The 57,671-nt window shown below is 51.5% G+C and carries 50 protein-coding genes, 3 rRNA genes and 4 pseudogenes (2 of these 57 only partly in view); 32 read left to right on the top strand and 25 right to left on the bottom strand.

All coding sequences use genetic code 11. From position 1 onward, the window contains the following. Position 1: a 1-nt sliver of a nickel/cobalt transporter gene (locus RVY89_RS17455; protein WP_484826012.1), read on the bottom strand. Its footprint begins 953 nt before the window's first position; only 1 of the gene's 954 nt is visible here; the start codon is cut by the window's left edge — 1 of its three bases falls inside, at position 1; its stop codon lies beyond the left edge, outside the window. Between the two features lie 496 nt (positions 2-497). On the opposite strand from RVY89_RS17455, the gene RVY89_RS17450 reads away from it, so the two are divergent. The 3 genes from RVY89_RS17450 to rrf all read left to right on the top strand — a co-directional run bounded on the left by RVY89_RS17450 (position 498) and on the right by rrf (position 5,324). Beyond that, positions 498-2,037, top strand: a 16S ribosomal RNA gene (locus tag RVY89_RS17450). A gap of 198 nt (positions 2,038-2,235) precedes the next feature. Then, a 23S ribosomal RNA gene (locus tag RVY89_RS17445) occupies positions 2,236-5,139 on the top strand. Positions 5,140-5,208: 69 nt separating this feature from the next. After that, positions 5,209-5,324, top strand: a 5S ribosomal RNA gene (gene rrf, locus RVY89_RS17440). The 16S, 23S and 5S rRNA genes sit together here, the layout of an rRNA operon. A 414-nt stretch (positions 5,325-5,738) precedes the next feature. Here rrf and RVY89_RS17435 read toward each other — a convergent pair. Further along, positions 5,739-6,638, bottom strand: coding sequence for a WYL domain-containing transcriptional regulator (locus tag RVY89_RS17435; protein ID WP_484826011.1), 900 nt, complete (start codon positions 6,636-6,638; stop codon positions 5,739-5,741). A gap of 98 nt (positions 6,639-6,736) precedes the next feature. Between RVY89_RS17435 and RVY89_RS17430 the strand changes: the two genes are divergently transcribed. Next, positions 6,737-6,910 (top strand): hypothetical protein, encoded by a 174-nt coding sequence (locus RVY89_RS17430; RefSeq protein WP_191119886.1) that lies wholly within the window; start codon positions 6,737-6,739, stop codon positions 6,908-6,910. 156 nt (positions 6,911-7,066) lie between these two features. Then, on the top strand, positions 7,067-7,207 hold the full coding sequence (locus tag RVY89_RS17425; RefSeq protein WP_191119885.1) for a hypothetical protein: 141 nt from the start codon (positions 7,067-7,069) through the stop codon (positions 7,205-7,207). A gap of 206 nt (positions 7,208-7,413) precedes the next feature. Here RVY89_RS17425 and RVY89_RS17420 read toward each other — a convergent pair whose 3' ends face one another. The 15 genes and pseudogenes from RVY89_RS17420 to RVY89_RS17350 form a co-directional block, all read right to left on the bottom strand. Continuing rightward, positions 7,414-8,247, bottom strand: coding sequence for a DUF4942 domain-containing protein (locus RVY89_RS17420; protein ID WP_333023731.1), 834 nt, complete (start codon positions 8,245-8,247; stop codon positions 7,414-7,416). Between the two features lie 81 nt (positions 8,248-8,328). Then, positions 8,329-8,532 (bottom strand): DUF957 domain-containing protein, encoded by a 204-nt coding sequence (locus tag RVY89_RS17415; protein ID WP_063957280.1) that lies wholly within the window; start codon positions 8,530-8,532, stop codon positions 8,329-8,331. 29 nt (positions 8,533-8,561) lie between these two features. Then, positions 8,562-9,053 (bottom strand): DUF5983 family protein, encoded by a 492-nt coding sequence (locus tag RVY89_RS17410; RefSeq protein WP_333023622.1) that lies wholly within the window; start codon positions 9,051-9,053, stop codon positions 8,562-8,564. Next, a pseudogene (locus RVY89_RS17405) lies at positions 9,050-9,427 on the bottom strand (TA system toxin CbtA family protein). Before RVY89_RS17405 ends, RVY89_RS17410 begins: the two are co-directional and overlap by 4 nt. Before the next feature lie 56 nt (positions 9,428-9,483). Then, positions 9,484-9,849, bottom strand: coding sequence for a type IV toxin-antitoxin system YeeU family antitoxin (locus RVY89_RS17400; protein ID WP_484826010.1), 366 nt, complete (start codon positions 9,847-9,849; stop codon positions 9,484-9,486). Between the two features lie 22 nt (positions 9,850-9,871). Beyond that, on the bottom strand, positions 9,872-10,093 hold the full coding sequence (locus RVY89_RS17395; protein WP_484826009.1) for a DUF987 domain-containing protein: 222 nt from the start codon (positions 10,091-10,093) through the stop codon (positions 9,872-9,874). Between the two features lie 11 nt (positions 10,094-10,104). Beyond that, on the bottom strand, positions 10,105-10,584 hold the full coding sequence (radC, locus tag RVY89_RS17390) for a RadC family protein (protein WP_484826008.1): 480 nt from the start codon (positions 10,582-10,584) through the stop codon (positions 10,105-10,107). A 10-nt stretch (positions 10,585-10,594) separates the two neighbouring features. Beyond that, positions 10,595-11,077: an antirestriction protein gene (locus RVY89_RS17385; RefSeq protein WP_484826007.1), complete on the bottom strand. Its 483-nt coding sequence runs from the start codon at positions 11,075-11,077 to the stop codon at positions 10,595-10,597. A gap of 259 nt (positions 11,078-11,336) precedes the next feature. Beyond that, positions 11,337-12,155 (bottom strand): DUF932 domain-containing protein, encoded by an 819-nt coding sequence (locus RVY89_RS17380; protein WP_484826006.1) that lies wholly within the window; start codon positions 12,153-12,155, stop codon positions 11,337-11,339. Positions 12,156-12,244: 89 nt separating this feature from the next. After that, a complete protein-coding gene (locus RVY89_RS17375) occupies positions 12,245-12,778 on the bottom strand; it encodes a DUF4234 domain-containing protein (protein WP_484826005.1) in 534 nt (177 codons plus the stop codon). 60 nt (positions 12,779-12,838) lie between these two features. Further along, the gene (locus RVY89_RS17370; RefSeq protein WP_484826004.1) at positions 12,839-13,195 is read right to left on the bottom strand and encodes a hypothetical protein; all 357 of its coding nucleotides are present in this window, start codon (positions 13,193-13,195) and stop codon (positions 12,839-12,841) included. 81 nt (positions 13,196-13,276) lie between these two features. After that, positions 13,277-13,588, bottom strand: a complete 312-nt coding sequence (locus RVY89_RS17365) for a hypothetical protein (RefSeq protein ID WP_484826003.1) — start codon at positions 13,586-13,588, stop codon at positions 13,277-13,279. A 328-nt stretch (positions 13,589-13,916) separates the two neighbouring features. Further along, complete coding sequence (locus RVY89_RS17360; protein ID WP_484826002.1) at positions 13,917-14,420, bottom strand: hypothetical protein; 504 nt, start codon at positions 14,418-14,420, stop codon at positions 13,917-13,919. Further along, positions 14,417-15,145 (bottom strand): helix-turn-helix transcriptional regulator, encoded by a 729-nt coding sequence (locus RVY89_RS17355; RefSeq protein ID WP_473330169.1) that lies wholly within the window; start codon positions 15,143-15,145, stop codon positions 14,417-14,419. The genes RVY89_RS17360 and RVY89_RS17355 overlap by 4 nt, the downstream gene beginning before the upstream one ends. A 449-nt stretch (positions 15,146-15,594) precedes the next feature. Next, complete coding sequence (locus tag RVY89_RS17350; RefSeq protein WP_484826001.1) at positions 15,595-16,479, bottom strand: GTPase family protein; 885 nt, start codon at positions 16,477-16,479, stop codon at positions 15,595-15,597. Positions 16,480-17,052: 573 nt separating this feature from the next. Here RVY89_RS17350 and RVY89_RS17345 point away from each other — a divergent pair. Next, positions 17,053-17,682: an inovirus Gp2 family protein gene (locus RVY89_RS17345; protein WP_484826000.1), complete on the top strand. Its 630-nt coding sequence runs from the start codon at positions 17,053-17,055 to the stop codon at positions 17,680-17,682. 121 nt (positions 17,683-17,803) lie between these two features. After that, positions 17,804-18,016, top strand: a complete 213-nt coding sequence (locus RVY89_RS17340; RefSeq protein ID WP_484825999.1) for a helix-turn-helix transcriptional regulator — start codon at positions 17,804-17,806, stop codon at positions 18,014-18,016. Positions 18,017-18,381: 365 nt separating this feature from the next. Here the strand turns inward: RVY89_RS17340 and RVY89_RS17335 are convergent, their stop codons facing one another. Continuing rightward, complete coding sequence (locus RVY89_RS17335; RefSeq protein WP_484825998.1) at positions 18,382-19,947, bottom strand: YfjI family protein; 1,566 nt, start codon at positions 19,945-19,947, stop codon at positions 18,382-18,384. 258 nt (positions 19,948-20,205) lie between these two features. Here RVY89_RS17335 and RVY89_RS17330 point away from each other — a divergent pair, with 258 nt between their 5' ends. Together RVY89_RS17330 and RVY89_RS17325 are read left to right on the top strand one after the other, a co-directional pair. Then, a complete protein-coding gene (locus RVY89_RS17330; protein WP_484825997.1) occupies positions 20,206-20,817 on the top strand; it encodes a DUF3296 domain-containing protein in 612 nt (203 codons plus the stop codon). Between the two features lie 102 nt (positions 20,818-20,919). Next, positions 20,920-21,387, top strand: coding sequence for a DUF2913 family protein (locus RVY89_RS17325; RefSeq protein WP_484825996.1), 468 nt, complete (start codon positions 20,920-20,922; stop codon positions 21,385-21,387). A gap of 144 nt (positions 21,388-21,531) precedes the next feature. Here RVY89_RS17325 and tnpC read toward each other — a convergent pair whose 3' ends face one another. The 3 genes from tnpC to tnpA are packed head-to-tail and all read right to left on the bottom strand — an operon-like array spanning position 21,532 to position 24,138. Further along, a complete protein-coding gene (tnpC, locus tag RVY89_RS17320; RefSeq protein ID WP_484825539.1) occupies positions 21,532-23,166 on the bottom strand; it encodes an IS66 family transposase in 1,635 nt (544 codons plus the stop codon). Positions 23,167-23,185: 19 nt separating this feature from the next. Next, positions 23,186-23,533, bottom strand: a complete 348-nt coding sequence (gene tnpB / locus RVY89_RS17315) for an IS66 family insertion sequence element accessory protein TnpB (protein ID WP_484825540.1) — start codon at positions 23,531-23,533, stop codon at positions 23,186-23,188. After that, positions 23,530-24,138: an IS66-like element accessory protein TnpA gene (gene tnpA / locus RVY89_RS17310; protein WP_484825541.1), complete on the bottom strand. Its 609-nt coding sequence runs from the start codon at positions 24,136-24,138 to the stop codon at positions 23,530-23,532. Before tnpA ends, tnpB begins: the two co-directional genes overlap by 4 nt. Before the next feature lie 773 nt (positions 24,139-24,911). Between tnpA and tssB the strand changes: the two genes are divergently transcribed. The 23 genes and pseudogenes from tssB (at position 24,912) to RVY89_RS17195 (ending at position 53,271) form a co-directional block, all read left to right on the top strand. Then, a complete protein-coding gene (gene tssB / locus RVY89_RS17305) occupies positions 24,912-25,412 on the top strand; it encodes a type VI secretion system contractile sheath small subunit (protein ID WP_484825995.1) in 501 nt (166 codons plus the stop codon). 33 nt (positions 25,413-25,445) lie between these two features. Further along, positions 25,446-26,993, top strand: coding sequence for a type VI secretion system contractile sheath large subunit (gene tssC, locus RVY89_RS17300; protein ID WP_484825994.1), 1,548 nt, complete (start codon positions 25,446-25,448; stop codon positions 26,991-26,993). Between the two features lie 17 nt (positions 26,994-27,010). Continuing rightward, the gene (gene tssK / locus RVY89_RS17295; protein WP_484825993.1) at positions 27,011-28,351 is read left to right on the top strand and encodes a type VI secretion system baseplate subunit TssK; all 1,341 of its coding nucleotides are present in this window, start codon (positions 27,011-27,013) and stop codon (positions 28,349-28,351) included. Next, complete coding sequence (tssL, locus tag RVY89_RS17290; protein WP_484825992.1) at positions 28,348-29,037, top strand: type VI secretion system protein TssL, short form; 690 nt, start codon at positions 28,348-28,350, stop codon at positions 29,035-29,037. The genes tssK and tssL overlap by 4 nt, the downstream gene beginning before the upstream one ends. Further along, on the top strand, positions 29,034-30,740 hold the full coding sequence (locus RVY89_RS17285; protein WP_484825991.1) for an OmpA family protein: 1,707 nt from the start codon (positions 29,034-29,036) through the stop codon (positions 30,738-30,740). Before tssL ends, RVY89_RS17285 begins: the two co-directional genes overlap by 4 nt. Positions 30,741-30,745: 5 nt before the next feature. Beyond that, positions 30,746-31,237 carry a type VI secretion system effector Hcp gene (gene hcp, locus RVY89_RS17280; RefSeq protein WP_028019678.1) on the top strand — a complete coding sequence of 164 codons (492 nt, stop codon included), beginning with the start codon at positions 30,746-30,748 and terminating at the stop codon, positions 31,235-31,237. A 172-nt stretch (positions 31,238-31,409) separates the two neighbouring features. Beyond that, entirely contained in the window at positions 31,410-34,064 is a 2,655-nt protein-coding gene (gene tssH / locus RVY89_RS17275; RefSeq protein WP_484825990.1) for a type VI secretion system ATPase TssH, read from the top strand. Continuing rightward, positions 34,061-36,412, top strand: a complete 2,352-nt coding sequence (locus RVY89_RS17270; protein WP_484825989.1) for a type VI secretion system Vgr family protein — start codon at positions 34,061-34,063, stop codon at positions 36,410-36,412. The genes tssH and RVY89_RS17270 overlap by 4 nt, the downstream gene beginning before the upstream one ends. Positions 36,413-36,426: 14 nt before the next feature. Continuing rightward, complete coding sequence (locus tag RVY89_RS17265) at positions 36,427-38,607, top strand: hydroxyethylthiazole kinase (protein WP_484825988.1); 2,181 nt, start codon at positions 36,427-36,429, stop codon at positions 38,605-38,607. Positions 38,608-38,609: 2 nt separating this feature from the next. Next, the gene (locus tag RVY89_RS17260; RefSeq protein ID WP_484825987.1) at positions 38,610-39,077 is read left to right on the top strand and encodes a hypothetical protein; all 468 of its coding nucleotides are present in this window, start codon (positions 38,610-38,612) and stop codon (positions 39,075-39,077) included. A 115-nt stretch (positions 39,078-39,192) separates the two neighbouring features. After that, positions 39,193-40,401: a hypothetical protein gene (locus tag RVY89_RS17255; RefSeq protein ID WP_484825986.1), complete on the top strand. Its 1,209-nt coding sequence runs from the start codon at positions 39,193-39,195 to the stop codon at positions 40,399-40,401. Further along, the gene (locus RVY89_RS17250) at positions 40,398-43,880 is read left to right on the top strand and encodes an ImcF-related family protein (RefSeq protein ID WP_484825985.1); all 3,483 of its coding nucleotides are present in this window, start codon (positions 40,398-40,400) and stop codon (positions 43,878-43,880) included. Before RVY89_RS17255 ends, RVY89_RS17250 begins: the two co-directional genes overlap by 4 nt. Next, complete coding sequence (tssA, locus tag RVY89_RS17245; protein ID WP_484825984.1) at positions 43,880-45,481, top strand: type VI secretion system protein TssA; 1,602 nt, start codon at positions 43,880-43,882, stop codon at positions 45,479-45,481. The genes RVY89_RS17250 and tssA overlap by 1 nt, the downstream gene beginning before the upstream one ends. Before the next feature lie 30 nt (positions 45,482-45,511). After that, positions 45,512-45,790, top strand: a pseudogene (locus tag RVY89_RS17240) (PAAR domain-containing protein); the annotation flags it as partial. Next, positions 45,767-47,089 carry a putative adhesin gene (locus RVY89_RS17235; RefSeq protein ID WP_484827952.1) on the top strand — a complete coding sequence of 441 codons (1,323 nt, stop codon included), beginning with the start codon at positions 45,767-45,769 and terminating at the stop codon, positions 47,087-47,089. The pseudogene RVY89_RS17240 and the gene RVY89_RS17235, both read left to right, overlap by 24 nt. Positions 47,090-47,201: 112 nt before the next feature. Continuing rightward, positions 47,202-48,956: a type VI secretion system baseplate subunit TssF gene (gene tssF / locus RVY89_RS17230; RefSeq protein ID WP_484825983.1), complete on the top strand. Its 1,755-nt coding sequence runs from the start codon at positions 47,202-47,204 to the stop codon at positions 48,954-48,956. Then, positions 48,920-50,005, top strand: coding sequence for a type VI secretion system baseplate subunit TssG (gene tssG / locus RVY89_RS17225; protein ID WP_484825982.1), 1,086 nt, complete (start codon positions 48,920-48,922; stop codon positions 50,003-50,005). The genes tssF and tssG overlap by 37 nt, the downstream gene beginning before the upstream one ends. Further along, positions 49,983-50,528, top strand: a complete 546-nt coding sequence (tssJ, locus tag RVY89_RS17220; protein WP_484825981.1) for a type VI secretion system lipoprotein TssJ — start codon at positions 49,983-49,985, stop codon at positions 50,526-50,528. Before tssG ends, tssJ begins: the two co-directional genes overlap by 23 nt. Beyond that, the gene (tssE, locus tag RVY89_RS17215; protein WP_484825980.1) at positions 50,528-50,983 is read left to right on the top strand and encodes a type VI secretion system baseplate subunit TssE; all 456 of its coding nucleotides are present in this window, start codon (positions 50,528-50,530) and stop codon (positions 50,981-50,983) included. Before tssJ ends, tssE begins: the two co-directional genes overlap by 1 nt. A 14-nt stretch (positions 50,984-50,997) precedes the next feature. Further along, positions 50,998-51,468, top strand: coding sequence for a hypothetical protein (locus RVY89_RS17210; protein WP_484825979.1), 471 nt, complete (start codon positions 50,998-51,000; stop codon positions 51,466-51,468). Between the two features lie 121 nt (positions 51,469-51,589). Continuing rightward, positions 51,590-51,988, top strand: a complete 399-nt coding sequence (locus RVY89_RS17205; protein ID WP_484825978.1) for a YdcA family protein — start codon at positions 51,590-51,592, stop codon at positions 51,986-51,988. A 113-nt stretch (positions 51,989-52,101) separates the two neighbouring features. Continuing rightward, a pseudogene (locus tag RVY89_RS17200) lies at positions 52,102-52,239 on the top strand (GIY-YIG nuclease family protein); the annotation flags it as partial. Between the two features lie 5 nt (positions 52,240-52,244). After that, positions 52,245-53,271, top strand: a pseudogene (locus RVY89_RS17195) (integrase core domain-containing protein). Between the two features lie 179 nt (positions 53,272-53,450). On the opposite strand, the gene RVY89_RS17190 reads toward RVY89_RS17195, so the two are convergent. The 4 genes in view from RVY89_RS17190 to RVY89_RS17175 are tightly spaced (at most 38 nt apart) and all read right to left on the bottom strand, a layout consistent with a single transcriptional unit that may run on beyond the window. Next, positions 53,451-54,008: a fimbrial protein gene (locus RVY89_RS17190; RefSeq protein WP_484825977.1), complete on the bottom strand. Its 558-nt coding sequence runs from the start codon at positions 54,006-54,008 to the stop codon at positions 53,451-53,453. Positions 54,009-54,018: 10 nt separating this feature from the next. Further along, on the bottom strand, positions 54,019-54,978 hold the full coding sequence (locus tag RVY89_RS17185; RefSeq protein ID WP_484825976.1) for a fimbrial protein: 960 nt from the start codon (positions 54,976-54,978) through the stop codon (positions 54,019-54,021). Between the two features lie 38 nt (positions 54,979-55,016). Beyond that, a complete protein-coding gene (gene fimD / locus RVY89_RS17180) occupies positions 55,017-57,641 on the bottom strand; it encodes an outer membrane usher protein FimD (RefSeq protein ID WP_484825975.1) in 2,625 nt (874 codons plus the stop codon). Then, positions 57,638-57,671, bottom strand: partial view of a fimbria/pilus periplasmic chaperone gene (locus RVY89_RS17175; protein ID WP_484825974.1) — the final stretch only. The gene runs 674 nt beyond the window's last position; the window shows 34 of its 708 coding nt (coding positions 675-708); its start codon lies beyond the right edge, outside the window; the stop codon is at positions 57,638-57,640. The genes fimD and RVY89_RS17175 overlap by 4 nt, the downstream gene beginning before the upstream one ends.

The following is a 57,671-nucleotide window of genomic DNA, read 5'->3' as shown; positions in this document are numbered from 1 at the left end:
TGAGGGTGAGCCTGCACAGAGGAGAGTATTTGCCGCTAGTATAGTTGATCTTCCCGCTCAATTCGTTGGATCGCGTCGGGATCCGTGCATGATTGTGGATAACTTTGTGCATAAAAGGGTATAAGGCGGGGTTTTGCTGGGGAATGCAGCAGTCAGTCATTTTTTTGCAACTTTTCGGTTGCGGTCGTTCGGGAACTCCCTATAATGCGCCTCCATCGACACGGCGGATGTGAATCACTTCACAAACAACCCGGTCGGTTGAAGAGAAAAAATCCTGAAATAACGGGTTGACTCTGAAAGAGGAAAGCGTAATATACGCCACCTCGCAACGGTGAGCGAAAGCCGCGTTGCACTGCTCTTTAACAATTTATCAGACAATCTGTGTGGGCACTCAAAGTGACATGGATTCTTAACGTCCTCGGACGAAAAATGAATACCAAGTCTCTGAGTGAACATACGTAATTCATTACGAAGTTTAATTCACGAGCATCAAACTTAAATTGAAGAGTTTGATCATGGCTCAGATTGAACGCTGGCGGCAGGCCTAACACATGCAAGTCGAGCGGTAACACAGGGAGCTTGCTCCTGGGTGACGAGCGGCGGACGGGTGAGTAATGTCTGGGAAACTGCCTGATGGAGGGGGATAACTACTGGAAACGGTAGCTAATACCGCATAACGTCGCAAGACCAAAGAGGGGGACCTTCGGGCCTCTTGCCATCAGATGTGCCCAGATGGGATTAGCTAGTAGGTGGGGTAACGGCTCACCTAGGCGACGATCCCTAGCTGGTCTGAGAGGATGACCAGCCACACTGGAACTGAGACACGGTCCAGACTCCTACGGGAGGCAGCAGTGGGGAATATTGCACAATGGGCGCAAGCCTGATGCAGCCATGCCGCGTGTATGAAGAAGGCCTTCGGGTTGTAAAGTACTTTCAGCGGGGAGGAAGGTGTTGAGGTTAATAACCTCAGCAATTGACGTTACCCGCAGAAGAAGCACCGGCTAACTCCGTGCCAGCAGCCGCGGTAATACGGAGGGTGCAAGCGTTAATCGGAATTACTGGGCGTAAAGCGCACGCAGGCGGTCTGTCAAGTCGGATGTGAAATCCCCGGGCTCAACCTGGGAACTGCATTCGAAACTGGCAGGCTAGAGTCTTGTAGAGGGGGGTAGAATTCCAGGTGTAGCGGTGAAATGCGTAGAGATCTGGAGGAATACCGGTGGCGAAGGCGGCCCCCTGGACAAAGACTGACGCTCAGGTGCGAAAGCGTGGGGAGCAAACAGGATTAGATACCCTGGTAGTCCACGCCGTAAACGATGTCGACTTGGAGGTTGTGCCCTTGAGGCGTGGCTTCCGGAGCTAACGCGTTAAGTCGACCGCCTGGGGAGTACGGCCGCAAGGTTAAAACTCAAATGAATTGACGGGGGCCCGCACAAGCGGTGGAGCATGTGGTTTAATTCGATGCAACGCGAAGAACCTTACCTACTCTTGACATCCAGAGAACTTAGCAGAGATGCTTTGGTGCCTTCGGGAACTCTGAGACAGGTGCTGCATGGCTGTCGTCAGCTCGTGTTGTGAAATGTTGGGTTAAGTCCCGCAACGAGCGCAACCCTTATCCTTTGTTGCCAGCGGTTCGGCCGGGAACTCAAAGGAGACTGCCAGTGATAAACTGGAGGAAGGTGGGGATGACGTCAAGTCATCATGGCCCTTACGAGTAGGGCTACACACGTGCTACAATGGCGCATACAAAGAGAAGCGACCTCGCGAGAGCAAGCGGACCTCATAAAGTGCGTCGTAGTCCGGATTGGAGTCTGCAACTCGACTCCATGAAGTCGGAATCGCTAGTAATCGTAGATCAGAATGCTACGGTGAATACGTTCCCGGGCCTTGTACACACCGCCCGTCACACCATGGGAGTGGGTTGCAAAAGAAGTAGGTAGCTTAACCTTCGGGAGGGCGCTTACCACTTTGTGATTCATGACTGGGGTGAAGTCGTAACAAGGTAACCGTAGGGGAACCTGCGGTTGGATCACCTCCTTACCTTAAAGAACCTGCCTTTGCAGTGCTCACACAGATTGTCTGATGAATGATGAACTTCTGAATGTACTTTTGAGTGCATTAAGAAGTTTTGCTCTTTAAAAATCTGGATCAAGCTGAAAATTGAAACGACACATCTTTAAGGTGTGTTCGAGTCTCTCAAATTTTCGCAATCAGAAGTGAAACATCTTCGGGTTGTGAGGTTAAGCGACTAAGCGTACACGGTGGATGCCCTGGCAGTCAGAGGCGATGAAGGACGTGCTAATCTGCGAAAAGCGCCGGCGAGGTGATATGAACCTTTGACCCGGCGATGTCCGAATGGGGAAACCCAGTGCAATTCGTTGCACTATCGTTAACTGAATACATAGGTTAACGAGGCGAACCGGGGGAACTGAAACATCTAAGTACCCCGAGGAAAAGAAATCAACCGAGATTCCCCCAGTAGCGGCGAGCGAACGGGGAGCAGCCCAGAGTCTGAATCAGCTTGTGTGTTAGTGGAAGCGTCTGGAAAGTCGCACGGTACAGGGTGACAGTCCCGTACACGAAAGCACACAGGTTGTGAACTCGAAGAGTAGGGCGGGACACGTGGTATCCTGTCTGAATATGGGGGGACCATCCTCCAAGGCTAAATACTCCTGACTGACCGATAGTGAACCAGTACCGTGAGGGAAAGGCGAAAAGAACCCCGGCGAGGGGAGTGAAAAAGAACCTGAAACCGTGTACGTACAAGCAGTGGGAGCACCTTCGTGGTGTGACTGCGTACCTTTTGTATAATGGGTCAGCGACTTATATTCTGTAGCAAGGTTAACCGTATAGGGGAGCCGAAGGGAAACCGAGTCTTAACTGGGCGTTAAGTTGCAGGGTATAGACCCGAAACCCGGTGATCTAGCCATGGGCAGGTTGAAGGTTGGGTAACACTAACTGGAGGACCGAACCGACTAATGTTGAAAAATTAGCGGATGACTTGTGGCTGGGGGTGAAAGGCCAATCAAACCGGGAGATAGCTGGTTCTCCCCGAAAGCTATTTAGGTAGCGCCTCGTGAACTCATCTTCGGGGGTAGAGCACTGTTTCGGCTAGGGGGCCATCCCGGCTTACCAACCCGATGCAAACTACGAATACCGAAGAATGTTATCACGGGAGACACACGGCGGGTGCTAACGTCCGTCGTGAAGAGGGAAACAACCCAGACCGCCAGCTAAGGTCCCAAAGTCATGGTTAAGTGGGAAACGATGTGGGAAGGCACAGACAGCCAGGATGTTGGCTTAGAAGCAGCCATCATTTAAAGAAAGCGTAATAGCTCACTGGTCGAGTCGGCCTGCGCGGAAGATGTAACGGGGCTAAACCATGCACCGAAGCTGCGGCAGCGACACTATGTGTTGTTGGGTAGGGGAGCGTTCTGTAAGCCGTTGAAGGTGTGCTGTGAGGCATGCTGGAGGTATCAGAAGTGCGAATGCTGACATAAGTAACGATAAAGCGGGTGAAAAGCCCGCTCGCCGGAAGACCAAGGGTTCCTGTCCAACGTTAATCGGGGCAGGGTGAGTCGACCCCTAAGGCGAGGCCGAAAGGCGTAGTCGATGGGAAACAGGTTAATATTCCTGTACTTGGTGTTACTGCGAAGGGGGGACGGAGAAGGCTATGTTAGCCGGGCGACGGTTGTCCCGGTTTAAGCATGTAGGCGGAGGTTCCAGGTAAATCCGGTACCTTTTAACGCTGAGGTGTGATGACGAGGCACTACGGTGCTGAAGTAACAAATGCCCTGCTTCCAGGAAAAGCCTCTAAGCATCAGGTAACATCAAATCGTACCCCAAACCGACACAGGTGGTCAGGTAGAGAATACCAAGGCGCTTGAGAGAACTCGGGTGAAGGAACTAGGCAAAATGGTGCCGTAACTTCGGGAGAAGGCACGCTGATATGTAGGTGAAGCCCCTGCGGGTGGAGCTGAAATCAGTCGAAGATACCAGCTGGCTGCAACTGTTTATTAAAAACACAGCACTGTGCAAACACGAAAGTGGACGTATACGGTGTGACGCCTGCCCGGTGCCGGAAGGTTAATTGATGGGGTTAGCGGCAACGCGAAGCTCTTGATCGAAGCCCCGGTAAACGGCGGCCGTAACTATAACGGTCCTAAGGTAGCGAAATTCCTTGTCGGGTAAGTTCCGACCTGCACGAATGGCGTAATGATGGCCAGGCTGTCTCCACCCGAGACTCAGTGAAATTGAACTCGCTGTGAAGATGCAGTGTACCCGCGGCAAGACGGAAAGACCCCGTGAACCTTTACTATAGCTTGACACTGAACACTGGTCCTTGATGTGTAGGATAGGTGGGAGGCTTTGAAGCGTGGACGCCAGTCTGCGTGGAGCCGACCTTGAAATACCACCCTTTAATGGCTGGTGTTCTAACGTAGACCCGTAATCCGGGTTGCGGACAGTGTCTGGTGGGTAGTTTGACTGGGGCGGTCTCCTCCCAAAGAGTAACGGAGGAGCACGAAGGTTAGCTAATCCTGGTCGGACATCAGGAGGTTAGTGCAATGGCATAAGCTAGCTTGACTGCGAGAGTGACGGCTCGAGCAGGTGCGAAAGCAGGTCATAGTGATCCGGTGGTTCTGAATGGAAGGGCCATCGCTCAACGGATAAAAGGTACTCCGGGGATAACAGGCTGATACCGCCCAAGAGTTCATATCGACGGCGGTGTTTGGCACCTCGATGTCGGCTCATCACATCCTGGGGCTGAAGTAGGTCCCAAGGGTATGGCTGTTCGCCATTTAAAGTGGTACGCGAGCTGGGTTTAGAACGTCGTGAGACAGTTCGGTCCCTATCTGCCGTGGGCGCTGGAGAATTGAGGGGGGCTGCTCCTAGTACGAGAGGACCGGAGTGGACGCATCACTGGTGTTCGGGTTGTCATGCCAATGGCACTGCCCGGTAGCTAAATGCGGAAAAGATAAGTGCTGAAAGCATCTAAGCACGAAACTTGCCCCGAGATGAGTTCTCCCTGACCCTTTAAGGGTCCTGAAGGAACGTTGAAGACTACGACGTTGATAGGTCGGGTGTGTAAGCGCAGCGATGCGTTGAGCTAACCGATACTAATGAACCGTGAGGCTTAACCTTACAACGCCGAAGCTGTTTCGGCGAAGAGAGACGCGATTTTCAGCTCTGATACAGATTTAACAGAATTTGCCTGGCGGCTTTAGCGCGGTGGTCCCACCTGACCCCATGCCGAACTCAGAAGTGAAACGCCGTAGCGCCGATGGTAGTGTGGGGTCTCCCCATGTGAGAGTAGGGAACTGCCAGGCATCAAATAAGAAAAACCCCGTACCGGAAGGTGCGGGGTTTTTTGCTTTGTGCGTCAGAAAACCTGCCGGATGGTGGCTTCGCCTTATCTGTCCCGGAAAATCCACAGTCCCGGTAGGCGGATCTACGGCAAAGAGAAACAAGATTACAAAGAAGGGATTTATAAACGCAGAAAAGCAAAAACCCAGCCATAGGCTGGGTTCTCTAAATAGTGGTGCCGGACTCGGAATCGATGTGTTGCGATATCATATTGATTTTTATAATTTATTATTGATGTGATTTATTTTATACCCTCAATTGTACCCTCGGTCCGCATTTGTCGGTATTGGTGTCTCGAACCGGGGAACGAAGATGCTGACATTATGAGTTTTCTTCTTATGCGCATCTTTTTGAGGGTGATACTGTATTGTACCTCATCATTTGAACAAGTTGTCTGCGCATTTGATTTGTCTCAAGCTCTCACTGTTCTCAAGAGTAAAATGATAAAAGCTGTTACCCCCGTCTCCTACATCAATATGCCAGCTTTTCTTCACGATGTACGCAAACGCTGCTTTGCAGACCAAAGTCTTCTTACCGTCGACAAAACCAAATTCTTTTGCAAGTGATGATTTGTTCTGGCACTCGCTGTGGATAGCAAGCTGCAGCGGCAATAATGTATGCCACGCCTCATCCTGAGACATACTCTCATGGAACGCAGGTTTATCCTGGGGTAACTGTATTGCTGATTTTATTCGTGCCATTTTAAAGTTCTTAAAACCACAGCTTTCAGCCTTTGCATTTCGATCATAAGCTCTGAAATACCAGTGCCCTCGATCCACGAAAATTGCAGTTGGGAAAAGCAACCTCTCATCGTGGTTTTCGCTCGAAGAGGAGAGGTAGCAGCACTGTATTCCACTTTGGCTGTGAATCGCTCGTGTGATGGCCACAACATTTTTCTCCTGTAGTGTGTTCGTGGTCATTAACGCATCTATAGAGCCTGCAGGCAGATAGGGCGGTCTGGTCAGTAACTCATTCCGACAAAATCCATGCAGTATGAAATTGAGGGCCGTGTGGACGTTAAGCCTGATCAACGGTGAAAACGAACTATCCATCGCTATTGTTGTACGGGATGTATTATTTCGGTCCGTATTTTCCGGGCGTAATACCTTGTATCGCTTCAAATCATTGGAAGCTGTAGCCTGACCAATCTTGAACTCATCAATGAGGTCGCTTCTTGCGATCTCCCCCAGATATCTCAGCCTGAAATCAATAAATGCCAGTCGCTCCGCCTGTGATAGCGATTCATTTTCTGCCAGATTTTCGAATGTTGGTGTCATGATTTTTTCTCTTTGTGGATTTAAAAATTATATTTGCTTGATCTGTTTTTTTCAAGTTGTTAGTATAAACGCTCACTAAACACACAGGAGTAAGATTCATGGCTAAAAATGCACCTTATGGCGATAACCGCCGGGTTGGGATGGTAAAAGATCGCTCACAAGCTTTTAACCCTCAAACAGAACAGTGGGTTAAGAGAGACGCGACAACAGGGCGATTTATGGATGTGAAGCAAGATGGAACCCCGTTCAAAGGGGTCAGGAAAGAAAAATAATTGGGCGGTATCAGAAATACCGCCCGACAAATCGGAACAAGTGGGCGCTTAAGGTGAGATTTAAGTGCTGAGATACAGCAGCCACAGGATTTGTTGCCAATAACAGTACAATTTTTTACTGAAAAAGCAACCTTCCTGTGGCAATCAGGAGGGCTTATGCCTGTTATTGAAGAGCAAGAATACATTTTTAGACCGTACATTACGGTTAAAGGGCGGCGGATCACCCGACCTAATGGTGGGATGTTTAAAATTCCGGTGAAAGACAAGAAGCCTGAAACAAGGGATACGTCACGATGAACTGCATAGAATCGACGCGTTGTCCTCGCTGCAATAAGTATGCTGAGGGAGTTCTCTCTATCGAAATCTTGTTTGGTTTCAGAAATCTGAGAGGACAACGAAAACCTCAATCGCATTGCCGCGCTTGTCGTATTGAAGAGCTACGGTTGTCGCGCCAACTTGCAGCATGATTAAGTGAACCAGGCTCAGCTATGAGTCTGGTTTTTTTATGGAATCTTTGCTGGGTAGTGTTTGGCAATGATGTCGTTCATCCTCTCAACCAAATCCGAACGCTTAAAGATAATGTGTCCCGACCCCTTCTGGAAGTAGCGAATCTCCACGTACTCATCCTCAAAAACGGAGGCGTGTTGCTTGCTGATATGCGCGTCAAGCCTGACAGCAAGATCGTTGCGATTCTCAGGGACGGGTTTGCCATCCAGCAAATTCAACATGCGATCCAAATCGGATAACTGCTCACGTCTGCGGCCATGGCGGAAATGAAATCCCCAGCGGTCATATTGCACCAGGCCATCGACGATGATTTTCTTACCGAACATACAGGGGCTGTTGCTCTTGTAATCCCAGCTTAGTCCTTTAAACACGTTAATGATCCCCCGCTCGAACACCTCCGCTTTACTCTGATGTAGCTGCTTAAAGGTGCTGAGAATATTCTCTTCACTGACAGCGGGAATATCGTCCTTTTCCACACTGTTGTACCACTCGTCGCGTGCCTGTGCATCCATGAGCGCCAGCATTCCCGACTTATTCATCAGGTCTTTCCAGATGCTGCGATCGATATTTCGGGTGATGGCTTTTATCGCTGTTTCTGGTTTATCCATCAACCAGCAGTCGTAACGGTATTGCCGTACTCCCCATTCATTCGATTTACCTCCGCCGACACTGCTTGTCAGAGCAGAGATATCGTCAAGCTGCTGTATCAACGTTTCAATCTCCGCCAGTGCTGCATTACGTCCGGTAACAATGCGCTCAATACTGGTGGAGCAAATCACGTCGGTATGGTCGGTTAGTACTTCGGGGTCGGTGAGAGTCTGTTGTGACATCATTTCTGTCCTCTATATAAAAGCAAAGCGCCAGTCGGTGAGGACTGGCGCTTATGTGCGTGTGATAAGTCTGGCTCGGGGCTAATCTGTTCTGGCCTGTTGCAGAAGCTGCAGATGGCGGAGATCGCGAACGTCCTGTAATGCCTGTTCAATCCAGGGCAACAGGGCTGCTGAGTCAGTGTTGTCTTCGTCGTTATCGAAGATAATCTCGCTGCCACAATCAATATTGTCCTGCAGCCAGCCAGTCAGAATGTTGAGAGCGACCTCAGTGGTTAATTCTGGCATTAGAACTCCTTGTTGTGATTGATGTTGAGTTACCAGTCAAAGGTGGTAAAGCCTGGCAGCACTTCGCCACAGGCATCAAAATGAACAATGCCGATGGCGTAACGACGCATAAGAGTTACCACCAGACGACGACAGGATTTAGACAAGCCCAGGCGTTTTAGCCGCAACACCGGAAATGACCACGCCCCCAGGTGGAGCAGATAGCCCGACCCGGTATACAGGATCCACTCGCTGTCGCCAAAGTCTTCGTTCTGGTGTGAAAGGGTAAACAGCAGAGTGTTATCGGCTTCGGTGATATGCGCTGTACTGCACTGGATACCGTTAACGCGGGCTATGGTCGGAAGCGGATCTTCCACGACCAGCTTTCCGGGGGTATCAGCAATACGAAGCGAGTAACCGTTATCACAGACCACATCTATTAGACTGGCCAGTTCAATACCGTCGATATTAACGGCGATCCGGCCCATGTTGAGGGCCAGTACATTGATGCTATCGGCTTCTACTGTGAGGGACAGTTTCATTGCAGCCCTCCGGAAGAACGTCCACTGATGGCGCAAGTCACCGCTTTATAGCCGGTACGTTGCATCAGGCCGATGGCCTTTCTGGCCCGGAGTATGTCAATAGCGCTGATGAACGGAGACTGATGCTGAATGGAGAAACCGGGGCGATCAATTCGTACCAGTTCAGATTATTCAACGAGAAAATTGAGTGCATCTGCCAGTGAAATCCCGGCGTCAATATGCTGCTGAATGACACAGTCGTTGCCAAACTGTGTGTCGTTAAGCGAAAGGCCGTAATGCCTTTCCAGCAGATACGTAAGAAGTTGCTGCCAGATTTCTACAGGTGACAGGCGTGACGATGCCTTCCGCACCGGAAGGGCGTATAAAGTTTGCATAATAAAATGCTCCTGAATAAAGTCGGGTTGAAAAGGGAATGGATTAGAGGGGGGAGTTAGCGGGGGATGCTGTTGCCTGACGACGGATAAATCGCGATATAAAGGTAACCACAACTGCCCAGTGTATCTGCATCGCAGGTCAGTCCTTTAGCATACAACGTGACGCAATGCTGATTGCGGGGATTGAGTTCACCGGAAACCAGCATTAACTCAAGCTGCTTCATTAGTACCGGAAAGGCCTGGTCGAGATGACGTAAATCCGCCTCGCTGAACTGACCGGTGATGCTGGCGCGGTCAGCGAGATAGTGCTGTCGGTTGCCCTCCTGCACCAGACGAGCGCCAAGACACGGCGTGACGGTGGGTTTTAGTCCCCACCAGGGTTCGGCAATATCATGGTTTGCTACAGGTGTTGTGTTCTTCATTTAAGTAATCCTTAACTGTGCGTTAATTCAGGGTAACGCTGCGCAATACGACATACGTGCCATTGCGGTCCTGGCGACGCTCAGCGAATACGGCCAGCACGCCGGCGATATCCTGTACCTCCCGGCCGGCATAGTGGCAGATACTGCCTGACCACTGGTATTTCCCGGTACAGAAGCGAAACAGGCGGGATTGAGGATGCTGACGGTAAATCGTCATTGCCTGGCGTTTGCTGATGATTTTCATCGCTATTATCCTTACAGCCAGCCGCGTTCGGCAAAAGAGACAATATCCATCCCGCCGACCACAAGATGGTCCAGCAGGCGAATATCAACCAGCTCCAGCGCCTGTTTCAGGCGTTCGGTGATTCGTCTGTCTGCGTCGCTGGGTTCAGCGAGACCCGACGGGTGGCAGTGCGCCACGAGAATGGCGGCAGCGTTATGTTTCAGCGCAGCCTTCACCACCTCTCGTGGATGTACCTGCGTATGGTTGATAGTGCCGGTGAACAGCGTGTCGTGCGCAATCAGCCGGTGCTGGTTATCGAGAAAGAGCGCGGTAAATTCTTCGCGCTCCAGTGTGGCAAGCTGCAGGCGCAGCCAGTCCCGGACGGCATGGCTGGAGGTAAATGACGCTCCGGGTTCACGTAACTGTCGCTCCAGCAGGGTCAGCGCCGTCCTGACCGTCTGCTGTTCTGTGGGGGGCAGTTCACGGGCAAACAACGGAAGTTGTTGTTCCATAATTTTGACCTCAGTCGATGATGTGCATAATGGCGTTACACTCCGCGTGGTTCAGCGCATAGTCCCGCAGACGGTAATAGTGCCCGGTCATGGTATCGCACTCGGTACGCATAGCGTGGTGGCTGTACGTCATCAGGCAGACGGCAATACCGGCGGCTTCAGCGCTCATCTCTGCGCCGTTTCCGTTCATGCTGTTAAACAATGACCACTTCCCGTCATCTTCACCGCTGGCTTCCGGTGTCATAAAGGCCCCGCCGTTGCTGAGGGTGTAAAAATTCCAGATTCCACCGTGGTAATCTGTGCAGAAACGGTCCATCCATGCGAAGACTTTCGGTTCTAGGATTATCCACTGCGGGATGCTGCCGAAGTGCCCTGGCCAGAAGGCAACACGTTGCTCATCGGGCACCGGCGTGCACACGATGCGCTCTTCTTCAGCGTGTGGTGAAGCGGGGGATTCAGTCACTGTGCTGGTCAGGTTAAGAGTATTGCTCATGTTATTTCCTTTGCATTTTCATATGGGGTGTTGAGACGAAGTGACGGGCAGGACTGCGCATAGCCACACTCATCAAAGTGTGACGGCCAGCTCCCCCCAGTGATGCTTAAGCTACACAGGCTGCGTTCACCGGGTCGGTAAAGAAGGTGCGAGCACCAGGCGCACAGGTCGTCATCGGAGATGGAGCGGCTGCAGGGATTGTTTTCCAGAGCGGTCGGATAAAGGGTGGCCTGGCGGGCGTTATCAGGCAGCGGTGGCATCAGCTCAGCGCCTGCTGCAGTTCTTCTGCCATTACCCAGAGCGCCCGGTTGAGCTTAACGTCGCCGTCTATGCCTTTAACTGCGCGCGTATGGCTGCGTTTGCCTTTGGCGGTACGTCCTGGCAGACCGCCTTTCAGCAGGTTCTCCTGGCAGCGATTAAAAACTGACCACAGGTCGTCCCTGCGGTCTTCATAGCGTCGGGGTGTCAGTATCTGGGATGCTGTCACCGGCTGGTGCTCTTCACCAAAGCGGTACGTCAGCGCGGCTGTTGCGAAGGCCTGCTGTGCCGGTGGCGTGAGTAACAGCGACTGCATCGCATCCCGCTTCTCTTCCACCTGGTCAAATATCCCCAGCACCTCATAAGCCCCTTCAATGACTTTCTCCACCACATTGCCCTTATGCGGCATGCGTACCTCACCAAAGGTTTCGCCGCAGACAAGCCCGTTCTGGCAGACAAAGCGAAACAGGCCCGGCAGCATCTGGTATGAGCTGGAGCCGTCGTGACTGTTAAGCAGGATGATTTCGGGGACCTGTTTGCCGGTAATCTGGCCTTCACGCCGCAGGCGCAGCATGTGCTTTGTGTGGTCGCGTTTATTCAGGTCGCGCACGCGTGTCTGGCAGGCAAAGAACGGCTGGAAGCCTTCCCGCTGCAGGTTATCCAGCAGGGTGATGGTCGGGATGTACGTGTAACGCTCGCTGCGGGATTCATGTTTTTCTTCGCTGAAGACGCTGGGCACATAGTGCGCCAGTTCATCGCGGGTTAACGGACGGTCGCGGCGCACGAGGCTGGCAGCGCCAAAACGGCTGGCTAAGCGCATGGAAATTTCCTTTCTGAGAGACAAAAGAAAACGCCCCGCTCGGATGAGCAGGGCGCCGGTGGTGTGTAATACCTGTGTTGTGACAGTCGTCAGGACGGGTTCGTCTGTTCTGCCCCGGCCGGAGCGGGTTCATTCGATGTTGCGGGAGTGCCGTGAATAATCTGGTGCTTCGCCAGCGCCTGCTGCATGTCATTGATGCAGTACGTGATGTAGAAGACGTTAAACAGCACGGTATAAAAGGCGTTCATCTTCAGGTCAAAGCGAAACGTGTTCAGCGCATAGTGACGCAGAGCCGTTCTCGCCTTAAAGGCCCAGACCACATACATCACTCCGCTGGCCACTGAGAGCAGCCCGCTGATGGCCAGCAGGATATCGCCGGTTGAGTCATAGCCGTACGGGTCAGGCGCTGCCATAGCACCCAGCTGGCGGCTGAGCCCGAAACAGACGGTGAGCCAGATAATAAACAGATTGCCGTAAAGCGGGTAGCCCGTGGTTTCGCTGATGATATCCTGCTTTTTATAGAGCCAGAGCAGGGGCCAGACGCCGCAGGTGGCCATGCTGAGCAGGATAAAATGCAGCGTACGGGTATTCAGCTGCTGGCTGAGGGTATTGATGTCGGTCATGGGATAATTTCCTTATCAGAGAATGAATTAAAATAGGGAGTGCAGAAAAAGCAGTTGCCCTTACTGCCAGTTAAAGGTGTACGGACCCTTGCTGGTCTGGACTTTCAGCTCCAGTGGGCGACATTTAGTGAAGTTGCTGTTACTCGGTGTGGTGAAAGAGAATGTCTGCCCGTAGCCCAGACGTTTGTTCATGTTCTTACCCCGGCCCGCGATGGAAATCAGGCAGTTGCCCCGGTTGAGCGTGAGTGACTGAATGGTGATGTCGTTTTCCAGGCTGGTCAGGGTGAGCTGCCAGACGGGGAGATTCGGATTATTAATCAGATAGGTTCCCTGTGAATTTACGGACAGAGGTGCGGTGTCAGCCAGGGCGGAGGCGCTGATAATGAGCAGCGCGGCGGTCAGTACATGTTTAAACATGAGGGGCTTTCCTTTATGAAAGATATTTAAAATTATTACCATTCTTGTATGGTATTAAGTTGGGTTTATTTGCGGAAGGCACTACATCAGCTGTTTCCCAACCATCATGAGACCGGCAAGCCAGCCGATACACTGAGGACCTGCAAGCCAGAACAGCCGGGCTTTTAACAGGCCACCCATTCCGCCGGTGGTATAGATGCTGTCCGGCATCAGCCACTGGCGCAGGAACGCGCCGATGGTCATACCGGCTCCCGGGCCAAGCGTCATCCAGAACAGATATCCCATCCCCTGCCCGAAACTGCGGATTTTGCCCGTATTCCCGAAGACGTTAAACAGGACAACCACAAGCGCGATGCCGAATGCAATCGCGAAATATTTAATCACTAGCGTCATTCTGTTCGGTCCTTATTTTCTGCACTGCTGAGCGGCGTTCAGCATGTTGTCCATAAAACGCGGGGGTACATAGCCGTACTGCTGGTTCATTTTCTCGAGTTCCCCGTGGGTATATTTCGTTTTCAGCTCATCCCACATACAGCCGCAGACCGCGGTGGTCCCGCCACCGGACTTACAACCCCGGATAAACTCTCGTTCTTGTCACCACAGCCGCTCAGGGCCAGCGCTGACAGCAGCGTGACGGGCAGTAATACGCTCCTGGAAGCCATCGTCATTTTTAATTGCTTATTAATCATTGTGTGAATATCCATACGTAAGACATTTTTGCTCAGAGGCTGTCCGAATCCGCCACGCCTTCCTGTTCAAGTGCATGGCTGATGTTGTTCACCACCGTACCCGGGTCGAGCCGGATTTCCGCCAGATGCTTACCCGTCCCAGGTGTTCCCTTGTAAACATCCAGGGACGCGAACGGTCTGCCTTCATCGTTTGTTCCGGCAGATACCTGGTACGAGGTGTCGCCGTTCCGGACGGTGAATTCCTGCAGACTGATTACCTGATTGCTCTGGTATGCGTACATGGTGGTGTTTGCCGGTACGGTAATATCCATCTCCTTATGTTCTGCGCTGGTCCTGCCGAATGAGTACGATACCGACGGCGTGATAATGCAAATCTCGACTTCCTTTTTGTGGTTAACGGTCTGCGCATAGAAGACGGGCTTTCCGCAGCGCTGGTGGTGTGCCTGTATAAGCGCGTCGGGCGTAGCGGCATTTACGGCCGACAGCGATGCCAGCATCATTCCTGCGCTCAGCAGCAGGGCTGTACCGTGTTTCATGTTTTAACTCCTCTTGGGCTGGTGTGAGGTTCGGGAGGATGTTCCCGGAAGGTATGAATGACGTTGCTGATAAAGTGAAAATGCGGAAGAGCGTTGATGAAGTCCTCCATGGCGATAAGTGCGTTAGTCTCGTTGCGATGCCTGAAATACTGCTCTGAAAGCGAGACGGAGATAATCTCGTCAAGCGAGAAGACGTGAATGGATCCCTGACGGCAGGCCACCAGAAACCAGCATGCCTGTGAGAAAATCAGCCGGTAGGGCTCGAGGTGGTCGTGACGGATGCCCTTAACCAGCAGGCTGACCATCCGGTGGTGGTAAATCGCCTCAGCAAGCCGCTGAAAGCAGTCCGGGAGGATCCCCGCAGGCTGATGTACATGACCTATCAGACACGGAGATGTGCCGTTTTCATCCATCAGCAGCTGCATCAGCTGGCGGCTCTGTGAGGGGATAAGGCGGGCTATTCCGGTGTTTCGGGCGAAGGCCAGCGCACCCGGAGTATGATCGCGCATCGGGTTCGTCCGTAGCCGCCAGCAGCCGTTATCGCCGGTCAGATCCAGATGAAGCAGACGCTGAGAAAAATCCCGACGCAGGGTGCGTTCAGATACGCCAAATTCACCAGACAGCGCTTTCAGTGAAAGAGATTCACCGGCAAGAAGCCGGCTGATAATAACTGACAGCCTGAGGGCCAGCCTGTCGTGTCGGTGCGCAGAGTCCGTCGCGCGCATATACCCTCCGTGAATGGAAAATACTGAGTTAACTCATGCGGTTATTATGCAGGATAGGGTGGACAGGTTATGACCAGTGATGAGAGCGAGCGGCAGAAAAGATGAAAAATTTTTCCCACGTTAACTGACTGAATATACGTGGATAATTTCACATTGTTCAGTGAGTGAGCTGCAGGTGGTCGTACCCTGTCATGAAGCAGGTCAGCAGGAGGCGTTGCCAGGGCGGAAGGAGGATGCAGTATGGCGTTGTATAAATCGCTCACTCAGTAAACGCAGTAGGAGGCGAAACAGAAAGATGAGAGCCCAACGGATGCTGTGGATCTCTTTAACCGGCCAGCCTGCGCGCCGGCAGTAATCCAGGATCCGGGTTATTGCCTGTCTTCGAATATAGCGCAGTAGCATGCGTAACAGGGGCCATGTCAGCTTTGTGATTATCATTTTCTACCTCCTCAAAAAAGTAAGTGCCACAGTGCAGAAGCGGCATTCACAATGCCGTCGCGGATTGTTCCCAGTGCTTCACGGACCGGCTTTGGCAGCGGAATAGCGTCCACTATCCGGCTGAACAATTCACCCAGCAGATCGCCAAAATCCTGTCGGGCGGTACTCTCTGCCTCCGCAGTCCGGTGTTCTTCCCTGACCTGACGAAACACGCCGCTGCTGGCTTCCGGTGGCAGGGCAAATATCATGGTTTCAACCAGACGGGCCAGGTTGTAGCCGGTTTTTGCCGACACCGCATGCACCGGATAAGGACAGGAGAACTGCCGTGAGATGGCTGCGCTTCGGGCGGTCAGCGTCAGCAACTGGCCGGTGGAGGGCTGACGCGCTTCTCTGTCCCATTCCAGCGAGGGTTCCGCCTTGTCGGCCTGGTTAATGACGAAGACAATGCTGCCTGGTGAGACACCGCACTTGAGCAGGAACCGGTGAAACACCTCATCGGTGGCACAGGCCCGGTCATCCGCTTTCATCACCCAGAGGATAAGATCCAGCGTCGGTAGCTGCTCCTTATACAGCTGCCGGTATTCACGGTCATAGTCCAGAGATTCGCCTGCACCGGGCAAATCGACCAGCGTCATGCGGCGCCCGCCGATATCGAGCGTGAAGCGAAGCGGTTCGCGGGTACAACCCTGGACATCGCTGACCGGACTAAGGGGCTGCTGAAAGAGGGCATTGCAGAGCGAACTTTTGCCACTCCCTGTTTTACCCATGATGCCGATGACTGGCTCATAATGGATATGCTGGCGGATGCGGTTCAGTATTGTGCGGGAGAGTGTTTCGGGCAGGAGAGAAAGCTGTTGCTTCAGGGCATCAAGGCCCTGCTCGGTTTTATCGGACACATTAACCTCCATGAGTGAAATAATAAAACGTCAGAATTTCTGCTGCCGTTCTCACCCTGGTAATATAGGTCTGAAATTTTTTTGAATGTAATTTTTGAGGGAGACGAACTGTTTCTGTTGAAAGGACAGTTTAGAGTATGACAGAGCAGAGGTAACAGACCAGTTTTTATGCTGGGTATTATATGTGACAGGAGTGCTAACTTGAGAGTAAAAACAAGTAGTTATCTGATGTGAAAATACGGTTTTTAAGCATTTCCTTCTTCTATTGTATTTTCTTATAAAAATACGTTAATGCTTGTCGGGTTGGTAATATATTAATATAGGTACACTTGTTGATGTTTGTATGATTATATCCATAAGTGTATCAGACAGAGTAACGGTTATATGAGCAATTCCAGATAACAAACCAATTCAAAAAATATGTTCAATCAACATGACTATACCTGTCGTGGTACTACTAACACACATTCGTACTTAATCACTCCCCGATCTTACTCTGCAGAACAGAAAGTAATTTATTACTGACTGTGTATATCCTATTGAACAAACTCACTAACACAAGGTAATTTTCTCATGAGCATTAATACCAACAGCTACGGCACATTAAACCAGAACTACGTTAAGCGTATTCAGGATACTATCACTAAAGCCCTGAATGACTATCCCCGTGTAATGGTCCTGAGGGTAGATCTTCGTTTGCCTGAGATTGAAACAGGCTCATATAAGCACGACTCAGGTATAGTCACCCGTTTTATTGTTTCCCTCAAAGCTCAGATTGAAGCTGACTTACTGAAAAAATGTCAAGCAGGTAAACGGATTCACCCTTGTCGTGTCCGTCATATCTGGGTAAGGGAATTTAATGAGTACGGTAAAAAGCATTATCACGTGGCCTTGCTCTTTAATCGTGAAGTGTATGCTTATCCAGGCAGCTATACCAGCACGGACGGAGAATACACTCACAATCTGGCCCTGATGATTATGGAGGCCTGGGTACGGGCTCTGGGACTGAATACTGTGGTTAATCATCAGCAATATTATCCCCTGGTAGAGTTTCCTGCCAGTTGTTACTACCACCTGAGTAAAAACCATAATGACTTTACTGCCCAGTTATCAAATGTCACTGACAGGCTTAACTATCTGGCCAAGGACTACAGCAAAGATAATTCAGACAGCCAGCGTAACTTTGGCTGCAGTCAGTACTGATTAAATCATAAGTATTTTTCTACTGGCGAAAGGAATGTTATGGCGGAGTACCAGGTCAACGATAAATCAATCATTCCTGGCACTCCTGTCTTTCATTCCCTTAAGACAGAGAGAAATTGTCATGACAGATACAACAGTTCGCAGCCTGCTCAGTGATAAGATGGTCGATATGGCCTTCATTACGGAATTTACCGGGTGCAGTGACAAGTGGTTTTATAAATTAATTCAGGAGGGTTTATTTCCAAAGCCCATTAAACTGGGGCGTAGTTCTCGCTGGCTGAAGAGTGAGGTTGAAAACTGGATTGAGAAACGTATTACGGATTCGCGTGGCTAAACCTGAACAATATTATGTTTCTGGTTGAATTTAATCTCTGTAGTTTAGCTTACGCCTCACAATCGAAAGTGTGGCCGTCTGGAATGGGGCTGGAGTACCTCGTACCATGCAATGCGACTGTTTAATTAACAGCCTATTTTGGCTGTAGATTCACTTTTTTGGCTGCTTCTTCTGCTACAGTAGCAATCAAAGCCACCAATTATTTATAATTCTTTCTGATTGTGGTCGTTAAATGACCGCCTGTTGTCTGGGGGTATGGACAGAATGCAACCTTCATTCGAAGGTGTTCATGTTTTCGAACATTTATTGTTATCCTTCATGGATAAAATCATTATGACACATTTGGCTCAGGAAATGGCTGTGGTTTACGGACTTCCATTCATGCCATTTCGCGACTGAACCACTATGAAACTGGCGTTAAAACCATAACCTTGCGGGAGGTTGAAATTACCGTTGGGAAGATGAAGTGTGACGTAAAGGGCACTGTGAGAATACATCTGAATTACAGCAAAGTTCCCCTGACTGATTAACTGGTTTAATACAGGGGTTAGTTTTTCTGCTCGTCTGAGGCGATGCGGACCGTACTTTTCCAGGTCATTTTTTAAAATGGCACAACCGTTATTTTGTCTTATTCTGTTCATAATCCATGCCTGTAATTCACGTACATCCTGTTCGAGCTGATAACGCTCTGACATGGGGTAAAATAACTGGCTGGCCTGATTCAGGTACCAGTCCATAATGCGAATGGCACAGTCGAGTGGATTTGAATTAATTGTCTCTGTGTTTTCATCGTAGAAATAGGCCAGCAGCGCTGCAATTCTGAGCGTATTAGCACTTGCTTTTGACGCAATATCCCTGATGTGTTCCCACTCGTGACCTGGCGATATTTTTCTTTCTGTTTCTGTACGGTTAGCCTCCCAGAGGGTCAGCGCGTCATCCGACAGTGCTAACTGTTTTTTGCAGGCTGTTGGATCGTTTAGCTGAATTCTGTTCAGTTCCAGGAGCTCCTCAATGCGCTGATGGAAAATATTCAAATCATGTTCTGCATCTATTTTTTTATGTATAGCCTGACGGGAGCCAATGGAACTCTCAACCCATGCAAAAAGAAAACGGGACATAAATCCGCTGGCTCGCGCCGATACACCGTGTTTTTTTATGTAATCCATAAAAACACCCGGCTGGGACATTAGCGAAAATGTCAGTCGTGGTGTTATCTGATAAATATCACCATCAGCCCGGCGAAAATCAAACATCTCACCATCCCAGGCTTTGTTCAGTAGTCCCGGGTTATTTTTAAGATAACCTTTGAAAAAGGTAATCGCTTCATCAGAAATAACCCCGGCTTCAGGGCATTCACTGAGGCCTTCAACGAGTGCCTTAAGAGACGTATCTTCATAAATAAAATTCGGTCGGGCAGGGCGCAGCGGCTCATTCCGGGCGTGTTTGTTAATCTCGGCCTCTTCAAATTCACCGGGGTAGTTCTTTTTTATGGCCTGCCTGAGATTGCTCTCAAGTGCCTGCTGACGAATGTTCCAGAGTTTATGTTTTCGCTTATAGTCGACAAGCTGCTGCTCGTATTGCTGAATGCGTTCTGCTGCAAAGGCGTAACAGGGTTTCATGACCTGCTTGTTAATCGTTGTTTTTCCTTCACCCGATTCGGCGATGGTCATCAGGTAAAGTGAGCAGGGTTCTGGCATATTAGTATGGGGCTGAATCACTTCAACCAGTGACTGGCAGGTTAATGATATAGATGCCAGTACCACGTTGCCAATTAATTCTACCGGAATTTGCGAATTGTTATGTAATGCCTGGATGACATTCCTGAGGACCGGAGGAAAATCCTGTGCCGGGTAGGGAGGTCGTGCTTTTTTCACAGGACTGTATTGTAGCCCTGGCAGGCTGGCATTAAGCAGTTCGGGGGATAAATTCATCGTCCTTGTTCCTTCGTTATTCTGTCGTATGGCAACGTAATTCAGACAGCATAAAACAGAACCTGAAGATTATGGTAGCGTTTGTATTCCTGCCTGTTTGCTGAAACTGTTGCCGGAAAAATAGCATTCAGATTGTGTTACCGCCGCTGGCGCTTTGGCATTTGACAACGCTTGCTGGTTTTTGCGCCTGCGACAAGCCTCCCGTCTTTGAAAACCTTCCCGGACCTCACTCACCATCCATATGAAATGGTGCAGCTCATGCTGCAGGTTCCGGAATCAATAAATTCTCAATCCTCCCCCCTGCTATCGGGAAAATACTTTATGAATAAATATTCACCAGTTGCATCTGGCGGTAATACTGCTGATGCCGTGAACATTCGTGCATTTCTACAACAGGCCGTTGACCATTATCCGCAACTGGTGGCATTCAGCTTTACGCTGAAATTACCGCATCGTGAAACCATGAGCGAATACCGGTCATTGATTCTGCGTTTTCACACCGAAGCCTGGCAGCGGACCGGCGAATATTCGCGCCAGTGTCAGCAGGCACGCCGTCCTTCACCTCCCACAGTACTGCGCTGGATGTGGGAGTCTGTCAGTGCGCCAGAGTGTAAAATGGTGCTGTTGATGAATCTTGATACACTGGGAGTCTGGCGAGATGAGGTCGTGCAGCAGGAGATGAGCGGGATAGTCAGAGAGGCATGGCGCACGGTGACGGGTACTGATAGCAACGTCACCCGTATGGCGTCTTTCATTATCAGTCGCACAGGAAGGTGTTCATTTTCACAGCCATTCAGTCAGTTACAAGCCCGGGTGAATGAAATGGTCTCTCCCGTTATGACAGCCAGAACGGGTTTGGTTTGTCCGTGAAAGTAACTCTGTAAACAAAGGAGATGGCAGTTAATTCAGGTCTGAAAATACGCACTTTATCCCGGTCTTCCCCGATCTCTGCTGCGCCGATATCATTTCTGAATGAATAAAACTCACGATACCTTACCCCCGGAACAAACCGTCACAGTACTGGCACATTTTGCATGGTGCGCCCTTGTCGCCTTGCGCACCGCACAGCTGGATGGTCAGGCGTTGTCGCCACTCAGCACGCATGCATTTTTACTGCGCTGGCTTACTGTGGCATATAAGCAAAAACGGTTTCCGCGTGCAATCGCATCCGATATTGAGAGTCTGGTGGTGCTGGGGCGCCAGAAAGGTCCTGCCGCAAGCTTATCCAGTCATCTGGAATTTCTCTGGTCTTCGTGCAGCGGACCGGTGTCTGCTCAGCCAGATTTGTACCGTCTGACGTACGCAATTGAACAGCTTAAATCGCAGGGCTGGATCAATGCGGTGGTGAGTGACAGGGACTGGGACAATGAGGCGCTTCTGGTCCAGGAATACAGCGATACGGATGCACTGCTGGTAAGGAAGTCGGCACTGACCGGTTGAATTTCTGGTGACTGGCAACCTGTCAGCATGCACAGAGGTTTTTCAGGCCCGTGGCCTCCCGTCTGTCATGATGGCGTTGAACCGGATCGCATTACAACCTGAGCAATAGAACGTAAGCGCTCCGTCATGAACGTAGTGTAAGGGTTATTTTACGGAGGAGAGGTTCCAGGGCAGCAGCTCACCTACCCGGTTTGAAGGCCAGTCGTTGATCTTGTCTATAACCTCACGCAGCCAGCCTTCCGGCTCCACGCCGTTCAGTTTGCAGGTGCCGAGCAGGCTGTAGATGATTGCTGCGGCCTCACCACCGTTGTCAGAGCCGAAGAACAGATAATTTTTTCGGCCAACCGCCACTGAGCGCAGCGCGTTTTCCCCTATGTTATTGTCTATTTCCACCATACCATTGCGACAGTATTCGTTCAGCGCATCCCACTGTTTCAGCATGTACGTGAACGCCTTCGCCATCTCCGCGTGAACCGACAGCGTTTTCATCTGCTCCAGGACCCAGTCATGCAACGACTGCATCTGCGGTACCGTCCGCTCTTTTCTGGCTGTCAGTCGCTCACCTGGCGATAGCCCACGGATTTCGGCTTCGATAGCATACAACGCGGCTATGCGTTTCAGGGCTTCATTCGTCATGTCTGTCGGTCGCCGCACATGCTCGTCATGGATTTTTCGTCTGGCATGCGCCATGCACGCCGCTTCTCTGATGTGCCCGGACTCATACAGCGCGTCATACCCTCCGTATGCATCGGCCTGAAGTACGCCTCTGTACCCGGAGAGATGCCGCTGCGGGTGTTCCCCTTTCCGGTCCGCTGAGTACGAGAACCAGACCGCCGGTGGTTCTGCCGCCCCGGCGTTGCGGTCATCCCGGACGTAGACCCACAGCCGGCCGGTTCGCGTTTTACCCTTCCCCGGATCGAGCACCCTCACCGGCGTGTCATCAGTGTGCACCTTGCCCGCCTGCAGAACGTACTGGTTAAGAGCCTCGTACAGCGGACGAAGCCGGTTGGCCATCATCGCCACCCAGCGGACCATCGTGTTACGGCTCAGCGCCAGTCCATGACGGGCGTAGATTTCAGACTGTCGGTACAGCGGCGTATGCTCCACATATTTGCCGACCAGGATGCGGGTCAGCAGGCTGCTGCCCACACGACTGCCTTCTACTGGTTTAGCCGGGAGCGGTGCCTGGACGATAACGTCGCACCGGCTGCACGCCAGCTTCGGCCGGACCGTTTCGATAACTTTAAAGGCGGTGTTGATGATTTCCAGTTGCTCAGAGAGGGTTTCGCCCATCACCTTCAGTTCTCCACCACAGGACGGGCAGACGCTGTCCGCCGGCAGGAGGGTCTGCGTTTCCCGTGGCAGGTCGGCGGGGAGTGGTTTTCGGGAGGTGTTACGGGCGTTTCTTTCTGACGTCGTTCCTGGTGCTGTCACAGCATCTGCTGGCACATCGGGCGCTGGTTCGTTGTCGTTCAGGCAGTTTTTTGCCGCCTCCAGACGGGTCTCCAGCTCTGACAAGCGTTTCTCTGCCTGACGGATTTTGTTTTCCAGCTTATGGCGGCTCTTTTCTGAACTCTGACCGAACAGCATTCTCCGCAGTTTATCCAGCTGCGCTTTCAGGCGGCTGATTTCCAGTTCGTAGCCTGCGACCTGTCCCGTATACTGACGAAGCCGGGACTGCTGTTTTTTCATGACGGCATGTTGCTGCTGCAGGGCAGCCTGCTGCTCACGCAGCATGGCTTTTAGCTGTTCGATATCATCAGGGAGAGTGTCATCCATTTCCCTGTTTTATCACGCGTTATATCCGTATGCCAGGTCGTTCTGTTCGTTTTGGATGCTGCCACGATATACCCTCCAGCAGCATGGACAGTTGGGCGGGAGTCAGGTGAACCTTACCTTCCCGCGCGACCGGCCACACGAAGCGGCCCCGCTCCAGGCGTTTGGCGAAGAGACATAGCCCGTCGCGATCGGCCCACAGGATTTTTACCATCCTGCCACTGCGGCCACGGAACACGAAGATATGGCCGGAGAACGGGTCGTCTTTCAGCGTGTTCTGGATCTTTGAGGCAAGGCCGTTGAACCCACATCTCATATCCGTAATACCCGCGATGATCCAGATTCTGGTGCTGGCTGGCGGCATTATCACTGGGCACCGCCTTTCAGCTCGCTGAGCAACACACGTAACAACGCCGGTGTGACTGCGCCATGTAGTTTCAGCGTGCCGCCGGGTAACTCCACGGAGCACCGGAGTGTATCGTCGGGTAACGGCGTTGACAGGGACGCCGGTGCAACGGAAGGAGAGATGATACTCACCGGCACCAGTTCTGTTGATGGGTTATCCGCGCAGCGCAGTTTTTCCTGCTTATGCTGATGGCGCCAGTTAAACAGCAGGTTGTCATTAATACCGTGCTCCCGGGCCAGGCGTGCGACATTAGCATCGGGTTGCATTGACAGCTCGACGAGATGACGTTTGAACTCAGGAGCATAATTCGGTCGCCGGCGTTTTTCAGGCATATTAGCGGGAGGGGATTGTTTATATTGCTGGTTTTTCCCGGGGTAGAGAAGCTGTTCAAGTTGCTCCGGAGATATGTCAGCAGGGATGGGCCAACTCAGAGCTGAACGGGTAAAGCGGTCAAAAAGGCTGTGCAGGGTGGTTCTGGGAACATCGACTTTCCTACGTATCTGTTCCAGCTTAACTTTTTTATCAAATCGAAGCTGCAGCGCTTCATTTATCCACGTCCGCTCATTCATGTTCAGTGTCCATTATCCGAAAAAATAGTGGACATTATCGTTACCAGGATGAATCAGTTTATCCAGACGTCGGGGACGGTGCGCTTACAATAGAACAAATATTCTCAACGCATTAGTCAGTCTGATCACTGTCCATTTCCTGAACTGCAGGTGTTCAGGCCGTGCTTACTTCCGGTATTGAGGCATGTGTAAAGGGTCGTCGTGACATTTCTTTTCTTCTGACGACAACAAATAAGCCTCGTTTAAATGAAAAATAAGAAATGATGAAAACCTGAAAATGACGTCAATTTTTCACATGCTCAGTCACGTCCTGCTTCTCATTTTTGATAAAAGTACAAAATCAGATATTTCACGTAATTGGTGGTATTTTGCACAAGTTTACTCCCTAAGCTAAATTGATCATTTGCTGCACACCCTTATCCCATAAGGCTTGAAGGGGTTATGCAAGAAAATTCTTATAAATCAGAAAGATGATCTTTAATTGTTAAAAACTGAAAGTGTAAAATATCGTTACATTTTTCTGTTTCCTGTCTGGCAGGGAACGTTCCTACACTCCGGCTATTGGGTTTTATCCGAAATTTTTCATTTCAGACAAATGCTCAAAAATACAGTGTTGGCATGCTGGTGGATGGAATGCGCCCGCTTTTTAGTTCCGGAATTTTTATTTACGTCGGATGACGCGAACCGGAAAGTTGTTCTGGCAGGGTAATTTTTTCTTATTTATTTCTCACTGGCATTGACCGTTTCTATTACTCCATAGAACAGGGACAGCCATGTCTAACTCTTCCTTTCAGTCCGAAATCCCTAAAGCACGTATTAATCTCAAACTCGATTTGCATAAGGGTGGAGCGAGCAAGAAAACGGAGCTCCCCCTGAAATTACTCGTGGCAGGTGACTTTAGTCATGGCCAGGAGTCTGCCCCCCTGTCTGAGCGCAAAAAAGTTAACCTGAATAAAAATAACTTCGATTCTGTTCTTTCCGAATATTCCCCAAAAGTCAGTCTGACAGTTAAAAACACGCTGGCTGATGACGGCAGCGAAGACAACATCAGCCTGACCTTCCGGAGCATGAAAGATTTCACCCCGGAGCAGGTCTCCCGACAAATCCCTCAGCTGAAGGCAATGCTTTCCATGCGCAATCTGCTTCGCGATTTAAAAGCGAACCTGCTGGACAATCAGGCTTTCCGAAAGGAGCTGGAAAAAATTCTGCTCGACCCTGCGTTAAGTGCAGAACTCCGGGCCGAACTTTCAGCCCTGGCGCCTAAGCAGCCATAACGGTCACGATGATTTAACGGATTAAAAAGGAAGATGCTGATGTCTGTAAAAAATGAGAATGCGGCTGGCGGCGAAAGCGTGGTGCTTGAACGCCCTGCGGCAGGTGGGGTTTATGCATCCCTGTTTGAAAAAATCAATCTGAACCCGGTGTCCGGGTTGAGTGCGCTGGACATCTGGCAGGACGCGCAGGCGATGTCGGATGCGACAGCGGATGAACGTTTAACGGCCGGCATGCAGGTGTTCCTGGAGTGCCTGACAAAATCGGGCTCAAAAGTTGAAAAACTCGACAAAAACCTGATTGACCACCATATCGCAGAGCTGGACTACCAGATTAGCCGTCAGCTGGACGCGGTAATGCACAGCGAAGAATTCCAGGCGGTGGAGAGCCTGTGGCGGGGCGTGAAATCCCTGGTCGACAAAACCGATTTCCGTCAGAACGTGAAGGTTGAACTGCTGGATATGTCAAAAGAAGACCTGCGTCAGGACTTCGAAGACAGCCCGGAAATCATTCAGAGTGGACTGTATAAACATACATATATTGATGAGTATGACACCCCGGGCGGTGAGCCGATTGCCGCGCTGATTTCCGCTTACGAATTTGATGCGTCAGCGCAGGATGTTGCTCTGCTGCGTAATATATCAAAAGTCTCCGCTGCTGCTCACATGCCGTTTATCGGCTCTGCCGGCCCGAAATTTTTCCTCAAGGATTCGATGGAAGAAGTGGCAGCCATCAAGGACATTGGTAACTACTTCGATCGTGCGGAGTATATCAAGTGGAAATCCTTCCGTGAGACGGACGATGCCCGCTATATCGGTCTGGTTATGCCACGCGTACTGGGTCGCCTGCCGTATGGCCCGGACACCGTGCCGGTACGCAGCTTTAACTATGTGGAAGAAGTCAAAGGCCCGGATCACGATAAATACCTGTGGACCAACGCCTCGTTTGCCTTTGCGTCTAACATGGTTCGCAGCTTCATCAACAACGGCTGGTGTGTACAAATTCGTGGCCCACAGGCTGGTGGTGCCGTCCAGGATCTGCCAATCCATCTGTACGATCTGGGTACCGGCAACCAGGTGAAAATTCCGAGTGAGGTAATGATCCCGGAAACCCGCGAATTTGAATTCGCTAACCTCGGCTTCATCCCGCTGTCCTACTACAAGAACCGTGATTACGCCTGCTTCTTCTCGGCCAACTCCACACAAAAACCGGCGTTGTATGACACTGCAGATGCCACGGCGAACAGCCGCATCAATGCCCGTCTGCCTTACATCTTCCTGCTGTCGCGTATCGCGCACCACCTGAAGTTGATTCAGCGTGAAAACATCGGTACCACCAAAGACCGTCGTCTGCTGGAGCTGGAGCTGAACACCTGGGTGCGCACGCTGGTCACTGAAATGACCGATCCGGGCGACGAGCTGCAGGCTTCCCACCCGCTGCGTGATGCCAAAGTGGTGGTGGAAGACATTGAGGACAACCCGGGCTTCTTCCGTGTGAAGCTGTATGCGATCCCGCACTTCCAGGTGGAAGGGATGGACGTCAATCTGTCACTGGTTTCCCAGATGCCGAAAGCCAAGTCATAAGCTAAGGCAGGAAGCCAATGAAAACGGAACAACCGTTATGGGGCAGGGGCGTGATGGTTTCTCCCCAGCACTTCCAGCAACAGGCCGCGTACGCGGCCTGGTCCGCGGAATGCATTGCCCGACTGGGCCTCTCCCATCCCTGGGGGATGATTGAGGCCACTTTCGAACCGGATGCACTGAAACTGGGCCGCCTGCAGGCCCGTCATCTGCACATCCGTTTCCCCGATGGCACGCTTATCGACACGGATAATGCCGACTCCCTGCCGCCGGTGCTGGCGCTTGAGGGCGAATCACATGAAGTGGTGGTGGTTCTGGCGCTTCCGCTACTGCGGGCAAATGGCGGCAACTGCCTTAAACCTGATGAGGTGGCCGAGCGCCCTGTGCGTTATCGCCAGCACTGGCGGGATGTCCGCAACACCTTTGGGGACGATACCCGCCAGATTGCGGTGATGCAGCCCGAGCTGACGCTGCGTTTCGCCCATCAGAACAACAGTGATTACCTGACCTGTCCGGTCGCCCGTCTGCAGCAGGATTCGCAGGGGAGCTGGGCACTCGATGAAACCTTTCTTCCGCCACTGCTGGCTCTGCAGGGCAGCCGCTGGCTGGTGACCCAGCTGGAACAGCTGATGACGCAACTGCGTGCCCGTCTGAGCCGTCTGATGGACATGCGACGCGAAAGCAACGAGCGCATGGCCGATTTTGCCGTGGCGGATGTGTCTCTGTTCTGGCTGCTCAATGCCCTGAACAGCGCAGAACCCGTGCTCGGACAGTTTCAGCGTCACCCGCAAAGTTCACCGGAGCGTCTGTACCCGGAGCTGGCACGCCTTGCGGGCAGCCTGCTGACCTTCTCGCTGGAACACCAGGTGAGTGCCATTCCTGTCTGGCAGCATGAGCAGCTGAATAACGTCTTCCCGCCGCTCTTTGACCTGCTGGGCGACCTGCTGGAAGCCAGCCTGCCGTCGCGGGTGGTGGCGATTGAGCTTGAGCATGATGCCCGGCTTCACTTCTGGCAGGCGCGTCTGCATGACCCACGTCTGCGGGAAGGGGCGGATTACTACCTCTCCGTACGATCACCGATGCCGGTGGCACAGCTGCAGGAACAGTTCCCGCGCCAGTGCAAGGTCGGCAGTCCGGATCATGTCAGGAGTATCGTCAATTCTTCACGGGTGGGTGTGCCGCTGACGCCACTGCGTCATGTGCCGGCCGCCATTCCACTTCGTCTGGAAAACCAGTATTTCAGCCTCGATGTCTCTCATCCTCTGGCCACCGAAATGCTCCAGGGGGGGACCTGTATGTTTTACGTTCCGGGCATGCTCGGCGAGCCTGAACTTGAACTCTTTGCGGTACTGAGAACATGAGTGAGCGCAAACGCGGCCCGGCCGCGTCCATTGATATTGATGCCCTGCTGCAGGATACCTGGCTGCAGGTAATCAGCCTGCGTCACGGTCCGACGTTCCAGGATGGGGAAGGGCGCACGTTGTGGGAGCGCTGTATTGCTGATGTCGAACGTGTACAGCGTGAGCTGAAAGCGAGCGAACTCGATGAAGCCAGCTGTCAGCATATTCTCACAGCACAGTGTGCGCTGCTTGATGAAGCCGTCAAAGGTCGCGGTGTGGAGGATGATGCCTGCGTGCAGTGGTATGACATTCCCCTGCAGGGACACTTCCTCGGCACCATGGATGCCGGTGATACGCTGTGCGATCGGATGCGCGATGTGCTGCGTGAACCGGCGCCTGATCATGCTGTCGTGACCTGCTTCCAGCGGGTCATGATGCTGGGGTTCCTCGGCAGTTTCCGCTCGCTGAAAGATCCGGAACGCCAGAAACTCGTCAACGCGCTCAGTGAACATGTCACGCCGTTCAGTTATCCACAAACCCATCCTGTCCTGGCGGAAAGTCGTACCGGGCGGGGAATGGGCGGCTGGCTGGCATCATGGCCCGTGCGAATTGGCCTGAGCGTGGTGGTGGTTGCTGCGCTGTGGTGGGGACTGAGCCACTGGCTGGATCAGACACTGCTGACCTTGCTGCCGGGAGCTGTGAAATGAGTCCTGCACAACAGCGCGGGCTTGCGCTGTGGGCCGCCCTGCTGAGTGCAGTGGTCTGCCTGGGCTTCCTGCCGGTGTCCCGACTGGTTTCTGTGCTTGTTCTGTTGGCGATGCTGGGGCTTATCCTGGCGTTCTTGTATGTCGCCAGTCGTCGTGCGGAGCATGACGTCACCCTGCGTCTGGATGACCTCCCGGAAACCACTTACCGTCAACCCGTGGTGCTGGTCTGTGGCGATCTCCCGCTGGCATGTATGCAGCAGTCACCGGTGCTTACGGTCACGCAGGGTTGCTGGATCCGTGTGGAGGATCATCAGGATCTGGAACAGGCCGCCCGCCAGGTACTGTGGTTGCGACCTGACTGGGGTCGCCAGCTGTCGGTGATGGTCAGCGTCTGTCCGCAGAAACACGCCGACGGCGAAGCGCTGACCAGCCGTCTGCTGGCCCTGCGCTGGCAAATCAGCCAGTTGCGTAAAGAAACCGGGCATTCCGTGCCGCTGGTTCTGAATGGCCAGGTTGGTAGTGCGATGACGAATGATCTGCTCTGGCAGGCGGCTATCCCGGGGGAAGGGGTGAGGGTCTGGCGTGAATCTTCAGCGCCGGGTTCAATCGCTGCATGGGTTACCACCGGTGGGTCGCCTGCGATGCAGCAACAGGTGCTGATGAACAGCCTGATGAGCTGGTTCCATCAGCACGTCAAAGCTGTCTTTATGGATGAAAATCCTGATGTTCCAGTCATTAAACCTGTAGCGGTGCTGTGGGGTATGGGACCGATCCTTGCCGGAAGTCTGGCTACATCGGCCTGGACGGCGTGGCTTTCTCGTCGCACTGCAATGCAGCAGGTGGCTGGCTGGCAACCGGTGGGAACGGACAGTACGGTGATTTCCCCCTTCCCGGATTTTATCCTGCCGCTGCTGCCGGAAGGACGAGGCATGACGCCGCGTGGACGAACGTTTCGTTGTGCGCTTGGGATTTTCACGCTGGCGGCGATTGCAGCGCTGCTCAGTAGCGGCTGGAACAATCACCAGTTGCTGCAGCGTGTGAGTTTCGATATTGCCCGATATGACCATATCCCAATGCATGATTTCGGCCCTAAAGCCGATGCTGTTGCCGTCCTGCGTGACGATGCAGCAGAGCTGGATGACCAGGCGCGCAATGGCGTACCGATGCGGATGGGCCTCGGTCTGTATCAGGGAGAGCGCCTGCGAATGCCTGTGCTGGATGCTATTCGCTCTTATGAACCACCGCCTCCACCGCCTGAGCCGCAGCCGAAATCTGTGCCGAAAATTGTTCGCCTCGACAGCATGTCGCTGTTCGATTCGGGCAAATTCGAGCTCAAATCCGGCTCCACCAAACTGCTGGTCAACTCGCTGGTGGGCATCAAGGCCAAACCAGGCTGGCTGATTGTCGTGTCCGGGCATACCGATAACACCGGCAATCCGCAACTGAACCAGACGTTGTCTCTGAAGCGTGCCGAAGCGGTACGCGACTGGATGCGTGACACCGGTGACGTGCCGGAAAGCTGTTTTGCGGTGCAGGGCTATGGCGAGAGCCGCCCGGTCGCAACCAATGACACCCCGGAGGGCAGAGCGCTCAACCGCCGTGTCGAAATCAGTCTGGTACCGCAGGCCAATGCCTGTCAGATACCCGGCAAAACCCCAGCGTCATCGCAGGATGATGACGTATCACAATCAAATGGAGAGTAACTCTCATGGCAATTCCTGTTTATCTTTGGCTGAAAGACGACGGCGGCGCGGACATCAAAGGGTCTGTGGACGTTCAGGATCGTGAAGGCAGCATCGAAGTGGTGGCACAGCAGCATAACCTGTACATCCCGACCGATAACAACACCGGCAAGCTGACCGGTACCCGTATCCACACACCGTTCCTGTTCACCAAGGAAATCGACTCCTCCAGCCCGTACCTGTACAAGGCTGTGACTACCGGTCAGACCCTCAAGTCTGCGGAATTCAAGTGGTACAAAATCAACGACGCGGGCCAGGAAGTGGAGTACTTCAACACCAAACTGGAAAACGTGAAAGTGGTGAAAGTGAACCCTGTGATGCACGACATCAAGGATCCTTCTTTCGAGAAGCACAACCACCTCGAGCAGATTGAACTGCGTTACGAAAAAATCACCTGGACCTACAAAGACGGCAACATCATTCATTCCGATTCCTGGAACGAACGCGCTACTGCGTAAGTCGCATGCGGACAGGGCCCAGTCCGCAGTTTTTTGCTGAGCGTCCGCTGGCATGGGCGCTCAGCAAAGAATCACACAATCTGCCTGCCTGACCTGATGCGCTTTGGGTTCCTGATGAACAGGGAACAGCGAGGGGCGGTAGCGTGCCCGGGAATCATCAAGAGAGAGAAAAATGGAAAATCCAGCCATCCTGTTGCGACGTCTGAACCCTTACTGTGCCCGTGCGATGGAAGGGGCGGCTTCGCTCTGCCAGACCCGCGCCCATGCGGAAATTTTGCCGGAGCACTGGCTGCTGAAGCTGCTCGAACAGGGGGAAGGTGACCTGACGGTGCTGGCACGCCGCTACGAGTGGGATATGGATGCGCTGTGGCAGGAGTTGCTCGGCTGGCTGGATACACTTCCCCGCTCTGTTCGCAGTCGCCCGCAGCTTTCAGACAGCATTCAGACGCTGATGCAGGAAGCCTGGTTGATTGCTTCCCTTAATGGGGAAGAGCACATCCGCAGTGTGCATCTGCTGATGGCGCTGGTCGATAAGCCTAAACTGGCGCGCTGCGATGGCCTGTGGCCACTGCTTACCCTGGGTCAGAGCCAGCTGGAGCGCTTGCGCTCCCTGCTGGATGCACAGTCCGACGAGCGCCCGGACGTGCAGCAGGAAGCTGAACTGGCGCAAAACCACGGTGGCGAAGTGGAATTTGTTGGCCGCCCGGTCGGCGCAGAGCTGAAAGAAGGCGAACTGAACCCGGCGCTGCAGAACGCGCTGGATAAATTCACCCTCGATGTCACCTCCAGGGCCAGAGAGGGCAAAATTGACCCGGTATTCGGGCGCGACACTGAGATCCGCCAGATGGTCGATATTCTCTCGCGCCGCCGTAAAAATAACCCGATTCTGGTCGGCGAACCGGGTGTCGGCAAAACCGCACTGGTTGAAGGTCTGGCGCTGCGTATAGCAGAGGGCAACGTCCCGGAATCGCTCAAGCCGGTCATCCTGCGTACCCTTGACCTCGGCCTGATGCAGGCGGGCGCAGGTGTGAAAGGCGAGTTCGAACAGCGCCTGAAAAACGTTATCGATGCCGTGCAGCAGTCACCGGTACCGATTTTGCTGTTTATCGACGAAGCCCACACCATTATCGGTGCAGGTAACCAGGCAGGTGGCGCAGATGCGGCGAACCTGCTGAAGCCGGCACTGGCGCGCGGCGAACTGCGCACCATCGCCGCGACCACCTGGAGCGAGTACAAACAGTACTTCGAGCGCGACGCCGCGCTGGAACGTCGCTTCCAGATGGTGAAAGTGGACGAGCCGGATGACGATACCGCCTGCCTGATGCTGCGCGGTCTCAAATCCCGCTATGCCGAACACCATAACGTGCACATCACTGACGATGCGGTCCGTGCGGCCGTCACCCTGTCGCGTCGCTACCTGACCGGCCGCCAGTTGCCGGACAAGGCGGTTGATTTGCTGGATACCGCTGCCGCGCGCATACGTATGAGTCTCGATACTGTGCCTGAACAAATTGTGCGCCTGAAAGCACAGCTGGCCGCGCTGGAACTGGAAGAGCAAGCACTGCTGGAAGACATCGCCGCCGGCAGCAACCGCCACGGTGACCGCCTGGGAGCCATTGAGCAGCAGCGGACTGAACTGGAAGCGCGTATTGCGGAGCAGGAATCGCGTTTCAGCACTGAAAAGGCGCTGGCGCAGCAGCTGATGGCCAGTCGCCAGGACATCAGCCAGCAGGCGGAGATTTCCGACCTGCAGCAGCAGCTCGAACAGGCACAACAGGGTGAAGTGCTGGTTCAGGTGGATGTGGACACCCGCACGGTTGCCAACGTGATTGCCGACTGGACCGGCGTGCCGCTCTCTTCCCTGATGAAAGACGAGCAGACTGAGCTGCTGACCCTGGAAAATGAAATCGGCCAGCGTGTTGTCGGTCAGGATGTTTCCCTTGAGGCTATCGCCCGGCGCCTGCGTGCAGCGAAGACCGGGCTGACGTCAGAGAATGGCCCGCAGGGCGTGTTCCTGCTGGTCGGCCCGAGCGGCGTCGGTAAGACTGAAACCGCACTGGCGCTGGCAGACGTGCTGTACGGCGGTGAAAAATCGCTGATTACCATCAACCTGTCCGAGTACCAGGAGCCGCACACGGTGTCGCAGCTGAAAGGTTCACCGCCGGGCTACGTCGGCTACGGTCAGGGCGGCATTCTCACCGAAGCGGTACGTAAGCGCCCGTATAGCGTGGTGCTGCTTGATGAAGTGGAAAAGGCGCACCGCGACGTGATGAACCTGTTCTACCAGGTGTTCGACCGCGGCTTTATGCGTGACGGCGAAGGCCGCGAAATCGACTTCCGTAACACCGTTATCCTGATGACCTCGAACCTCGGCAGCGACCACCTGATGCAGCTGCTTGACGAACAGCCGGAAGCGACTGAAGCGGATATGCACGAGCTGTTGCGCCCGATTTTACGCGACCACTTCCAGGCGGCACTGCTGGCCCGTTTCCAGACCGTGATTTACCGCCCGCTGGCGGAAGCGGCGATGCGTACTATCGTGGAAATGAAGCTGTCGCAGGTCAGCAAGCGCTTACATCGTCACTACGGCCTGACCACACAGATTGATGAGAGCCTGTATGACGTACTCACTGCCGCCTGCCTGCTGCCGGACACCGGCGCACGCAACGTCGACAGTCTGCTCAATCAACAAATTCTGCCGGTGCTGAGTCAACAGCTGCTGACCCACATGGCTGCGAAACAGAAACCACAGTCGCTATGCCTTAGCTGGAGTGAGGAAGAGGGTATCGGGCTGGAGTTTGACCGAGTACAAGGAGTGCATGAATGAGCAACAACCCCCCGATCATATTCAGCCACAACCATCACCAGTTGTCGGTGAAGGGATGTGACGCAGAGCTCGATGTACTGGCGTTTGAAGGCGATGAAGCCCTGAGCACGCCGTTCAGTTATCGTATTGAATTCACCAGCGCTGACCATGCCATCAGCAAAGAAATGATGCTGATGAAAGCAGCCTCCCTGACGCTGCAGGCCCCGGTTGACCAGGGGTACGGCATTAAAATACAGCAGCCGGTGCGTACCCTTCAGGGGGTGGTGACAGGCTTTCAGCGCCTCAGTACCTCCAAAGATGAAACTCACTATGCGCTGACGCTCCAGCCACGCCTGGCGCTGCTTGACCGTTCTCATCAGAACGCCATTTATCAGGACATGTCGGTCCCACAAATCGTGGAAAAAATTCTGCGCGAGCGTCACAACATGCGCGGTCAGGATTTTCTGTTCTCTCTGAGTAAAGAGTACCCGCGCCGTGAGCAGGTGATGCAGTACGGCGAGAATGACCTGCACTTTATTACCCGTCTGCTGGGCGAGGTGGGTATCTGGTTCCGCTTTACCACTGATACGCGCCTGAACATCGACGTCGTGGAGTTTTATGACGGTCAGCAGGGTTATGAAAAGGGCCTGACGCTGCCATCTGTTCCGCCATCAGGACAACATTCGGACGGTGTGGACTCGGTCTGGGGCATGGAGAGCCATCACAGCGTGGTGCAAAAGCAGGTCAGCACCCGGGACTACAACTACCGTCAGGCCACGCAGGACATGAACACTCAGGTCGATGCGACCCGCGGGGATGCCACCACCTGTGGGGAGGCTTACCACTGGGGAGATAACTACCTGACGGCGGGGAATCCCCATGACCGTAATCCGGCCCCGGAGTCCGGCGCCTTTTATGCGCGCATTCGGCATGAGCGCTACCTGAATGGCCAGACGCAGACCCATGCCATCACCAGCTGTCCGACCCTCTCTCCGGGTCAGGTACTGAAAGTCACCGGCGGGTACGAAGTGGCAGACGTGTTTGCTCAGGGCGTGGTCGTCACGGCGATGCACAGCCATGCGCGCCGTGATGAAGACTTTGGCGTCAACTTCGACGGCATCCCGGACAGCACTGATTTTAGTTTCCGTCCGGAACCTGGCTCACGCCCGGTGATGGCCGGGACGCTGCCGGCTCGCGTCACGAGTACCACCGAAAATGACACCTACGGGCATATCGATAAGGACGGTCGCTATCGCGTCAACATGCTGTTTGACCGGGACAGCTGGGAGAGCGGATTCGAGAGCCTGTGGGTCCGTCAGTCCCGCCCGTATGCAGGGGATACGTACGGCCTGCACCTGCCGCTGCTGGCGGGTACCGAAGTGGCGATTGGCTTTGAGGACGGTAATCCGGAAAGACCGTATATCTCCGGCGTGCTGCACGACTCGGCGCACGGCGACCACGTCACTATCCGGAACTACAAACGCAACGTGCTGCGCACCCCGGCGAACAACAAAATCCGCCTCGACGACGAGCGCGGAAAAGAGCATATCAAGGTGTCGACGGAGTACGGCGGCAAGAGTCAGCTGAATCTCGGACATTTAGTGGATGCTGAGAAGCAGAAGCGCGGTGAGGGTTTTGAGCTCAGAACCGACAGCTGGGGAGCCATCCGGGCACAGAAAGGGATGTTCATCAGCGCTGATGGCCAGACGAAAGCGCAGGGTCAGGTGCTGGAGATGCAGCCAGCGGTCAGCAATCTGGGTGATGCCCGGGAGCAGATGACGTCTATCTCCGATGATGCGCAGAAGGCAACCGCGAACCCGGCCGATCTCCAGGCGCAAATCAAACTGCTGGAACAGCAGCTGACAGGCCTCAAAAAATCAGTGCTGCTGCTCAGTGCACCGGATGGAATGGCGCTGACCAGCGGACAACATCTGCAGGTATCAGCCGGGCAAAACCTGATAGCTACGGCCGGTAAAAATGCCGACGTCAGCGTGGTGAAAAATCTGTTCGTCGGGGTAGGTAATGCCCTAAGCGTGTTTGTTCGTAAGCTAGGGATAAAGCTCATCGCGAACCAGGGGCCGGTGAAAATACAGGCGCAGAATGATTTGATGGATCTAATAGCCCGCGGCGAACTGAATCTCACCAGCACCGAAGATGAAATCCATATAACTGCGAAGAAAAAAGTCACGATTAACGGGGGCGGAAGTTATATCACGCTTGATGCCAATGGTATTGAATCTGCCACGCAGGGGGAGTATCGGACCAAAGCGGGGCATTACGGGCGAAAAGATAAGGCCAATGAGCCAAAAGACTTCCCGAATGTGGCACCTGAAACGACCGAACCTTCCAGTAACTTCAGTTTTTCCTGACAAGGAGTCAACACATGATTATCAGTCCTCCGTTTCTGAGAAATAAAGATGCCACTCAGTCTGACGCAGACTGGATTGAAGCGATGATGCCTGTCAATGCTCGCCGGGGATATCCTCTCAATGCATCAGAGTCCTGGCATGGGGGCATCCATATATCACATACAGATGCAGGCATAACACCGGAGAAAGTGAGGGCAATCGCTGACGGGACCGTGGTGTCATTCTGCAAGCCATCTCCGCCAGAAAAAAGAGACCAGTTCCCACTAAAGTATGCACCTGTAAGGGGTACGGATGATGGTTATGTTTTATTGAAACATGAGACTGAAATAGGTTCCGGAGAGGACGGTAAGGTCGTTTTTTACTCTCTTTATATGCATCTGAAGTTTCTGGAAGCTGAGATAAAAGCTGACGCCAAAATTTACCGGAAAGACCCACTTGGCTCTTGCGGAATGACTGATGGCCAGAATGAATTTCACTTCCAGATTTTCTGCGATGATGACAACATCAGTAAACTGACGGGACGAAAAACGAAGGAGCTGGATATTTCGAAGAATGGCCGCACTGATGCGGTTTACGGCGATATCCATTTTTATCTGCCAGCAGGAACAATGTTTTACGACAAAGCACCCGCAAATAACAGTACTTTCCTGACCGGGCTTTCTGAATTGTATACCAGCAGTGCACCTCTGTATGTCAGCATGACCCTGGCAAAAGGCAACTGTACGATGGTGACCCGGCAAAAAAATACGCAGGTTGACGGGAAATATGATCTGCTGGGCGAGCCACTGGTTAACGCAGATGGTGAAGATTATGAATATAATCTTTATAAAACCGCTATGCGAAATTATGAGCAGAGCCCTAGTGCCGGATTTGAGTTGCTTCGTTTTGGCCGGGTTATCAATACGGAAAATGAAACGCTGGTTCCGGCTGACGCACCATTATGGATGACAGTCAGGTATCCAGGTGGAACAGGGGTGGTAAATCTTGCCGCTCCCGATATCAAAAAGTTTAGCGATGCAGATTTCCCCCACTGGACAGGATGGTTGTTGGTTGATGATGACAACGATACACACAGTCAGTGTAATTCGGCGATCATAAGAAAGTTGCAGGAAGAAGGCCGTTACGAAACTCAAAGCAACAGGCTTATCTGCTGTTTACCATTCGAGTGGGAAAAAAGCACAATAGATGCCAGATATAAATGGTTGATGGCCGGTCTGCCCTGGGAGCAGTGTACGCCGGAAAAAACGGCTATATGGCAGGTTCCCGGATCGCAGGAATCAAATGAACGTACGCTAATGAGTGAGGAGGACTATGGCAAATTCAAGCAACACGCAGAAGCGCTGTGTTTTGATTCTGGAGCTCTCGGTAGCGGAAGATTGTGGCATTTCAACCCTGTAGATTTTATTGCTCACATGAGACTTTGCAGTTGGCTCAGTCTGAACGATATTATTAAATTGGTGAGAAAGTATCAAAAATCACCTGTGGCTGTTTATGATCGTCGACATCCATTAACCATTGATGAACTAACAAAGCGATTAACCGAAGAGGGCACGGACAGTGCAGGGGATGTTAAACGTCCAGCGGCGATAAATGAGGCTCTCCCCAAAATACTAAATAAATATGGAATTAATACACCAATCAGAATTTCACACTTCTTCGGTCAGATGGCTGCTGAAACTGGGCGGTTCGATAGTTTAGTCGAGCTAGGCTCTGCGAATTACTTTTCTGTACACTACGACCCGGGTACGGATCAGGGTCATAAGTTAGGGAATACATTGACTGGTGATGGTGCTAGATTTAAAGGCCGAGGATCTATTCACTTAACTGGGAGGGCTAATTATGGTCATTACAGTGAATATCGGCAAGGTTCAGGTTCTAATTATTTCACTACTGAACCCCATAATGATCTGATTGTAGAGGATGCATTTTTTGCATTTGATGCCGGAGGTTATTACTGGTCCAGTAAGCAAAAATATATAAGTCGCAATGGGCGACTTGTAGCCTCAGGAAAATTAGGTATAAACTTTTGGGCTGATCAAGGTGCGACTCATAACGATGCAGAAGAGGTTACAAGGAGAATAAATCCAGGGAGAATGGCGTTTGAGGACGTCAGGTGGCCTGCGTTTAAGCACGCGTGGTATGCGCTTAACGATTCTACAGAACAAGAAACCGATTATTTTGCCATTAAGGAATAAATATGAAATATTTAAAATTGCTAATCGTGTTATTTGTGTCGGTGACCTTTTCTGCATTTGCTATGAGTTCAACTCCAAAATTTACTCCTCAACAGACAGTTATTAATTTTATAAGTGACTATGAGCAGTGGAATGAAGAAGCTACGCAAAATCTAAGTGAAGATACTGGTTTTCAGGCAAAAGATGAGTACATTAAATTACTTAACAAGTATTGCACTCAATCTACAAGTAGGATTGGTTATGATGTCTATGGTCAATACTCGTTGCATATTGCTGATGGAGAAAAAATACTCAGCACTACAAGAAATGGTAAAGAGGTTATAATTAAAACAGGGGTGTCGTCCAGGTTTGGAGATACGGACGCTGATATGGATTATTTTGAATATCACCTGGTTTTGAATGAAAATAAATATTTAATTGAAGAAGTATATCAGCTGTCAAAATCTGGTAAAAAAACCAAAACATTATAACTTTATAAATTTTATTCTTAGATGCTCTCTTGCAAAAAAATTGCTGGGGCATCTTATTTAAAGTTTGTTAAATATAGTGTTCGAAGTTTTATTGTAGTTATTTGGCTGAAAAAATATGTTTTATTCCCTAAAGCATCTCCCTGAATGTTATCCACGACCGGTCACACCAAAAAAAACACGTTGGATTGCTGTCCTGGTGGCGATGTTGGTCATTAGCGTGATCTTCATGCGTATATTCGGGCGATACATCGATAACAACCACTTCTGGTTGGTCGCTATTGGCACTCCCGCTGTTGTTTGGATTGTAACTTTCGGTTTTCGCATGTGGGTCTGGTCATTACAGGACAGTAAAGCGAATGGTTTTGACCGGCGTCGGGAGCAATGGATCCTGAGTGAGACCCGTAGGGCTCGTCGTGCGCTTCAGGTGTTGAATACGACATTTATTACAGCCCATCAGGAAGACGAACAGCGTTCTGTCGCTGATGATATGCTCAATAATCACAGCATTATCATTTCGCAGTCGGACTGGAAAGGCGAAAAAAGCAGGAGGCTGAGCCGTATTACGGCAGAACCAGAAGATACTCCTGGATTGGTTATCTCACGTTTGTTCTCTGAGCTTATTGCCAATCTTCCAGTTCACCAGTTTCCTGAGAACGCTTCGCTTGTTGTCATCCTCGATGTCTCGTCATCTCTGCCACTCCCTGCTGTCAGAAATATCTGGCAGGAAGCCTGGCAGGAGAGTGGCATAACCTGTGCGCTTGAGTACACAGACAGCAATGGGCCGGGGGTAGTTAACCACTGGCTGGATCACCGCATTAAAGATGATGCGATGTTATTGATTGTTGGCCTCCAGATTGATCCGGTTGTTTCAAACAATACTGCTGAAGCAGCCGTTGCTCTGCTTCTTGGCAACCGCCTGACCCAGGAGGCACTCGAACCTCTCGCGTTGCTGCACCGGCCAGATCCTGCTCCAACCGGTGAACTGAGGGAGGGGATGAACATGGCCGCCTGTAACGTCCCGCTCAAAGAAAACATCGTCAAAAATTTATGGCTTGCCGGGCTGACAGGTGAGCAGCGTGCAGAAGTGATCGAGTGCCAGAATGCGCACCCTGCGCAGTCTGTAGAGGACGAAGCCGTCATTTCGCTCGATACATCTATGGGACATGCCGGTGCCGCGGCCCCCTGGCTGGCTATCGCTGCCGCCACCGAAATCGCCCGACAAACTCAGTTACCACAGATGATTATCTGCGGTGATACCACACAGAATGTGCTGTGGAGCACGCTCATTACCCCGATTGCTTCCCGACAGGAGATGGATCCGTGAAGCTACCTTTAGCACCGAAGACTACGGAAGGCCGCTATCTTGCTGTCGCATTGATTTTCTTTTTGCTGTTAGCCGTTATGACGTTCATGGTCTGGAAGCATCCGGATATAGCCGGGATTGAAGACGGAAGTCAGCAGCAAATTTACTGGCTTATCGCCGGCGGATGTATTTCAGGCTGCTCCCTTATCGTATCAATGGTGCTTCTGGCGGCGGTACGCAATGCCGGTAAACAGGAGTTTAATGCGCTTGTCGACAACACCAACGGTGATGATGAGAAAAGGAAGCGGGAACATGATAAAGCGCCTGTTCACCCTGCGGTGGCCATGTGTAACAAGATCCGGGGACATCTCCGCTCCCGTATTGGCCTGTACTGGCGTCGTAAAACCCGTCTGTTGCTCATCACTGGCGATGAGGCGGCAATCGAGCAGCTGGTACCTGGCCTGCAGGAAAACCAGTGGCTTGAAGGTAACCGTACCGTTCTGATTTACGGCGGCGCTCTGACTGCTGAGCCCGATAAGGAAAAATACACCGCGCTGCGTAAACTGCGTCGCGGGCGCCCACTGGACGGTATTGTCCGCGTCATACCGCATTCGCTTAATCTGACCCCTCAAATCAGCGACAACGATTTACGCGGACTGGAAAAAATCAGCGAACTGCTTCGTTACTCCGCCCCGGTCTGGCTGTGGAAACTGAGTGACAGCACCTGGTCGCAGGCAAAACGCACTGAGCAGCCGGTAGGTGCCACTTTCCCACTGCGTGCCAGGCCCGACGATATTACCCGCCAGCTTGAGCTGATGCTGCCGGCCCTGCGAACGCAGGGGGTGAGTCAGGTTGCTGAGAACAATGGTCACGACTTCCTGTTGCGCCTTGGCCAGCACCTCAAAGACGGCGGTATCGCCCGCTGGGCTCAGCAACTGGTGCCATGGCTGTCTGTCTCACAGCAGCGCGTTCTGCTGCGTGGCCTGATGTTCAGCCTGCCAGAGAATAAACCCGCCGCTATCGCAGGAGAAACAGCCGATACTGCACCTGCCGACGCTGAAAAATATATCCCGGGATCACAACGCCATGCGCTGACCCTGCCGGTAACCTGGCAGGGTATTGTGGATGACTGTACCCGCGTGTGTGGCCGCCGTGTCGGTATGGCGTGGGAACAGACGCTGGCCTGGACGCTGATGGCCATTATCGGTGTCTGGGGGGCGGGGACGCTGCTGTCGTTCGCGGTCAACCGCCTGCAGATTGTCTCTGTGGCGCAGCAGGCGCATGCTCTGGTGGAGCATCCCTCCGTATCGGATTATCAGCTGACGGCTCTGCATACGCTGCGTAATGACGCCGGCCGCCTGCAGCACCGAATTCAGGAAGGCGCGCCATGGTATCAGCGCTTCGGTCTGGACCATAACCAGCAACTGCTCGACGCGATGCTGCCCTGGTACGGCGTGGCGAACAACCGCCTGATCCGCGACCCGGCAAATGCCGCCCTGACGCAGAAGCTCAGCGCACTGGCAAACTCTGCCCCCAACAGCGACCAGCGTGCACAGCTGGCGAAGCCGGGCTATGACCAGCTGAAGGCCTGGCTGATGATGGCCCGCCCGGATAAAGTCGACGGCGTGTTCTACGCGCAGACCCTGAAAGCCGTGCAGCCGACGCGAATGGGTATTTCAACCGGCCTGTGGCAAAGCCTGTCACCGGATTTGTGGGCCTTCTACATTTCCGAACTGCCAGAGCAGCCACAGTGGAAAATCACGCCGGATGCGCAGCTGGTGAGCCAGAGCCGTCAGGTGTTGTTGCAGCAAATCGGGCGGCGTAACGCTGAAAGCACTCTGTATGAGAACATGCTCAAATCCGTGCGTCGTAACTTCGCCGATGTGTCTCTGGAAGACATGACCAGCGGTACCGATGCGCGGCGGCTGTTCACCACCGAGGAAGTGGTGCCGGGCATGTTTACCCGCCAGGCGTGGGAAGGGGGCATTCAGCAGGCTATCGAAAAGGCTGCAAATTCCCGCCGGGATGAAATTGACTGGGTGCTGAGTGACAGCCGGAAAGCGGTTTCCTCAGACCTGTCGCCGGAAGCCCTGAAAGCACGTCTGACGGAACGTTACTTCACCGACTTTGCCGGCAGCTGGCTGAGCTTCCTCAACAGCCTGCGACTTAATCCGGCAAACAACATTGCTGATGTGACCGACCAGCTGACGCTGATGAGTGATGTCCGTCAGTCGCCACTGATTGCCCTGATGAATACCATCGCTTGGCAGGGGCAGACCGGCCAGCAAAGCGAAGGCCTTTCGGACTCTATCATCAAATCGGCTAAAGATCTCGTAGGCGGGAAAGACAAACCTGCGATTGACCAGCCTGCGTCAGGGCCGCAGGGGCCGCTCGATGAAACCTTTGGTCCACTGCTGACGCTGATGGGGAAAAACAAAGGCAGCAACGTCATGTCGGCTGACAATTCCCTGAGCCTGCAGACGTATCTGACCCGCATTACCCGCGTGCGTCTGCGTCTGCAACAGGTGGCCAGCGCCTCTGATCCTCAGGAAATGATGCAGACCCTGGCGCAGACCGTATTCCAGGGCAAAAGTGTGGATCTGACCGACACCCAGCAGTACGGCAGTCTGATTTCGGCAAGCCTTGGCGAAGAGTGGAGCGGTTTTGGCAGCACGATGTTTGTGCAGCCACTGACCCAGGCCTGGGAGACCGTGCTTCAGCCGTCGGCAGCGAGTCTGAATGACAAGTGGAGCCGGTCAGTGGTGGCGAACTGGCACACCGCCTTTGACGGGCGTTTCCCGTTTGCGGCGAGTAAAAGTGATGCCTCCCTGCCAATGCTGGCTGAGTTTTTGCGCAAGGACAGCGGACGTATTGAGCGCTTCCTGACCACAGAGCTCAGCGGGGTGCTGCACAAAGAGGGCAGTCAGTGGGTGCCGGATAAGGTCAACAGCCAGGGGCTAAGCTTTAACCCGGTTTTCCTGCGGGCGATTAATCAACTGAGCCAGCTGTCAGACATTCTGTTCACCGATGGCAGCCAGGGCATCAGCTTTGAGCTGCAGGCGCGCCCTGTGCCGCAGGTGGTCGAAACACAGCTGACCATTGATGGCCAGCCGTTGCACTACTTCAATCAGATGGCTGACTGGCAGAGCTTCCGCTGGCCGGGAGAGACTTACAAGCCGGGGACGATGCTGACCTGGACTACGGTCAACGCCGGCGCACGCCTGTTCGGAGATTACAGCGGGACCTGGGGCTTTATTCGCTGGCTGGACCAGGGTAAGCGCCAGCAGCTTGACCGCAGCCAGTGGATGATGAGCTTCACCGCTCCGGACGGTCGAACCCTGCAGTGGGTACTGCGCTCACAACTCGGAAAAGGTCCGCTGGCGCTGCTGGATCTGCGCGGATTCACGCTGCCGGATCAGATATTCAGTGTCGACAGCGCAGCCACGGCTCAGGCGCTGATGGGCAGCGCCGGAAACAGTGACATAGATGGAGTCGAATAATGAGCACACTGCAGAATCTGGTGGTGGCCTGTCAGGCTGACGACACGCAGCTGCGGCAACAGGCGCAAACACGCACGGAAAACTGGCAGGCCTGGCTTGCTCCGATAAGTGACACCAGTCCTACCGGAGAAGACCCTGGCTATGACGACGATTTTCAGCGTATCCGGGAGGAGGTCAATAAGCTTTCCGGCATCGATACCGGGCTGATTTGCACGCTTGCCGAAAAACTGCTGACCAGCACTGCCAAAGATATCCGGATCGCCACCTACTACTGCTGGGCGCGTTTGCATCAGGACGGGGAAACCGGATTTGCCGAAGGGCTTGAACTGCTGGCGGGATTGCTACAGCGCTATGGAACGCAGCTTCATCCTCAGCGTGAGCGGAGCCGTAAACCGGCGCTGGAGTGGCTCGCAGGCTCCCGTGTGCTGGACAGCCTGTCACTCTGGCCGGAAGTGGAACGCGACGATGCAGTGCGCACTGCCGGTGCGCTGCTGCTTATTCGCGACAGTCAGGAGGCTGAGCCGGAAGCGTCACGCCCTGAGCTGAATGCTCTGTACAGCGCGCTGGAATCTCGCCTGATGAAAGCCGGTGGTGTGGATGCAGTAGTACCGCAGAACGCCAGCAATAAGGCTCAGTCACAGACCTCCACGCATACTCCCGAGTCAGACGCGCCGGTCCTGAGCCGCATTACCTCCGGTCAGGATTTGCTGGCCCAGGCCCGTACACTGACGGAATATCTGCGTGAGCAGCCCGATGGCTGGCTTGCCGCCCACCGGTTGATGAAAAGCCTGCGTCATGACACGCTGAGCGCTATTCCGGCCCCGGATGCTGAAGGAAAAACGCGCATTGAACCGCCGCGCGCTGACCAGCGGGCCATGCTCAAACGCCTGTACCTGCAGCAGAGCTGGTCCGAAATTATGGAGCAGGCAGACAGCGCTTTTTCTCGTGGCGCCAATCACCTCTGGCTGGATTTGCAGTGGTATATCCATCAGGCCCTGGTGAAGTCAGGGCAGAATGTGCTGGCTGATATCATCGCCGCCGACCTGAAAGGGCTGCTGCGCCGCCTTACCGGGCTTGAAACCCTGGCCTTTAATGACGGTACGCCGTTTGCCGATGAGGTGACGCTCAACTGGATCAACCAGAGCGTGCTGGACGATATGTCCAACTGGCGGGATGAGCCGGTCAGTACTGTTGGTGAGACAGATAACGATATCCTGGCCCTCGAGCCGGAAGCGCTGGAGAAAGCGGACACTGACGGTCTGGATGCCACACTTCACTGGCTGCAGACACGTCCGGGTAACGACTCCGCGAAAGACAAGTGGCTGCTGCGTCTGCTGATGGCCCGCGTGGCCGAGCAGAAGGGGAGAAATGAGCTGGCGCTGCATCTGCTGGGTGAGCTCGATAGTGCTGCGCAGTCCATCACCCTCACACAGTGGACACCGGCGCTGTTATTTGAAGTGAAATCCCGTCGCCTCAGACTGCTGCGCATGAAAGCTACACGCAGTGAAACTGATAAGTCACGCCTTCAGCCTGAGATGGACCAGCTTTTGGCCGGTCTGATTGCGCTCGACCCGGCAGGCAGTGCAGTGCTTTGTGGGTAACAGGACGGAATACAGCTAAAAGGAAAACATATGCCAGCAGAAGGTTTTTATCTGGTGCAGGGTGACAAAACGACCTGCGGCGGGAGAATTACCACGGGCGCAGAGGATCACACTCTGTTTGATAAACCTGTTGCCCGAGAGCAGGACAGTGTGACCTGCGGGAAGCATGCCGGATTATTCAGGATAGCCGGTGGCATCGACAACGATACCATACACGGCAGGCGAATGGCCGGAACCCTCGACAGCTACAGCACCTGCCCATGCAAGGCGAAGTTTATTCCGTCGATGATAAGTGACACTTATGAAAAAATAGCGAGTAATAATTACGGTTTAGAAAAACACCCTGCTAAACAGGCGCTATCTTTAGAGCCGGGGACTGATTCAGCAAATGTTCTGGCATCCAAATTTTATTTGGTAAAGCATAAGAATGCTTGCGGGGAACGGAAATTGATAGTGTTTTCTCACGGGGATTTCTCAGGTGAATGTCAATCCGTAAAAAGGCCAGGTAATCGCGCTGTTTATTATTTTACTCCGCATGGTTTTATTCTCTCATCAGTTAAAAATAAAGAGGGGGAGAATCTGATTGTGAAAAATTTAAATGCTTTTTATTTTCAGAGGTTAAATGTTGATGGTAATTGGTGTTTGGGGAGTGGATATAATGATGAGGTATATAACACCATTAAATCAGGGGCTGGGTTTTCTTCAGCATATGTACATCACAAAAAATCAATTGAGTATATAAATAATTACAACCTAAGAGCGCAAGATGTTTATAGCAAAGAGAATTTTCAACGCATAGTGGATAGTGTTAATAATGCTGAGGAAGAGGTGTTCGAGATACTAATGGTTGTACAGGATACGACCACTGAGGAGGCGCTTAATTATATATCTTGTATTGATATTGAAGGGGATGTGTATAAACATATATATTTCCATCACTGTCGATCGGAAAAATATGTTAACAATAAAAATTTGGATATTAATTTTTTACGGACTTTCTCTCCATTTTTTGCTGTTAAAGATAGAATGGATAGTTTGTGTATGTATCCAAACTCAGCATCAAAGTTGAGTTTGATTTATGCAATAAACAAAAATTATTTAACAAAAAAGCAAAAAGGACTACTTAATGCTTTTCTGTTTAAAGATAAAGGCCGATTCTATTCTAGCTTAATGAATTTTTTATATTCATTAATTATAAGGGGGGCGGAAGATTTTGAGGGGGGGGAGCAGTTGGAACTACAGCGTGAATATATTCTTTCTTTAAAGGATTTAAGCGGCGTTAAAACATATAAAGACTTGGTTGAGGAAATCAATAAATTGGAGTGTGATATGGCAAAAGAAATGCGCACCAGAGAGATTAATTATTCATCGATTCGATTTTATTTAGAGAGGCGAGTAGATGGAACTAAACGGGATAAACCTTTAGGGGGGGCATTTAAAATTAAAGGGTTTATCCTTGCGGGTGATGGATTTTTAGATTGGGGTAATGGAGGGAATAAACAGGCATTTAATGAGTTTATAAATTCAAAAGCACAATTTCAGAATGATGTTCGTCTTCACTTGAAATATATTAATTGCAAATTGGCAATGCTGAGAGGGGGAGTTTAAGGGCGCAAGCACATCAATTTTCATTGATAAGAAATAATATTTTTAATATGTGGGTGGTGTTTTTGGGGGCACTGTTAGAATGAGATTGCTATGTTAATTGCAAAGGTTATTTATGGATGATTTAACCTTACGTTATTATGACGCTGAAATGCGCTATCTTCTGGAAGCCGGTGAAGAGTTTGCTCGTGCTCACCCCGAGCAGGCGGCAATGCTCAATCTCGATAAAGCGGGCGCGCGCGACCCGTACGTGGAGCGTCTGTTCGAAGGCTTTGCTTTCCTGGTGGGGCGTCTTCGCGAGAAGCTTGATGACGATCTGCCAGAACTGACGGAAGGGCTGGTCAGCCTGCTGTGGCCGCATTACCTGCGCACCATTCCGTCGATGTCGGTGGTGGAGTTCACTCCTGACTGGCGTGAGATGAAAGAGCCGATGCGCATCGTCAAAGGCTTTGAGGTGAACTCGCGGCCGATCGGTGAGAAGGGCACGCGTTGCCGGTATACCACAACCAAAGAGATTACCCTTCAGCCATTGTCGCTTGAGAGTACCCGACTGGCGACCGATCCAGATGGCCGTTCGGTCATCACGCTGCGCTTTAACTGCAGTCATCTCGCCGACTGGAGCCGTGTCGATCTCAGCCAGCTCCCGTTCTACTTCAACGCAGATGCACCGTTGGCCTGCGCCATGCATGAGGCCTTTACCATGAACACGGCCCGCCTATGGTTGCGGATGCCGGGTTACATGGACAGAAGACCACTCGACGGGTATTTCACTGCGCTGGGTTTCGGCGACGACGATGACCTGTGGCCGAAGGGAAGCAGCAGCTTTAGCGGCTATCAGCTGCTGCTGGAGTACTTCACCTTCCGTGAGAAATTCATGTTCACAGGGCTGCGTGGGCTGGAGACCGTGGGCTTCCCGGCTGAGCTCCCATGGTTTGAAATCGACGTGGTGCTGGCGGAGCGCTGGGAGCATGATTTCAGCTTTACCGAAAAGCATCTGCGACTGAACTGTGTGCCGGTGATTAACCTGTTCCCGCTGGAATCCGACCCGCTGACGCTCAACTCCCTGCAGACCGAATACATGCTGCGCCCGATGCGCGTGCAGGATGGCCATACCGAGATATACACCGTCGATTCGGTGATGTCATCGAGCCAGCATATCTACGTGCCGTTCTCCAGCTTCCGCCACAAAGGCGGAATGATGCGCCATGAAGCCCCGGAATATTACTACCATACCCGCGTGCGCCGTGGCCCGTCGGGCCTGCATAACACCTGGCTTATCCTCGGCGGTGAAGCCTTTGATAACCACACCGTACCGGAAGACGAAAGCCTGTCGCTGACGCTTACTGGCACCAACGGCCAGCTGCCACGACGAGCACTGCAGAGCACGGTGCTTGATACGGTGATGAAAACCACCTCGGCCAGTATCGCCGTGCGTAACCTGTGTGCGCCGACATTGCCCTGTTATCCGCCAGCGCAGGACCGTTTCCACTGGCGCGTGCTGAGTCATCTCGGCAGCGGATTCCTGTCGATGATGGATAATGCCGATGTGCTGCGCGGTACCCTGGCACTGTACGAATGGACCGACAGCGAGATGAACCGCCGCCGACTGGAAGCCATTATTGACGTGAAGCACAGCGAAACCGAACGCTTTGAGCAGGGCTACCTGGTACGCGGTGTGCAGATTGAAGTGACGCTGGACAGCCACGGCTTTGCCGGGCGGGGGGATATCTGTCTGTTCGGCGAGATGCTGAGTCGCTTCTTTGCGCTCTACACCGATATCTATCTGTTTAACCGCCTGATTATCATCCTGCAACCGACCGGAGAGCGCCTGGAATGGGAAGAGAAGCACAACCGCCGCATTCCCGGCTGACCCCGCGGCTGGAGGCCGACCTTCACCGCATCAATTTTTATCGTTTATGTCAGTTACTGGAGAAAGAGAATCCGGACCGGCCGCTGATGGGCTCAACCAGCCATCCCGGTGACGACCCGGTGCGATTTGCACCACACCCCGGGATGGGCTTTCCGGCGAGCGAACTCAAGGCCGTGGAGTATGACGAAGAGGATGACAGTAAACCACCGCTCATCCGTACGACCTTTATGGGGATGTACGGTGTCGATTCCCCCTTACCAACGGCCTACCTGGATGACATCACCCAGCGTCGCGAAGGGCACGAGGCGCTTCAGGGCTTTCTGAATATCTTCAGCCACCGCATCCTGACACAGTTTTACCGCATCTGGCGTAAATACTCTTACCCGGCCACGTTTGAGCCCGGCGGCACAGACAGCATTTCGCAGTCGTTGCTGGGTCTGGTGGGGCTGGGCATTCCGGGCACCGCAGAGCACATCGCTACCCCGGTATCGCGCTTTCTGTCGCTGCTGGGCGTAATGCAGCAGCCAGGTAAAACCCAGGAAGGGATGCAGGCGCTGGTGAGCCTGCTGGCACCTGACACGACGGTGCAGGTGAGCCCGTACTGCCTGAGGCCGGTGGAGGTCAGTCAGCCGCTGGGCTTTTACGGCGATGACGATTTTCTTCTGGATGGCAACACGCCGCTGGGTGAAGAAGCGATGGATGCTAACAGTCAGCTGCTGATTGCCCTGTCCACCGATAACGAACAGGAATCACAGGGCTGGAAACCGGATGGTCTGCTGTATCAGGACTTTCTCGTGATGCTGCGTGTCTATCTGGGCTGGCGCTTTAAGGCAAAAATCACCCTGACTACCGCCACCCGTCTACTGGCCGCGCCGCCCCTTGGCGAAGGCCCATTCTGGCTGGGGATGAATGGCGTGCTGGGCGCGGAAGACGAAGGTCTCCTGGACGATATCCCGCAGACCTATACGACCGAACTGGGCTATTACACCGGCCTGCAGCCCGCGACACTACAACAAGGAAACCGACGTGTTACGTACAAGTTTGATTAAACCCGCGTGCTGGCTGCCTGCACTGCTGGCATTCAGCCTTGCAGGCTGCGGGGCGACGCAAAGCATCACCGATGGCACCAAATCAGCATTTAACGCCGTGTTCTACAAAAAAATTAAGGTGCTGCACCTGGATTTCACCGCCCGTGAGGCGCTTAACACCGATTCACGCGAGAGTAACTCGCTGTCCGAGCCGGTGGTTATCCGTGTCTGGCAACTGAAAGACCGCAAAATCTTCGACAAAACGGTCTACCAGCAGCTGCTGAAAGGCGGGGAAACTATTCTGAAGGCTGACCTGCTGGCCACCCGCGATGTCGTGGTGAAACCTGGCGGGGATGCAAATCTTGATATGCCCATGGAAGAAGATGCGCAGTTTGTCGCCGTGGTCGGGTTGTTCCGTCACCCGGATATGGTCAACAACACCTGGAAGCTGGTGATAGGGCGCGAAGACCTTGACCCGGATAAGCCGCGCATTCTGGAAGCCGGTAACAATCATCTTACGCTGCAACCTCTAAAGGACGACTGATGCCCCAGGGACACAACACACCTTCACTGTATGAAATGCTGACCGGCAACTTTACCGGCGGCCTCGATCTTCATCAGGTCAGTGAACAAAATCAGATGATTTTGTCCGTGCTCGATAACATGCAGCGCGTCCTCAACTGCCGTGCCGGCACGCTGGCGCATCTGCCGGACTACGGTCTGCCGGATATGACCAAAATCCTGCAGGGGATGCCGGGTACCGCCCATGAGCTGATGGGCACCCTGTCTGCTGTCCTGCTCAAATATGAGCCACGCCTGAAAAAAATTACGGTCGTCCTGCTGGAGCAGAACGTCCCCGGCGAGTTGCGTTATGCCATTGATGCTGAGCTTAAGGGGATTGGCCTCGTACGCTATGGCACCGAGTTTATGCCCGAGGGACGAGTGTTGCTGAGACACCTGAAGCAACAGCAGTATCTTGACACCGCAACCCGTATGTAAGGCCAGAGAGCATCATGTCAGTAAAATCACAGTTTCTCGATAAATTGCAGGCCCGACAACCTGCTCCGGCTTCATCTGTCAGCAAGACTCAGGCTGATATTGCTGAGTTTCGCCTCCGAATGGCACAGCTTCATGAGCAGATGGACGCGTGGCTGGTGGGTACCGGACTGAATGTGGAGACGCACAATACACCTGTTACGGACCTGCTGGTGGAGGGGGGAGCTTTTGATATTACCGCCCTCGTTCTGCGTATCGACGACCGGTCCGTAAAATTTGTGTCGGCGTTCCTTTATGGTCAGGGTGTGACCGGGTGCGTGGAGGCGACTTTCCATGATGGGAGGCGTACGACTTCACTGGGACGTTTATTCATGCGGTCAGGAATGGTGAACAACTGGACCTTTATTCCGCCTGGTGTTTTATCCCGGCCAGGGCAGGGTTTTGATGAGAGCACTTTTTTTGGTTTGATTATGGCGCTCCTTCCATAGCGGTGCCGGAATAAGTAATAGTTTGTTTGCCTGCCTGTCATTGCATAATTACCTGGAGAAACAGTTAATGGCTGACGGAGAGCAGAGCCACAAAATAGCGAAATAAATCACGGATATGGAAATGAGAAAATTAATCTTTCTTTTGGTCTCAGGGATACTATTTTCGACACAGGCTGAAGCAGCGCGTGGAAGGCAGCCCTGCTCAGGTTCAAAAGGCGGTAAAGCGTACTGTACATCGGATGGCCGCTTTGTCTGTAATGACGGGAGTCTGAGTCAGTCGAAGCGATTCTGCCCCGGATATGGTTCCTCAGAAACCAGCAATCCGGTAAGTCCGTCTACCTCTACTCGCAAAGCTAAGACGAAAAAAGTGACAACTGCGAAAAAGCAGGAGCCGCAGAGTGTCGCAGAAAACGACGAATCGGTCAGCACCCAACCCCGACAGCCCACATGCGCTCCCCTCTACATGGCCAGCAAGCCCGGATACACTCATTTACCGATTTGCTCAGGAAATCAGTATTAATTTGATATGACAAAGATTTTATTTCCATTATTCAGATTAAATTGTCAGGATAAAAATAAGAAAAGAAAGAAATAAAACATGGCACGAAGAAAAAAGATGACAATGCAGCGGGTATTATTCTGGTTATTATTGGCGTCGTTGCCTGGGGTATTTATGTTGCGGTAAGAGCATTAATCAATATTAATGAGCGATTTATTGAATCTGTGTCGAATCCGGCCGGAATTATCGGTCTGTTCTTTGGCTTTCCGACGAGCAGATCATTAATATCCTCCTCGAGGCGTAAGTCGAGGCCTCAGCCCCTTAGCTCTGCCGTAAGCACTTCATTTCCGACGCCACTTTTTACACCAGGTGTAAGAAGTATGGCGGTATGGATGTGCCCAAGATTAAGCACCTGAAGTCGCTTCAGGAAGAGAACTCCTGACTCGAGAAACTGCTTGCCAAAGCCATGCTTGATAAGGAGGCACTTCAGGTGGCTCGGGGTCGAAAGTACTGACGACAGACCACAGGCGGGAAGCCGTTGAGTTTATGTGTGATGCAACCGGTCTTTCGCAATGTCGTGCCTGCAGGCGTTTTGGCTACCGCCGCATCTGGCAGTTACTGCGCTGTGGAGGTCTGCATGCTAATTACAAGTGCGTGTACCGCCTTTGTCATCTGAGCTGACAGGGGGTAAACGCGGACGATGTCGTAAAGGGCTGGCAACAAAACGTCTGCCGCTACTCCACCTGGTGGCACCCAACCTGACCTTGTCGATGGATTTCGTCATGGATGCGCTGGCCACCGGTCACAGGATCATGTGCCTGACCTGTGTGGACGACTTCACGAAGGAGTGCCTTACAATTTCCATCGCATTCGGGATTTCAGGCGTTCAGGTCACGCGAATTCTTGACAGCATTGCTCTGTTTCGAGGCTACCCGGCGGCGATAAGAACTAACATGGGGCCGGAGTTCGCTGGTCGCTCACTGGATCAGTGGACCTTTGAACATGATGTTGAGTTACGCTTAATCCAGCCGGGCAAGCCCACACAGAACCGATTTATTGAGAGTTTAAATGGACGATTTCGCGATGAATGTCTGAATGAGCCCTGGTTCAGCGATATTCTTCATGCCCGGGTAATAATGAATGACTGGCGGCAGGATTACAACGAGTACCGTCCACATTCAGCACTGAATTATCAGACACTATCAGAGTTTGCAGCACGGTGGAGAAATGAAAAAGATGAAGGTAATCAGTTCGATATTACTAACTGGAGGTTGGGTGTAACCCTGGCGGCAGGTCATATGTGACATGAAAGTTACCTCGCGTTTTGCATAAATATTCGAGATCCACATAAAAAAACAATGACCCTGTCAAAGTGATGTGTAAGTTCAATTTGTGACTAATAAAATTAAACTGTTGCATTAAAGATATATATTTATACCAAAGCTCAACCATTTATTAACCGAACATCAATATAAGCGAATGTTCAATCATAAGTTAGCATGAATTCACTGTCTGCAAATGCAGATCCTGCAGTTGGTTCTGAAACTGGATTATATCTTGCAAAATATTGCAGTAAAGCTTCACCATTTGCATCTACATTTATGCGTGATGATATTTTATTTAGAGGAATACGCTTTTTATCCTTGTCCATAATTTCTACCGCAACCCCTGTCGCGGTACTACTCCCATTAAGGGATAGCAATGAACTATCTATTTTATTCGGAGTTCCATTAAATGTGATAGAGATTCCACTTCCCGTACATTGGCTCAAATGAATGCTGAAGGGGATTGTATCAGAATGTCCACCAGGATAATAAAGTTGCTTGTTTGTCCAGTCACCAAGTTCAACCGTTTTGTTAACATCCGATGGTTCAACAGTACATGCAAGACTAACGATATTACCAGTAAGTCTTATATTTACGCTAGCTAATAAACCGGATACAGCATTGCTATTGAAAAATGGAAGAGCAATGATAATAGATAGATACAATATTTTTTGTTGAAACTTCATACGGAGTTGGCCATTGTAATTCACACGCATGATAGATTCCTTAGTCAAAATCGACGCGAAGATAGCCTTCAGATGTAAAGATTCCTTCACTGGGTTTATTTCCTGTAATACTAACAGGCCATGCAGTTATGCCGACCGCGGATTCAGCATTTTCATCAAGAGTAAATTTTAAACTACTATTTATGTCATTTGGCGTTAGTGGGTTACCTTTACCGTCAGCAACTACAAAACCTACATCGGGATTATCAGATATCATCGCATTACCAGATGCTTGTTCGCTTTCCAAACGTAATGATAATGTTGCCTGAGCATCAATATTTTTACATTTTATACCCAATGTCCTACTTTGAGGTGAGATTCCTGTAGGTTTATTCCCGGCTCCAGCACTAGAGAATGCCAAAGGGCCAATATTTCCAAAATCTATGGTGATAACAGCTCCTGCGTTGAGCTCACAACTTTGCGGGACAGTAATTCTTCCAGAATAACTGATTTGATATATTATATTTTCTAAAGGGTCAGTAGGCTCTGTTGTTGCATAGACGTTGAATATCACTTTTGGAGGAATGATAACAGATCCAACAAAAGGAGTTAACACCTTCACCTTGAGAGTCAAGTTAGAATCCTTTACCTGAAACGGACATCCCGCCTTAACACAAAAATCATCACCCATATGAACATAATCTGCCGGGGGATAAAACTCTCCTGCTGCTGGATCTGATATTTTCATGGCAGCTGAAAGATAATCATTTAATTTAAAAAATTTATAATTCCCATCGGACTGTAAAATTTCCGCATCCGTCTTATAGCTACGATAAGTTGTATTGTCACCATTCTGATCATGATCACATTTTGCGAAAATAGCCTTATCAGGGTTTGCGACAATTTCAAAAGTCTCACCGACATCATTTTGCATCGAATTTAAATTGCTAGTCAAATCATAGCTAATCAATTTTGAACCAGAATGATAAATGCATTGCGATGCTGATGTATTTACAGACATCAACAATACGCATATTGAAGCAATCATTAGACAATAATTCATAAATTTATAGCGCCTTTACATTCAATGATCTTTTGAACTATAGGTAAATCTTGACTTGATTTTGGTAAATGATATGTTGCAACACATTTTTCATCAATGCTTTTACCCCAAGAGACATGTATTTCGCCGCTTAACGGAATGCCGGTAAAGTAGATTTGTCCGTCTTCATTTACGATATTTGAATTACTTGAATATTCCTCTAATCCAGTTGCACCAAATGGAATGCGATGATTATTTTTCACAAGTGTAAATAAAGCTCTTATACCTGTGCGTGCTTTATACTTAGCTGTGACAATTGCACCTTCAGTAGGAACAACGGTTTGTACATTATTTTCTAAATCAGTATGCGAATCTAAGCTGCTTACATCAAGTGCAATTCTATTACGACGATAGGCAGTCGCGTAAGGAACTACTGCATATCCACGCCAGTCAGTACTGATTCCACTCTGGTTTTCTACCTTAACATATTTGGCTCCCGGAGCTTTGATTAAAACATTAGTATCACCTAGCGATTGACCAAATGTTAAACCATTAGCATGTACAACAACACTTCCAGATGCTCCCCAGTTTAGAAAATTTGTGACTTTACTGCGGCTATATCCTATATTGACAGTACTTGTGCTTGTCTGCAAACGTACATTCATATTGCGACTATCACCATATTCACTATTATTGTTTTGCATAAAACTGTAACTTAAGTCATTATGCCATAACGAACCGCTGAACCCGGTTTGTATTACACTTACATTATCTTGGTTTTTACTCATCGAAGAGGATAAATACATGCTATTTATAGCTTGCTCCTCAGGCCACTTTTCACCCAGCCAAAAACCAAATGGAATCGAAACATTAAATGATAACTGGCTATTAGTACCGCGGATGCCATAGGTCTTACTTTTTGAAAATGATAAATTATAGCTGGCATTTTTCCAGCTGCTTGAAAAACCAGCCTGGACCCATTTATCTTCACCAGAATCATTCCAGTAATTTTGCTGGTTTCCTGATATATAAATAGTACCATAGTTTCCCAAGCGCTGAGATAAATTGATTTGTAGTCGTCCTTTTTTATTCCTATAAAGGTTATGATAATTTACAGGTTTATCCTCCAATCCTGTGTCGCCGATATTTTCCCAAGAATATTGATATCCTTGCATGTTGTCCCATGCAACTTCGTCGAATGTGTAAAAGCCTCCAGCTGAGTATCTGTACCCTGAAAGTTGAATGCTTGTCCCGGCATTATTGATAGATTTAGAATATCGAATCCTTAGTGATTTGCCTAAATGCTCACTCTTGTCAATCAATCTACTATTAGTGACTGTTAAATCTGACGACACAGCACCAAAATCACCAAGGTTACGGCCCAAACCTATAACTGCAGCCTTGTAATTTTTAGCTAATTGTATACCACCATAAATAGTTAAGCCATTATCAAGGCCTTGCCCGAAGTTGCTTTGGATAAAAACAGGAGCTGTCTTATTTGAAGATCCACTTCGGAAGCGCCCGGTAATAAATTGATACTTTAATTTACCTGCACGCTGTAATAGAGGAACAGTAGAGTAAGGAACTATAATTTTTTGAATATCTCCGTTGTCTCCTTCGATTTCTACGTTCAAATCCCCGCTCGATGTAGTCGGGTTGAGGTCAGTTATTTCAAAAGCTCCAGCTTGCACGACACTCCTGTAAATGATATATCCATTTTGGCGAACTGTTACCTTAGAATGGTTCGTCGCAATGCCGCGAATTGTTGGGGCATAACCCTGTTGACTATCTGGATACATTGATTCAGCTGAATATAACCGAATGCCCTGAAATCCAAAGCTATCAAACACACCTGATTCGCTATTACTATCACCTATAATGATTTCACTTTTCCAAGGGATAATTGCTCGCTGTACATATGCAGAGATATTTTGCCAATACTTTTTTTTGTATCCATTTTTGTAATCTATGTCATTAAACGTACCTATGTGTCGTAATCTCCAGGCACCTAAATTAACTCCATCATTTAGATAAAAGTATGTACTGTTCTCGGAATTTGAACGAACCTCTGATATATTATAGTTAATGAGTCCTGCATTAATTCCTTCATCCCATTCACGAGTGGGGATATAGCCGCGAACATTATTTTGAAAAGATGCCTGAGGAAAATTTAGTAACAGCTTTTGTTCCGAAAATACAAATCGTGATGTTGAACCTGGATAATATTTTCCAATATTGACACATTCTGTGTTGTCGATATGTTTTTTGTTTGTTAAAAAACCAACATTAATGCCCAAACGAACTAGCATTTTAACTGTCAAACATGGTCTTAAACCAGAGTCATCAAAAGATTTACTCTTTATATATCCATTATTGGATGTACTTTCATCCGCTTCAAATTTCACATCAGCAGTAGTAACAAACTCATCATTAACCCAAAGATCAACCCTATATACACCCGGGGCTTGTCCTAAACCATTTTCGAATCGAGATAAATCCGCTACAGTGGTTCCATTTTTTGAAAGAAATAGCGGATTAAACCAATCAGCCGCAACAGCATTTAGCGTTAACCCTTCAATTACAATTAGTGTAATTAAATTGAGTCTTAATAATTTTGGGGGGGTTATTGAAATAACGTTCATTTTTCTTGTTGCTTTGATCCTGAAAAGCCA

The organism is Enterobacter sp. 3U4, from assembly GCF_057224565.1.
Note: the sequence above shows the minus strand (reverse complement) of the source record. Positions and strands in the feature narration are given on the sequence as shown.

Excerpts from the sequence above, each read along its gene's own strand:
- RVY89_RS17435 (WP_484826011.1), bottom strand. The coding sequence starts at position 6,638 with ATGACACCAACATTCGAAAATCTGGCAGAAAATGAATCGCTATCACAG.
- tssA (WP_484825984.1), top strand. The coding sequence starts at position 43,880 with ATGAGCACACTGCAGAATCTGGTGGTGGCCTGTCAGGCTGACGACACG.
- RVY89_RS17360 (WP_484826002.1), bottom strand. The coding sequence starts at position 14,420 with ATGAAACACGGTACAGCCCTGCTGCTGAGCGCAGGAATGATGCTGGCA.
- RVY89_RS17400 (WP_484826010.1), bottom strand. The coding sequence starts at position 9,849 with ATGAAGAACACAACACCTGTAGCAAACCATGATATTGCCGAACCCTGG.
- RVY89_RS17395 (WP_484826009.1), bottom strand. The coding sequence starts at position 10,093 with ATGAAAATCATCAGCAAACGCCAGGCAATGACGATTTACCGTCAGCAT.
- RVY89_RS17260 (WP_484825987.1), top strand. The coding sequence starts at position 38,610 with ATGAAATATTTAAAATTGCTAATCGTGTTATTTGTGTCGGTGACCTTT.
- tssK (WP_484825993.1), top strand. The coding sequence starts at position 27,011 with ATGAAAACGGAACAACCGTTATGGGGCAGGGGCGTGATGGTTTCTCCC.
- tssH (WP_484825990.1), top strand. The coding sequence starts at position 31,410 with ATGGAAAATCCAGCCATCCTGTTGCGACGTCTGAACCCTTACTGTGCC.
- tssC (WP_484825994.1), top strand. The coding sequence starts at position 25,446 with ATGCTGATGTCTGTAAAAAATGAGAATGCGGCTGGCGGCGAAAGCGTG.
- tssB (WP_484825995.1), top strand. The coding sequence starts at position 24,912 with ATGTCTAACTCTTCCTTTCAGTCCGAAATCCCTAAAGCACGTATTAAT.
- RVY89_RS17345 (WP_484826000.1), top strand. The coding sequence starts at position 17,053 with ATGAGCATTAATACCAACAGCTACGGCACATTAAACCAGAACTACGTT.
- RVY89_RS17355 (WP_473330169.1), bottom strand. The coding sequence starts at position 15,145 with ATGCGCGCGACGGACTCTGCGCACCGACACGACAGGCTGGCCCTCAGG.
- RVY89_RS17190 (WP_484825977.1), bottom strand. The coding sequence starts at position 54,008 with ATGCGTGTGAATTACAATGGCCAACTCCGTATGAAGTTTCAACAAAAA.
- RVY89_RS17265 (WP_484825988.1), top strand. The coding sequence starts at position 36,427 with ATGATTATCAGTCCTCCGTTTCTGAGAAATAAAGATGCCACTCAGTCT.
- hcp (WP_028019678.1), top strand. The coding sequence starts at position 30,746 with ATGGCAATTCCTGTTTATCTTTGGCTGAAAGACGACGGCGGCGCGGAC.
- RVY89_RS17330 (WP_484825997.1), top strand. The coding sequence starts at position 20,206 with ATGCTGCAGGTTCCGGAATCAATAAATTCTCAATCCTCCCCCCTGCTA.
- RVY89_RS17285 (WP_484825991.1), top strand. The coding sequence starts at position 29,034 with ATGAGTCCTGCACAACAGCGCGGGCTTGCGCTGTGGGCCGCCCTGCTG.
- RVY89_RS17425 (WP_191119885.1), top strand. The coding sequence starts at position 7,067 with ATGCCTGTTATTGAAGAGCAAGAATACATTTTTAGACCGTACATTACG.
- tnpC (WP_484825539.1), bottom strand. The coding sequence starts at position 23,166 with ATGGATGACACTCTCCCTGATGATATCGAACAGCTAAAAGCCATGCTG.
- RVY89_RS17255 (WP_484825986.1), top strand. The coding sequence starts at position 39,193 with ATGTTTTATTCCCTAAAGCATCTCCCTGAATGTTATCCACGACCGGTC.
- RVY89_RS17325 (WP_484825996.1), top strand. The coding sequence starts at position 20,920 with ATGAATAAAACTCACGATACCTTACCCCCGGAACAAACCGTCACAGTA.
- RVY89_RS17210 (WP_484825979.1), top strand. The coding sequence starts at position 50,998 with ATGTCAGTAAAATCACAGTTTCTCGATAAATTGCAGGCCCGACAACCT.
- tssF (WP_484825983.1), top strand. The coding sequence starts at position 47,202 with ATGGATGATTTAACCTTACGTTATTATGACGCTGAAATGCGCTATCTT.
- fimD (WP_484825975.1), bottom strand. The coding sequence starts at position 57,641 with ATGAACGTTATTTCAATAACCCCCCCAAAATTATTAAGACTCAATTTA.
- RVY89_RS17385 (WP_484826007.1), bottom strand. The coding sequence starts at position 11,077 with ATGAGCAATACTCTTAACCTGACCAGCACAGTGACTGAATCCCCCGCT.
- RVY89_RS17370 (WP_484826004.1), bottom strand. The coding sequence starts at position 13,195 with ATGTTTAAACATGTACTGACCGCCGCGCTGCTCATTATCAGCGCCTCC.
- RVY89_RS17375 (WP_484826005.1), bottom strand. The coding sequence starts at position 12,778 with ATGACCGACATCAATACCCTCAGCCAGCAGCTGAATACCCGTACGCTG.
- RVY89_RS17235 (WP_484827952.1), top strand. The coding sequence starts at position 45,767 with ATGATAAGTGACACTTATGAAAAAATAGCGAGTAATAATTACGGTTTA.
- tssG (WP_484825982.1), top strand. The coding sequence starts at position 48,920 with ATGGGAAGAGAAGCACAACCGCCGCATTCCCGGCTGACCCCGCGGCTG.
- RVY89_RS17420 (WP_333023731.1), bottom strand. The coding sequence starts at position 8,247 with ATGTCACAACAGACTCTCACCGACCCCGAAGTACTAACCGACCATACC.
- RVY89_RS17410 (WP_333023622.1), bottom strand. The coding sequence starts at position 9,053 with ATGAAACTGTCCCTCACAGTAGAAGCCGATAGCATCAATGTACTGGCC.
- RVY89_RS17340 (WP_484825999.1), top strand. The coding sequence starts at position 17,804 with ATGACAGATACAACAGTTCGCAGCCTGCTCAGTGATAAGATGGTCGAT.
- RVY89_RS17365 (WP_484826003.1), bottom strand. The coding sequence starts at position 13,588 with ATGACGCTAGTGATTAAATATTTCGCGATTGCATTCGGCATCGCGCTT.
- RVY89_RS17430 (WP_191119886.1), top strand. The coding sequence starts at position 6,737 with ATGGCTAAAAATGCACCTTATGGCGATAACCGCCGGGTTGGGATGGTA.
- RVY89_RS17205 (WP_484825978.1), top strand. The coding sequence starts at position 51,590 with ATGAGAAAATTAATCTTTCTTTTGGTCTCAGGGATACTATTTTCGACA.
- RVY89_RS17335 (WP_484825998.1), bottom strand. The coding sequence starts at position 19,947 with ATGAATTTATCCCCCGAACTGCTTAATGCCAGCCTGCCAGGGCTACAA.
- RVY89_RS17415 (WP_063957280.1), bottom strand. The coding sequence starts at position 8,532 with ATGCCAGAATTAACCACTGAGGTCGCTCTCAACATTCTGACTGGCTGG.
- radC (WP_484826008.1), bottom strand. The coding sequence starts at position 10,584 with ATGGAACAACAACTTCCGTTGTTTGCCCGTGAACTGCCCCCCACAGAA.
- RVY89_RS17185 (WP_484825976.1), bottom strand. The coding sequence starts at position 54,978 with ATGTCTGTAAATACATCAGCATCGCAATGCATTTATCATTCTGGTTCA.
- RVY89_RS17270 (WP_484825989.1), top strand. The coding sequence starts at position 34,061 with ATGAGCAACAACCCCCCGATCATATTCAGCCACAACCATCACCAGTTG.
- tssE (WP_484825980.1), top strand. The coding sequence starts at position 50,528 with ATGCCCCAGGGACACAACACACCTTCACTGTATGAAATGCTGACCGGC.
- tnpA (WP_484825541.1), bottom strand. The coding sequence starts at position 24,138 with ATGAATGAGCGGACGTGGATAAATGAAGCGCTGCAGCTTCGATTTGAT.
- tssL (WP_484825992.1), top strand. The coding sequence starts at position 28,348 with ATGAGTGAGCGCAAACGCGGCCCGGCCGCGTCCATTGATATTGATGCC.
- RVY89_RS17380 (WP_484826006.1), bottom strand. The coding sequence starts at position 12,155 with ATGCGCTTAGCCAGCCGTTTTGGCGCTGCCAGCCTCGTGCGCCGCGAC.